The sequence below is a fragment of the Planktotalea sp. genome, assembly GCF_018607995.1.
Lineage (GTDB): Bacteria > Pseudomonadota > Alphaproteobacteria > Rhodobacterales > Rhodobacteraceae > Planktotalea.
The window spans coordinates 1-56,003 of record NZ_JABBAL010000017.1 but is presented as its reverse complement, the minus strand read 5'-3'; the positions used below and the strand labels follow the sequence as shown (position 1 = coordinate 56,003).

Genomic DNA, 56,003 nt, shown 5'->3' with positions numbered 1-56,003 from the left:
CGCCGTGGACTTCATCAAGATAGGTCATCGCGCCGTACTTCTCGGCGACTTCAACAATCTCGCGAATGGGCGCGATATCGCCGTCCATCGAATAGACCGATTCAAAGGCGACAATCTTTGGCGCGTTAGCGGGTAGCTCTTTCAGCTTTATCTCAAGATCGGCGACGTCGTTATGCTTCCACAGAACTTTGGTTGCGCGGGAATGGCGGATGCCCTCAATCATGGAGGCGTGGTTGCCTGCGTCGCTGAGGATGATGCAGTCCTGCAAACGGCTTCCCAAAGTGCTTAATGCGGCCCAGTTCGAAACGTAGCCGGAAGTGAATAAAAGCGCAGCTTCTTTGCCGTGCAAGTCCGCAAGTTCGTTCTCAAGTAAAAGGTGGTCATGGTTGGTGCCAGAAATGTTGCGCGTCCCGCCTGCACCCGTTCCGGTGCGCTGCACTGCTTCACACATCGCATCGATGACCAATGGGTTTTGACCCATGCCAAGGTAATCGTTTGAACACCAAACCGTCACATCGCGCACCGTGCCCTCGTGGTGGTTCGCCGCATGTGGAAATTTCCCACATTTGCGTTCGAGTTCGGCAAAATAGCGATAGTTGCCGTCCTCTTTCAAAGCGTCGATCTGGGCGGAAAAGAGTGTATCAAAGTTCATGGGACTGTCCTGTCTTAGAGGTCGTTGGCAGCGCAGGTAACATCCAGCGCCATAGTTTCGCATCTGGCAATGGGATAACCATCAACCAGTGTTCAAGCGTCGCCAAAGCAGACAGTGCAAAGAGCAGGGCGAACCCGACTTGCATTGATGTAGTTTCGGCGGAGTAAAGTCGTTCTGCAAAGCACGCGGTCGCCAAGCTGAGGAAGGTGACACCGATCACAAACGCAAACGTCACATTTCCTTGACGGAAGTAGCTTTTGAGGTGTTGCAACGGAGCTGGCACAAACTCTGTGTTGATGCGTGGCACGCCAAAGAAAAGGTTCAGCTTCGCAGATATGCGAGCCGTAAAGAGGATGAGATAGGCCCAGAAGCCAAAGGTGTTCTCTGCGCCTGTCGTAGCCACTGTGACGACTAAAAGACCGCAGAGTAAAAGCAATTCGTGATGTGACAGCGTGTGCCAAGCGCGATTAAAACGCGCGAACCCGGTCAGACCTTCGGGGCAGCTTTGACGCTCTGGCCCTGTGATAATGCCGGAGAGAAACGCCAGTTCAATCCAGCCCCAAACCAGCAAGACGGAAAGGAACGCAATATAGACATTCGCCACATCCAAAGTACTGGCAGAGATGATAAGCCCCGCCATACCAAGCGCGATGAGTGGAATGCTAAAGAACACCGAAGCACCATGCGCACCGCTTTTCGCTTTGTCCGCCCTACGCACCACAAGCAAAATGATCCCGGTGGAGAACCACCAGGAAAACAATGCTATAAGCGCTGCGATCCAGGGCGAGCTGAGCATTAGTACGCAGGCTCCATCCGTGGGCTGTCAGGCACTGTGTGCTTGTGCGCAGGAATCGTGAAGATCGATACGAAGGCGAACGCAGCCTTGGCCATACCAGCTACACGACTTGCGAAGCCTAGCACGCCGCCACGCTCTTTCGCGGCCGCAATCTGACGCGAAGCCGCTTCCATACGATCGAGATTTGGACGCCAACGTTGGTGATCAATGTCGAGCGTCATTGGGAAGACCTGCTTGGAAATCTCTGACGTCTTGCGGAACACCTCTTGGCCATACCATGTCACATCCACGCCAAGCGCTTCATGGAACAAAGGACGCTGGTGATCGCGCACCCACATGGTGGAGTAAACCGCAGTCAGGAAGAACTTGATCCAAAGCTTGTTCATTGGTGTGGTCGTCAGCTTGGGATCGGTCTTCAACAGCAAAGCAAAGGCTTCGCCATGCGAAAACTCATCATTGCACCATTCACGGAACCACTTGAAAATTGGGTGGAACATTAATTCTGGATGCTTTTCCAGGTGACGATAGATCGTGATATAGCGCGCATAGCCAATCTTCTCGGACAGGTAAGTCGCATAGTAGATGAACTTTGGACGGAAATATGTATACTTCTTTTGCTGGGTCAAGAACCCAAGGTTCACACGAATGCCAGCTTCACGAAGGGCATCGTTGATGAAACCCGCGTGGCGCGCTTCGTCGCGAGCCATAAGCTGGAATAGTGTTGTGATATCCTCGTTCGAACCACGGCGCTTCATTTCTTTATAAAGCACACAGCCAGAGAATTCAGCAGTACAAGACGAGATCAGAAAATCAATGAACTCCGCCTTTAGTGCAGGGTCCATACCATCCCAATCGGCTTCCCATTCATCCGTCTTTTTGAAGTGACCTTTGTTCGGGTCAGATTTCATCTGGTTGATCAAAACGTCCCATTCTTCACGAACGGGCGTTACATCAATGGCGTCCATCTCTTCAAAGTCTGTTGTGTAAAAGCGTGGGGTCAGAAGTGTGTTCTGCATCGCAACTTCGGTTGCCTTCTCAGAAGTCATGGGACCTGCAGCATCAAGCGCGTCTTGAGCGGCGATTGCTTCTTCAGCGGTATTGGCAAAGGCGGAATGGGTAGGAGCGTTCATGACAACACCTCTTCAGAAAACGAGAATTCGCAGAGTTCCATAAATTCGAAATCACCTGTGGCGCGGGTCCAGAGTTGTTCCAACTTGGACGCACGAATAATCGTCGCTATGCGTTCTTCTTCAACCAACTCACCATAGGCGGCCATAATTTCAGGGCCTTGAACCTGAACTGTGTCACCTGGGTTCACGACAGCTCCGTTGTTGAATTTTACATGCGCAGACAGCTCCTCAAAACGGTGTGAAATCGTCACCGTGCAAGGAGCTGTTTCTTTTGATCTTGTCAGAAGTCCCATTTCGAATGTCCCTTTGGCTAAATTATCAATCAAGCAGCTTGGCGAAAGCGGCTACATTGTCTTTTCCGTATCCGATTAGTTCGATCTTCCAACCGGTCGTATCGTCTAGTATTCCTACGTGTCCGTTTTCACGGCGGACTACGCGAATGGGTGTATCTGATGAAAGGTTCTGCACCAAACGCTCACGTGTAACAGCGACCCAAATCACATCGATGAAGCCTTTCTTGGCGTCGGTCGAATGCGCAAGTTGTGTCCCTGTCTCATCATAGACACCAATGCCTTCACTGCGCGACCCTTGCAGCGTAACAGAGATCTCTTGCACAATGTCGCTATGTGCTACGACAGAAGTCACAGGACGCCCCGTGAAACGTGCGACGCCAACTAGCAAAAGGCTTGCCGCCATAAGTGCGAACATTGCGATGACAAGAAACTTCGGAACCATCTCGCGGTCGCGATGCTTCATCTCGTTAGAAAGTGTGTTGAAAGAGGCCATGAAACTACTCCGCCGTTATGCCGTCTGCGCCAAGATCGAACTCTTGCGTGCGTGTGACTTGTGGTTGGGAAACACGCGTTTCTGCGGCTTCGGCGAAAATTGTGGCGACCATTGCGGCCTCAGGAATAGCGCGCAGCGCAGGTTGTGTACGGCGCATATGCCAAGGGCGCACATGGGGCCAAGTCATTAGATAGGATAGACGCGTTTCGCCCGTCAGCTCAAGCATGATCGTACCTGTTCCGTCCGTGCGCACAGTCGCTTGTGCATTCGCGATGCACACATATGGCAGGTTCAGCGTCATCGTCAGGGCCGCACCAATGCGCATGCACACGCGCTTATTGGTCAGTGTGTAAACTGTGCTGCGTGCTTGGATTGCAGCAACAGCGTAAATCAATAGCGCGACGACGACACCAGCAAGTACGAATGGTACACCGTGCAGAAGAGCAGTCGTGAACGGCACATCTGCAGAGGACACGCCGACACGCCAGATTGTGAGTAAGGCGAAATAACCAATCACCCAGTTCAACGCCCACGCATCGCGCGCAAGACGGAGCGCGTTGGGGCTGCCCTGCCATAGGATCTGCTCATCACTTGGCAGTTCCTCTGGAAGGCCGCGAACCGGTTCAAATTTAAAATCGTTGTGATGCATTTTTAGTCCCTCAAAAATAGGTGCCGAACCCTGGCGAGAGGCTCGGCAGATCTTTGTTTAGAGCAATGGTTCGGAACGGTTTGGGTCTGCGTAAAGCGTGCCACCACCGTAATAGGCCATGATCTTTTCTTCCTCCAAAAGCGTGATTTGCTCGTCGCTCTTGATGCCGGGGATATCTGCGAAATGAGTACCGTATAGCGCGCGTACTTTCACATGATCGTCTTTGATCCGGCAGAAGTTGATTGGCAACAGACGTGTCTCACCCGATCCTTCAGGATTCAAATCAATCGTCAGGAAACGCACCAATTGCTCTGGCACATCGACCCACATATCAATGCAGCGTCCGATGATTTCACCGTCACCCGCCATCACGACCAAGCCGCGCGGATCGCGGCCCGCAGAGAAAGCAAAGTCAGGCAACTTAGATAGCGGCTTGATCTTCACATGCCCGTGCGCATCAAGCTCTGGGTGATCCTCGCGGGGGGCCCACGAAGCGGGACCAACGCCATCAATCATTGGGTTGCCCGTTGGAATATAAGGGGATCCAGCAGCACGCGCGCTTTGCTCAAGTGCGAGATCATCGCGATCACCGCGCTGACCTGAGGGCACAGTCAACTCACCGCGGCCATCAGGTAAAATGAACGTTTTGTCATCTGGCACAGGAAACGGCCCTTGGTTGGGCGCTGCGTTGCCTTCTTCGTCTTGCAATGGATAGCCTTCGCGCATGTTTTCGGTCTGAAGATAGAAAATCAACAGTGCGAAAAAGATCCAAAACATCCAAATCGCAGCACTCGCGAGATCGAAGTTTCCAAAAAATTCAGTGCCTATCATAGTCGCCTCCTATGGGGTTAGGTTGGGAAATCAGACAGCTCGAGGCTGCGTGTTTCTGAAGAGTTAAGCGGTTTGGCCCGAACAAGAGGACCAAGCGCGATGAGAGTGATGAACAGCAGCCCGATTTCGAGCTGGTAAACGGCGGAATATCCGATGGAGGGGGAGGTAAGCGCGTTGCCAAGAGCGCCGCTTTGCCCTGCAGTATTCACCAGATCACGGATCGCGCCACCGATGAAAATCGAAAGGCCTGCGCCCGTTGCTTGCGCGGCGCCCCACACGCCAAGTGCGAGGCCACGACCAGCAGCGCCTTTGACTTTGATCGTCATGGCGGCAGTCAGGGTTGCAACAGCAAAAAGTCCGCCACCAAGACCGATAAGGGCAGCGCCAATAAAAAAGAGAATGGGTGAATTCATCGGTGCAGAGAGCAGAACCGCGCTAAACGCAGCGATCCCGATCATCACACCGCGACCCCCCATGCGAAACGGGTCAATTCCAAGCGAGAGCCAACGCGCGGCAAGGCCAAAGCCAAGCAAAGCACCACTTGCCCACATCGCAGTGAGCAATGTCGTTGCAGAAACAGACAGACCGAGAATTTCGCCGCCGTAAGGTTCAAGCAAAACATCCTGCATATTGAACGCCATCGTTCCGAGGAAGATCGTCACGATCAAACGCGTCACATTGTTTTCGTTGGCGAAGTCGGACCAAGCAACGCTGAACGCTGGCTTGGGCGCGCTTCGAACTTCACGGCTCATGGGAGAGAGCTTTTCCTGCTTCCAGAGTGCTATGATGTTCAAAATCAAGGTCATCACAGCTGCGCCTTGAACGACTTGCACCAGCAAAAGCGCCGAGTAATTGCGCAGCAGCGTGCCGATGATGACTGCCGACACTCCCATGCCGAGTAAGTACATCACATAAAGCAGTGATACGACCTTCGCGCGCGTTTCTTCTGATGCGCGATCTGCGGCAAGCGCAAGCCCCGCCGTCTGTGTCATATGCATGCCAAGCCCTGTGAGCAGAAAGGCAAGCGCCGCTGCGACTTGGCCGAACATGCCAGCATCCACCGCGGTATCGCCTGCCAAAACCAGCAGTGCCATCGGCATAATTGCAAGGCCACCAAACTGCCAAAGCGTGCCGAACCATAGGTAGGGAACTCGCTTCCAGCCAATCGCGGAGCGGTAGTTGTCGGACTTGAACCCAAGGATCGCGCGGAACGGCGCAATCAAAACGGGGATTGCGATCATCAAAGCCACGATCATCGCAGGCACTGAAAGTTCCACGATCATCACGCGGTTCAACGTGCCTAGTAGCATGACAGCCGCCATGCCGACAGAAATCTGAAATAGCGAGAGGCGCAAAAGCTGGCTCAGCGGCAAACCCTCGCTTGCGGCATCTGCAAACGGCAACATCTTCAGCGTCATGCTTTTGATGATGTTCTTGCTCGCGATCATGCACGGAACCCTAGCGCTTGGGAGATATAGAAGCCGGATGAGACACGTTCAATCTCGCGGATTTTGCCTTTGGTGGCAGCTGCGATTTTAAAGGATTGATGCGGGATCATTGTGGGCGAGCGATCAGAGCGCGGAAACAGTTTTCCAGCGCGCCACATCATCATCAACAAAGGCGTGCGCGGCGCGACAGTGAACGCCATATTGCCGCTGAGGCGCGGCGCAAGCCCATCCAAAATCTGGCCAATATCTTCGGCCGTATAGTAGATTAAACTGTCCATCGCGACGATATGATCAAAAAGACCAAGACGCTTATCAAGCATGTCACCTGCGGAGAATGTGAGTGATCCGGCAACACGATCAGGGCGACGTTTCTGCGCGATATCAATAAGCTGCGGTGAAATATCAACGCCAACCACATCCGCACCGCGCTTGGCCAACTCAAACGCCAAAGCGCCTGTGCCACAGCCCGCATCGAGTACTCGCGCACCGTGCAAATCAAGCGGCAGTTGAGAGAGTAGCACATCTCGCATGCGATTACGTCCTGCACGTACAGTGGCGCGAATGCCCGACACGGGCGCATCTGATGTCAGCTGCTCCCATGTGCGGGTCGCGGTCTTATCGAAATAAGTTTCGACGCGCGTGCGTGTGGCTTCATAGGTCATTTAGTCGAAACCCAACAATTCAAAGATCTCGCGATCAGGAAGGGGATCGGGTGCCAGCGGTAGCGTGCCGTTGTAAAGCGTCTCTGCGAGGCGGATGTATTCCTTGCGGACCTGAACGATGTCTTCCTCGTCAGGCATCTCGAAGAGCGTCTTTTTCTTCAAACGCGAGCGACGGATCGCATCCAGATCCGGCATATGCGCGATGCGGCTGAAGCCGACTGTGTCACAATAGCGATCCACCTCATCCGTGTCCTTGGAGCGGTTGGCAACACAACCCGCAAGACGGACTTTGTAGTTCTTCGATTTCGCCTGAACCGCCGCAATAATCCGGTTCATTGCATAGATGCTATCAAAGTCGTTCGCCGTCACGATCAACGCGCGATCTGCGTGCTGCAAAGGCGCTGCGAAGCCACCGCACACAACGTCACCAAGCACATCGAAAATCACCACATCGGTGTCTTCGAGCATATGATGCTGCTTGAGCAGTTTCACGGTCTGACCAACCACATAACCACCACAACCCGTGCCCGCAGGCGGACCGCCAGCTTCCACGCATTTCACACCGTTGTAACCTTCGGCAACGTAGTCTTCTGGGCGCAGCTCTTCCGCGTGGAAATCAACGCCTTTCAGGATATCGATCACAGTTGGCTGCAAGCGTCCCGTCAGGGTGAATGTGCTGTCATGCTTGGGATCACAGCCAATTTGCAAAACGCGGTGACCGAGCTTGGAAAACGCAGCAGACAAGTTCGACGAGGTCGTCGATTTGCCGATGCCGCCTTTGCCGTAAACGCTGAAAACCTTCGCGCCTTCGATTTTCGAACTCTCGTCCTGATGGACCTGCACGGATCCTTCACCGTCGCCACCAAGGTTTGGAATGCTTCTATCAAGTGGGCTCATTTTGGTCCCTTTCCATAAGTTTGGGTCATTCGGCTGCAATGCCCTCTAATCTGTCTTCAATGGCATCGGCTGCATTTTGCAGGGCCTCCAACGTGTTGGAATCTGGCGTCCAATAATCGCGATCTGATGCTTCGAGCAGACGGTTCGCCATGCGCATCGACGCTTGTGGATTAAGGTCGGCGAGGCGCTGACGCATCGCGTCATCCAGTACGAAGGTCTCGGAAAGCTCTTGGTAAATCCAAGGATCGACTTTTCCTGTTGTTGCGGACCAACCCACGGTATTGGTGATATGCGCTTCAATCTGGCGCACGCCTTCGTGGCCGTGCTTCAAGAGCGGTTCAAAGAATTTCGGGTTTAAACTGCGTGCGCGGGTCTCTAGAGAAACCTGTTCTTGCAAACTGCGCACTTTCGCGCCACCACGCGTTTGATCGCCGATATAGACAGGTGTATCGGCACCGTTTTTGGCGCGTTTTACTGCGGCGGCAATGCCACCCAGTGTGTCAAAGTAATGATCAACAGACGTGATACCCAGCTCGACAGATTCAAGATTCTGATAAGCAAGTTCGACGTTAGAGAGCGTATCTTGCAGCAATTCTGATTGCTTGGATGCTTCGCCATCAACACCATACGCAAAGCTTTTGCGCGACTGATAAGCATCGGCGAGATCGCAATCGTCTTCAAAAGCGGAACTATCAACGAGTTGATTGACGTTAGAGCCATACGCGCCCTCAGCATTTGAGAACACACGCAGCGCCGCGGTCTGCATATCGCAGCCGTTGGTTTCCATGAACTTCAACGCATGTGCGCGGATTGGGTTCAGGGCGAGCGGCTCATCCGCCTCAGCACATTTCAGCGCAGCATCGGCGAGAAGTTTGGTCTGCAAAGGCAGTAAATCGCGGAAAATGCCAGACAGGGTCATCACCACATCAATGCGCGCACGACCAAGCGTTTCCAGCGGCACAAGATCAGCACCACACAAACGACCATTTCCATCAAAACGCGGGCTCGCCCCCATAAGAACAAGCGCTTGCGCGATAGGGCCGCCATTGGATTTAATGTTGTCAGAACCCCAAAGAACCAGTGCGACAGTTTTGGGCAAAGTGTCGTGTTTCTTAAGCAACTCAGCCGCTTGCAAAGCACCGTCTTCCATCGCGTAGGCGGTTGGCATGCGGAAGGGGTCGAACGCGTGAATATTGCGACCCGTGGGCAGAATATTAGGTGCGCGGATCACGTCACCACCGGCGACAGGCTTGATAAATTCACCATTCATTGCACGCATAAGCGCGTCGAGCTCAACTGACTTTGTCAGATGCACTCGCGCAGTTTCGCGCGCTTTCACATCGCCAAAGCTCATCTGATCGAGCGTGTTTTGCACAGACTCTTCAGTGAGTTCACGCCCAACGATGTGAAGCCCATCAGGAATCAGTGCTTCTTCGGTCTCTAGCAGTTTCAACCAAAGCTGATCGAGTTCATCAGACTCTAGATGCACTGTATCTGCTTGCGCGCGGATCAGCTTTTCAAGTGCCGCGAGCCCTTCATCTGCAGGGTTCATGCTGCGCCATTTGGTCAAGCTGTCCTTAAGATCGGCAAGACCACGATATAGACCAGATGCCTGCAAAGGTGGCGTCAAATGCGTGATCGTCACAGCGTTAGAGCGGCGTTTTGCGAGCGTCGCCTCAGACGGGTTGTTCGCGGCATAGAGATAGACATTGGGCATGTTGCCCATCAAACGATCAGGCCAGTCGTTACCACCACATCCGTTTTGCTTACCGGGCATAAATTCAAGCGCGCCGTGCATGCCAAAATGTAGTACAACATCGGCTTTCAGTTCATGCTTGAGGTACTGGTAAAAAGCACTGAACGCATGGGTTGGAGCAAAGCCGCGCTCAAAGAGCAGGCGCATTGGATCGCCCTCGTACCCGAACGTGGGCTGCACGCCGACAAAGACATTGCCGAACTGTGCGCCAAGCACGAAAACTTCGCGACCATTGGATTGCACACGACCCGGTGCTGCTCCCCATGTTGCTTCGATTTCATCGAGCCATGGTGTATTGGTCACCAACGTATCGGCGCTAATGCGCGCAGCAACATTGGCGTCTTGACCAAATGTTTGCGCGTTGCCTTTGAGAACCGCTTCACGTAGTACGTCGACGCTCGCGGGTGGCTCAAGATCATAGCCTTGCGCTTTCATCTCATGCAACGTGTTGAACAGGCTTTCGAACACAGAAAGATAAGCAGCCGTTCCAACGGCGCCCGCATTCGGCGGAAAGCCAAACAGCACGATGCCGACAGTCTTGTCTGCGTTCTCTTTGCGACGCAAAAGCGCGAGGCGTTCGGATTTTTCAACCAAAGCATCAATACGCTCCACGCAGGGTGCCATTGCTTTGACGGACCCAATCGCTTTGCATTTATGCGCGCAACCTGCGCAGCCACCAGGCGCATGACGACCCGCAAAAACAGTCGGGTTCGTTGCGCCATCAATCTCTGGCAGGGCCACTAACATGGTCGCTTCAATCGGGCTGAGACCTTGCTCACCTCCAGCCCATTCAGAAAGCGTTTGAAACTCTAAAGGCTGGGCTGCGACATAAGGCACATCAAGCGCGCTGAGGGCATCAACGGCGCTGTTGCTATCGTTGTACGCTGGGCCACCCACCAGTGAGAAACCCGTCAAGGACACAAGCGCGTCGATCGTGCCAAGGTAGTATGCTTTAATCGCGGGGCGTCCATCAAGACCGCCTGCGAAGGCTGGAACAACGTTCATACCGCGTGCTTCAAAGCTGCGAATAACCTGATCATAATGCGCTGTATCGCCTGCCAGAATATAGCTGCGTAGCATCAAAACACCGATAGTCGGACCCGTACCCTTGCGCGGTAGATCAGCGATATTCGATGCAATGTGATGGTCGGGCAGATCGGGGTGATAGAGACCCGTTTCAGGATACTCAATTGGCTCTGCGGCTTTCACACCGCGCCATTCAGCACGCGAAGAATAGCGTGAAATCAAGAAGCGTACGAGGCTTTCGATATTGTCGTCCGAGCCGCCAAGCCAGTATTGCATGCTCAGGAACCAAGCGCGTAGATCTTGCGATTTACCGGGGATCATCTTGAGGATCTTGGGCAAGCGGCGCAGCATTTTCATCTGACCCGCGCCAGAACCACCTGACTTTTTCGACGGCTTGAGCTTCTTGAGCAAAGCAATCGCACCCGTCGCAGGGCGCATCATGTCGAGATCGCCCATCTTGGTCAGTTGAACAATCTCTTGATCCGCGATCACACCGACCATCGCATCGCACGCATCACGGCGTGCTTTGAGATCAGGCAAGATCATCTGAATGTGCTCTTCTAAGAAGATAACAGAACTTACTACGATGTCTGCCGTTGCGATATCGGCCTTGGCTGCGTCAAGCGCGGCTGTATCCTTGGCCCATTCCGCCGCCGCGTGTATCTTCAACTGCAACCCTGGAAAATCCATCGCCAAAGCAGGTGCAACCCGCGCAGCAGGTCCCGCCGCGTGGCGGTCCAACGTCACAAGAACGACGTTGTATGGGGTATGCGTTACATCATCGCGCAAAGTGTGCTTTGGCCTCGTAAAGTGTGTCGATAGAGATTTGATTGAGGCCGCGCTCAGATGCGTAGTTTTCGGTGTTGCGGCGTGCTTTGCCGCGCACGAAGAACGGGATTTTTTTCAACTCTCGCTCAGCATCAGAGAGCCAGATGACGTTGTCCGATGTTTCGGGCGCGCTGTGTACAATTTCCAAAGTAGAGGCTTCAGATGGTTTAGGCGCATGACCGCCATGATGGCTTGGGCCAGCGGCATCGTTGAATTCAAAATCTTCGCGGAACATGTGCAGCAGATGCTCTTCCAGACCCATGACAAGCGGGTGAATCCATGTATCAAAGAGCACATTGGCACCCTCAAACCCCATTTGGGGGGAGTAACGTGCAGGGAAGTCTTGCACATGCACTGGCGCAGAAATGACAGCACAAGGAATGCCAAGACGCTTGCCGATATGACGTTCCATCTGTGTGCCGAGGATCATCTCTGGCTGAAGCTCTTCAATCGTCTTTTCAACGAGCAGATAGTCGTCCGTGATCAACGCTTCGACGCCATAATCCTTCGCAACAGCGCGCACACCACGTGCCATTTCGCGGTTGTAACAGCCCATGCCAACGACTTCGAAACCCATTTCATCACGCGCAACGCGCGCGGCGGCTTTGACGTGGGTTCCATCTCCGAAAATGAAGACGCGTTTGCCGGTGAGATAGGTGCTATCGACCGAGCGTGACCACCAAGTTTGGCGCAGACGGTCGCTGTCAATCTCGTTCGTAGAACCGCTTAGCTGACGTATTTCTTCGATGAAGTCCCACGTCGCACCAGCGCCAATTGGAATGGTCTTGGTGTAAGGCTGATTAAACGTGCGTTCACAATAACGCGCAGCCATTTCGCCTGTTTCAGGGTAGAGCAATACGTTGAAATGCGCTTGGCCCATCTTGGCGATATCAGCAGGCGTGGCCCCCATGGGCGCGCAGATATTCACTTCGATCCCTAGTTCATAAAGCAGGTTGGTGATCTCAGAGACATCATCGCGGTGGCGAAACCCAAGGGCCGTTGCACCGATGATATTACAGCTTACGCGCTCTGTCTTTTCCATCGGCTTGGCAAGGTGCTTGACGATCTGAAAGAACGTCTCATCCGCGCCAAAGTTTTCTTTGCGTTGATAGCTAGGCAGTTCCAGTGGGATCACTGGGATATCGAGACCCATGGTTTCTGCCAAACCACCGGGATCGTCTTGAATCAACTCCGCTGTACAAGACGCGCCAACGATGATCGCTTCGGGCTCAAACCGATCATAGGCGTCTTGGCAGGCTTCTTTGAACAGACCGGCGGTGTCGGCACCCAAATCGCGTGCTTGGAAGGTTGTGTAGGTCACAGGTGGGCGGTGATCGCGGCGCTCGATCATTGTGAACAACAGATCTGCATATGTGTCGCCTTGAGGGGCGTGCAACACGTAGTGTAAACCCTTCATCCCCGTTGCGACGCGCATTGCGCCAACGTGAGGCGGGCCTTCGTATGTCCAAACTGTTAACTTCATTCCGCGGCGACCCCGAGGATTGATTTACGACGCAATGGACGTGCAAAGAGCGAGGCGAGATCGCCTGCCTGTTCGTAAAAATGCACAGGCGTGAAAACCAGCTCGATGGCCCATTTGGTGCTAAGACCTTCGGCCTCAAGCGGATTAGCCAAACCCAAACCACAGACTGTCAAATCAGGACGCGCCTCGCGGCAGCGATCCAATTGCAAATCCACATCTTGGCCCTCGGATATCTGTGGACCAGCGGGTAACAGATCCAAATCTGGCCCATGCAATGCGTCGTGAATGTAAGGCATGCCCACTTCAATCGCGCTCATCCCGCATTCACGGGTCAGGAAACGCGCAAGAGGAATTTCAAGCTGGCTGTCAGGGAAGAAAAACACCGACTTGCCGTCCAATGCTTCAGCCGCTTGTGCAACTGCTTGGCGCGCGCGACGGCGTGGGGCTTCTGTGGTTTGCTCAAAAAGGTCATCTGACACGCCGAACTCAGCGGCAATCGCGGCAAGCCAAGCGGTTGTGCCTTCTTCGCCCAAAGGGAAAGGCGCGGTGAGATGGCGTGCACCACGGCGCACAAGCGCTGCATGTGTTTCGCCGAGGAAGGGTTGGGTTAAAGCGAAGACTGTGTTTGGCCCAATTTGCACATCCGCATCAATCGTGCGGGCAGGTAGGACTTGGACGTTCTTGATACCAAGACCGTCGAGCAGCCCAAGCATTTGATCCTCGACCACATCGGGCAAGGCACCGACGACAACCAAGTTGCGTGCGTCGGTCTTCGGCAAGACGGGAACCATTGCTGCAAGACACGCATCTTCGCCTTGGGTAAAGGTCGTTTCAATCCCAGAGCCGGAATATTCCAACACGCGCACTTTGGGCGCATAGGCTTGCGTCAGACGTTCAGCAGCACGGTTCAGATCAAGCTTGATCACTTCGGATGGGCAAGAGCCGACGAGGAACAACTGACGAATATCAGGGCGACGCGAGAGCAGCGTTTCGACTTCGCGATCAAGTTCCGCATGCGCGTCGTTCAGTCCAGCGAGATCTGATTCTTCGAGAATCGCTGTGCCGAAGCGTGGTTCAGCGAAGATCATCACGCCAGCTGCGCTCTGCAAAAGATGCGCGCAGGTGCGCGACCCAACCACCAAAAAGAAAGCGTCTTGCATTTTACGGTGCAGCCAAATGATGCCTGTGAGGCCACAAAACACTTCACGTTGACCGCGTTGCTTGAGGACAGGTGCAGAGCGGCATCCGCCAGTGACGGGAGGGGGCGCTAAATCGTTCATGCCGCGAGCTCCGATTGAAGGCGCGCAGCGCGCAATTTCCACAGGAATTGACCTGCATTCACGACGTAAGTGGCATAGGCCATTAGCACGATTACGATCAGCGCTTCTGGACCGATACTGCCCGTCAAGAGACCATATAGATAAAGGGTGTGAAGCCCGATCACGACGAAGCTGATCACGTCTTCCCAAAAGAACGCAGGGGCGAAAAGCCACTGTCCGAACACCACCTTTTCCCAGATCGCACCAGTCACCATGATGAGATACAAAAGGAACGTTTTCGCGATGATGGAAACGGTTGCAATTTCATAGCCAGCACCTGTCGTAAGGTAGCGCAGAACCAGCACCAGAGAGACCAGAAAAACTGCGAATTGCAGGGGTGCTAGAATGGCCTGAACAGTGGTCCAAATGCTGTTGTCACGGCGCACGCGCTGCTCGGGCGTGTACAGCCCGATCTGTTCTTGTGCTGTTCGTGACGTGCTTGTCATGTGATCCCCTGAGACGGCTTAGCCTTTGATAAAATTTGGCAGCATAGAGTGTATCTGTCAACTTTGATTTACACATTAAAGCCAGTATTTGACTGCGAAATTTGAATTTTCTGTTAGTTTTGGCGAAATATTCCAAAAGTGTCATGATTTATTGACATATTTGACGCGATGCGAAACGATGGCACCATCTGTTCCGATTTTGGGCAGTGGGATTGAAGCTGCTTACCTTCGGAGGGGTGATGTGATCTCGAATCAAACGGCCGTGTTGCCGCGCCCTTTGAACAAGGTTGATGACGTTGCTATTCGCGCTCTTGCGGTATTGGCGGCGTCCAACGATCAGCATGCCTCCCGAAAACTCAAGCCCAATCTGCACACCGACCCAGAATTCGTTCAGGAATTGGTGAAACGTCTCTATGTCGCGTCGACGTCGTCTGACCGGCATGAAATTACGGATGTTATCAAAGAAATTCAGTCAAAACACGTCGAAATCGAAGACATCATTTCGGTGCTCGTGCCTAAGACGGCACGCAGGCTTGGCCAGAATTGGGTTGAAGACACTGCATCGTTTGGCACCGTCACAATCGGATGCGCGCGGTTGCAAGCCTGTGTTCATCATCTTGAGCGGTCTTTCGCAGAGCGTCCTTTGCGAAAAACTGCGCAGTCTGGCAATTTCTTAGTTGCTGTACCAGAAGGGGCGCAGCATACACTTGGTGCCGTAGTGCTTGCCGCCCAGCTTCGCCAAGCAGGTGCGGTGGTGCAATTGGTCTTGGACGCAAGCGCGGAACATATGTCTAAACGCGTCAAAACAGAGCAATTTCAAGCGGTTCTAATTTCAGCGTCAATTGGTCAAAACATTGAGAGCTTGCGCCAGTTCGTGCAGGCCTCTCGCGATAGGGAAAACCGGTCGAATGTTATTGTCGGGGGTAGCCTTCTTAGCGTCCAATCTGATCTGGACGCTAGGGTGGGGGCTGACGCTGCGACTAATAAATGGCAAGAGGCTATAAAATTGGGCCTGTGGGGGTTGCCGTGCAGGCAGGTCGCCCTTTAAAGGAGCGTAAAAATACGTGCGTATTGGTAGTGAGAGCCCAATCAAAGGACTTCGATGAATGACGTCAGATGGTGAAATGTCTTGGACAGGCGGAGTGATCCCAGCGATCGCACCGGACGCTGTTGCGGGCATCGTATCTGGCATATCGGATCTGGCTCTTATGGTGTCACACTCAGGTCAGATCAAAGCCGCGCAATCAAGTGCGAGCCTCACCGCGCTCGATGATATGACATCTTGGATCGGTCGCCAGATCCAAGATTTTCTGACAGTTGAATCAGTCCCAAAATTCGAAAGCCGTTTGGCGCGATTTTTGGAGCAGGATACCGCAGTGCAACCGGTTCAGGTGAACCATGTAGCGTCTGAAAATAATGCCGAATTCCCTGTGCGCTACAGCTTTCATAGCACTGGCTCTGAAGACACGCTTCTCGTGCTTGGCAATGACCTAAGTTCAACAGCAGAAATTCAGCAACAATTGGTCGCCGCGCATATCGCGTTGGAAAACGATTACGAAGCTCAGCGCGAACATGATCTTCGCTTTCGTGTTTTGCTTGAATCTTCTGATCTCTCGACGGCTTTCATTTCAGTGCGCACGGGCAAGACTGTCGCTTGCAACTCTGCTTTCGAGACGATGTTCAGCAAAAATCGTGAAGTGTTGATTGGTGCCTCGTTTGCACAGGAGTTCAAAGCGAAGGGCAGGGGTGATCTGGTCGACCAGCTGGTCTCTGCTGCGTCAGAACAATTGCGCGCCGTGGTCGCCGTTAAAAGCGCCGACGAAAAAGTAAACCTAAGCATCAAGCCGACCCTCTATCGCGGTGCCGACGGCCCAATGTTGCTGTGCAAGATCAGCACGGATAGCGCACAAGATGTGCCAAGTGATCGGTTACAATCCCAGCTCATGGATCTTTATCATCATGGCGTTGACCCGATTGTCTTTGTCGAGGGTGCGGGCCAAATTTTAAGCGCCAATGATGCATTCTTGAACTTTACTGACGTCACGCATTCACAAAGCCTGAAAGGGCGTGCGATGATCGATTTCTTCAGCCGGGGTGCGGTTGATTTGAACGTTATGCTTGAAAACGCGCGACGCACTGGCAGTATGCGCCTCTATGCAACAAAGGTGCTCTGCGAACATGGCAGTGAGCGTGCGGTCGAAATCTCAACCACTCTGCTAAAAGCTGGCACATCGCATGTTTTTGCGATGATCTTGCGAGATAGCAGACGTGTCGAGACTGTGCGCACACCGATGCAGCAGATTACTGAGGTTGATATGCGCTCTGTGATTGAGCTGATTGGCGGTCATTCTTTGAAAGACATCGTGGCGAAATCAACAGATGTGATCGAGAAGATGTGCATCGAAACTGCGGTTGAGATGACATCGAACAACCGTGTCGCCGCCGCGGAAATGCTGGGTCTGTCGCGGCAGTCACTTTATGTGAAACTGCGCAAATATGGGTTGGTAAACAAAACCTAAGCCGTCGCGTGCTGATCCCAAAGATCGTTCAACTGTTTCTGTGCACTGACAATGTCGCTTCCGGTGCCAGAGAGCTCCATTAGATCTAAGATCGATTGCACGCTCTCAATGTTTTGACCGCTCACAAAGATTGAGACATGCGGGCAGTTAATGTTGAGCGCGACGACCAACTTCGTGAGCGCTTCGGTAGAATGCTCGCCGCCGATGGACAGGCCGATAATCCTGATATTTGACTGCTCGATCTCTGCGACCAAAGCGTCATGGCCCAAACCCACTTTGAGGGTGATATCCCAGCCCTCTTTACGAAAAAGATCTGCGGCCATACGCACGCCGAGCGTGTGATCTTCACCGGGGGTGGACGCGAACAGGGCGGTCTTGTGTTGGGCAATGGGCGCGGGTTCAAACAGATGTCGCATCCCGCGCATTATCGCGAATATACGGCCGGTTCCCAAAGTCACCTTGTTGAAATCTATGCGGTCTTCTTCCCACCATTCACCAAGGAGACGGGCGGCGGCGGCGAGGTGAGATAGATAAATTGCTTCCTCGCTTTGGCCCTCAGATCGCAGTTCCAAAATTAGGTTGGCACCTGCAAGTTCATCATTTGAAATCAGCGCCTCTGACAGCTTTTCCAATGTGTTCTGGCTCGGGGCGGCGACAACATTTTCGACTTCACTTGCTTTGGAGACGACCCTACGGATCACTTCTCGTGCGAGATTCGCGACAATTTCATCTGGCAAACGCGCTTTGAGTCGCGAAATATTCGTTTTGCTGCGCGCATACACGTCAAAGTGGAGCGCGTCATGCGCCCGCCCGTCTTGGGCCAAATTATGATTGCTGGACATTTACGATCCCTCCAAAGTCCTTGTATCCACGCGCCTTGTGAAGGCGAACTTCAACTCAATTCAACCGCGTTTTTGCGGTGTCGCTTTAAGACAAATCAAAGGGTGGCTAACCCTAAGACGTAATTATAATTGGGTAAATATTGAGAGTATTGTTGGACGGCGCAACATTTCGGTTTCCTGAAAGAAGCCGTCACGCAGGTTCTTCGAACACTCTATGCCGAGGGTCCCCACTCTCGACAATTCAGATTTGAAGCGCTGTAAAAAGCCGCCCATTCACCGCAAGGGGCGAAAATAGATAGGCAAAGACGTACAACTCCACACGGGTCTCGACGATCCCGCCAAACAAACACTAAAGGGTGCCTAAGTACAGTCACTAGTTCGGATAAATACGCACGTATTTATACGCATCTCCGTTCTACCCAACCATACGAATGAGATCGGCGATCCCACGCGCCTGCATCTTGTTGCGAATGCGCGAACGATGACCTTCGACCGTGCGTTGGCTCACGTCCAGCTCACTTGCGATTTCCTTGTTCAACTTACCAAGCAGAAGGTGATGCAACACTTCGCGTTCGCGATCGGTCAATTTTTCAAGTCGATCTGCGACGATCTTTTTGGAAACGATCGCAGGTCGCTTGTTAAACAGCAGCCCCGACGCGGTTTCGACAGCCTTGAGGATACGGTCCTCATTCGCAGGCTTTTCGATAAAGTCAACCGCCCCAGCGCGCATTGCTTGGACTGCAACAGGCACGTCGCCATGCCCTGTTACAACCACAATCGGGATTTTGACGTTCAGCGCGTTCAAATGCGTCTGAAGCTGAAGCCCGGACATACCCTGGAGACGCAGATCCAGCATCATGAATGCTTTTTTGGCAGGGTCGTAGTGGTCTAAAAATTGTTCGGCAGAAGTACACGCGATCGTTTCGAACCCATGTGCGGTTAGAAGTGCGCACAGAGACTTTGAGACGGCGTCATCGTCTTCAACAACATAGATTGAAAATTTGTCTGCGTCTTTATCCATTTTCATTCTCTAAAATTGGGAGCTGGAAAAAAAAGATAGCGCCCGATTGGGACGGTTCAAACCAAATCTTGCCGGAATGTGCCTCGATGATCGAACGACATAGCGACAGACCTATTCCCATGCCTTTGGTTGTTGAGGTGTGAAACGGCTCAAAGATGTATTTTGCAACGTTTGCCGGAATTCCAGAGCCACTATCTGATACGCTCACTTGGACAAAACCAGTCTGCTGAGCGACGCTTATTGTTAAGATCTGATCGTCAGAATGTTTCATCGCAGTGATGCTATTACGCGCCAAATTTAGTATGACTTGACCAATTTGAACCGGATCGGCGAGCACTTTTGAAATGGTCAGATCTTGTCGAACATTGACCTTAAGATTTGGCAATTGGCACGTCACTAATGCAAGATCGACGCCTTGCTGGATCACTTTGTTAAGATCGATGTATTCCGTGTTCAGATCGCCGCGCGTGATAAAATCTCGTATGCGGCGCACCAAATCCCCGGCACGTTCGGTTTCAACAACTGCGTCTTCGATCAAAACCCCTGCGCGCTCTGGGATCGTCACATTGGCGTTGCGCAGTTCTTGACGGCAAGCGCTGACGTAGTTCGCAATCGCTGACAGCGGCTGGTTTAATTCGTGTGCAATTGCTGAAGCAAGTTCCCCAAGAGAGTTGGCGCGTGCCGCATCGAGTAATGCGTGACGTAAGCGAATTTCCTCGGCTTCAGCTTGTTTCTGGGCTCTAAGTGCGATCCGTTTGCGTTCAAGGCTATTGAGTGCAAAGAGTGCGCGCCTGAGGATGCGCAATGCATCGCGAATGATTTCATCAAAGGGTTTGCTTCTGCCGCGTCGTTCCTGGCTCCAGAGGGCGAAAGACCCTCGGGGTGACAGCCTTTTAATCCCGTTTTCGTCGATGGTTTCAATTTTCTCGGGTTTGCCTGCCCAGTTGATCGTTTGATCATAGCTCTGCCGCAAGAATACTAGATAATCTTCACCATCATCGGACAAGTCCAAGAGAGCTGCGCCAGCTGCACACTCTTTTTGGTTCTCATCCATCGTAATGATCGAAGGCAGATGGTCTGTCGTCGCAATGCCTTCTTTTAATTCGTCAAAAAAGAAGGTGAAATCCAATGGTTCTTTTGGAACTTTGCCAACGTGCAGTACTTCGCCCCCGAGAACAAGACACATGCCTTGAACGTCAATCAGCGTCATTATCTTTGAGGCTTGTTCCTCAATCAGATCGCGCAATGCTCTTCCTGAACGAACTTGCTGTTCAATATAGAAAGCAATCTTTTCGGCTTGAATACCTGTACGCAACTGCGCTGTGTTCTCCAGGTTTTGAAGCAAAGTCGACGTAGTGCTCCCCAACAGTTCTGCAAAGCGCAGGCGGCTCGAAGAAATGATGCGTTTGCTGTAATGATGGCACGCCACAAGCCCCCAAAGCTCATTATTGGTAACCAAAGAAATCGACATGCTCGCGCCAACACCCATGTTGTTGAGGTATTGCACATGCATCGGTGCCACAGCGCGCAGTTTAGAGAAGGTGAGATCCAATGGCGCAGCAGAATCTGCATCCGCAATTTGACCCGATCGGCTCACAATGGGGACGCGGGCACTGTTGATATCGGGGATTGAGCGCATGACGTTTAACGTAAAATGACGTCGGGCAGGATCAGGGATGTCAGAGGCGGGGTAGTGCATGCCCAGAAAGCTGTCATCACGATTGGTGCTTTCCGCGATCACCTCGCCATGTTTGTCCTCTGCGAATTTGTAGATCATCACCCGGTCAAAGCCAATAACATCGCGGATCAAACGCGCGCTTGCGTCGGCGAGATCGTTTAGATCACCGGTTTTCAGCAGTTCGGAAATCACCGCTTGGCGGGACAATTCATCCTCCCACATAGGGGCAGGTGTTGGTTCAGGTTCGAAAAATTCAAATATGACATGGCCGTCATTGCCATGGGGCAAGCATTCGGCGTTGATCGTTGTTCCATCAGGGCGCTCGAAAGAAATGAACCAAGGTTTCAACAGCTCTGGCGTAGATGGCTGTAGTGACATTTTCTGCACGCGTGCGGAATTTTCCTCGCCAATCAAATAGGATAGGGGTTTTCCGAGGATCATCTCTGGAGTGAAACCAACGAAGTGCTCAGTGTTTTCGCTTACGTAGTCAATGTTGTGGGTCTTGGCATCGATAGCGATCAAAGCGCCATGAAGTTGTACCGCACCAATTAAGTGGATGGGTTCCTGATCACAGGCGGTTAGATCGACTTGGTCTGCATCACTCACGCAAAAACCTCGCGGGTGTCGATTGCCACGTTGTTGTGATCTATAGGGGCGAGCCAATCAGCCAAGGCTTGGAACGTATCATTGGCACCCTTTGCGAGATGACCAAAAGCTACCCCATTTGCTTCCAAGGTTTCGATGTAGTCGTTGGTCAATGACCAGCGGTTCTTGTTCTGGGATCTACACCACGCCCAAAAGTGTCGTCCATCGAGCACGTCTCCACTTAGCAAACGCTGCGCTGCGCGGTCGATTGGGGCGGCCCCTAGTGTGGACCCTTCAATCACATAAAGCACACCGCCAAGCGAGGTTTTTGAAACCACATTAAAGACGTCGTCGCACAGTGGCGCGTTTTTTATCTCGGAGGGACTAAAGCCTAGATCCAGCAGATCAACTTTCAAATGATGTGCCCGAGTCTCGTAGAAATAGGGTGATGCGTCATTACTCATGCCTGCAAATACTCTCTCAACCGCGCGTTCCAGAGGAACATAGAATCCATAAAACCGCAGAATGAGAGCTTTGTAGTCGTCAAATGAAATGGTGTTCTTGAACAGATCGACGAAGGTGGAATGATGATGCAGTTGTTCATGAACGTCGCGGGTTTGCACACGCAACCTGTCGCGTACTGTGGTCAGTTGCTTTGCACTTTGCTCCGCCAACGCGCCCACTCCTAATCCCTTATCCGACGCCAAGATAGTGCAAGGCCGCAAAACAACAAACAGAAATGTGCGCCAATTGGATAGTCGAAGTCTCTGCGCGTTCTAATTGAAAAAACAAAACGCCGGCCAGAGATTTTCAAATAATTCAGAAGGTTGCTTTAGCGAAACATATGCTTGGCGCTTGGGGGCTGACCCGTCAGGCTTATCGCAACACTTCTTTGGAGCCCGTCATGACAAAACGTACATATTTCGCACCCAGTGGCGGGCATCCGGGGCAGCAGGAAATGCTGACAAGCCAAGCGGTCTTTACTGAGGCTTATGCCTTCCTGCCTGCCAGCACGATGCGGGACATCGTGACCAGCTTTCTGCCATTTTGGGACAAAACCCGCCTGTGGGTGATTGCGCGTCCTATGACGGGTTTCGCGGAAACCTTCTCGCAATACATTATGGAAGTGCAGCCGGGCGGCGGCAGTCAACGTGCAGAGCTTGATAAGACTGCGCAGGGTGTTTTGTTCGTTGTAGAGGGCGAAGTGACTGTAAGTTTCATGGGTCAAAACCATGTTCTGCAAGCGGGTGGCTATGCCTATCTGCCTGCAGGGATGGAGTGGACGCTGATTAACGATTGTGCAAAAACTGCACGGTTCCACTGGCTTAGAAAGGCTTACGTCGCTGTTGGTGGCCTTGATGCACCTGATCCAATTATTGCGAATGAGAACGACATTGCACTAACTGTAATGCCGGACACGAATGGCGGTTGGGCGACGACTCGCTTCGTTGACCCAAGTGACATGCGTCACGATATGCACGTGACGATTGTGACACTTATGCCTGGAAATGTGATACCATTTATGGAAACCCATGTGATGGAACACGGGCTTTATGTGCTTGAAGGCAAGGCTGCGTACAAACTCAACTCTGATTGGGTTGAAGTGGGCCCGGGTGATTTTATGTGGCTCCGAGCCTTCTGCCCGCAAGCATGTTACGCTGGTGGACCTGGCCCATTCCGATACTTGCTTTACAAAGATGTGAACCGTCACGCGCCATTAGGTTTGTAGAAAACTTGGTTTACAGATCGACGCATTTTCCTGCTGTGGCGCGTGTTCCGATAATTTTTTAGCGTGCGCTGCTAACCGTAAAAGTCGAATCCCTTGCAAAATGGAGGTACCTTTCGTATATGACGGATGCGACGTTACCACTATCGACCCTACTGCTCCTCTTTTACGGCTCAGTTTCGATCTTGCACTGACTAGCCGACCTGCCGCATTCCGTGGGCAGTATATTAGGAGAATTACGATGGCTACTGGCACCGTAAAATGGTTTAACACTACAAAAGGCTTCGGCTTCATCGCGCCAGACGGCGGCAGCAAAGACGTGTTCGTACACATCTCTGCAGTTGAGCGTTCCGGCCTGACAGGTCTTGCTGACAACCAGAAAGTTACTTTTGACATCGAGCCTGGCCGTGATGGTCGTGAGGCAGCGATCAACATCGCTCTGGCATAAGTCAGTACCCTTTCGAGGGTTGTGAAAGTAAATTGTTAGAAAGGGCGCTTTGGGAACGAAGTGCCCTTTTTGCGTTGCTGGTGGTTTACGATGGTTACGAAAACTTCGCCCCGAGCGCGTTCGACACATCTCGCGCCGCAAGCATGACAGATTTAGCCAATGTCTCGATGTGATCCGTGCTCACACGGGTGGTTGGTCCTGAGACTGAGATGCCCGCAATCACCTCACCATATGCATCTTGGATAGGTGCTGCGATACAGCGCATCCCGAGGTTCTTTTCCTGATCATCAAGCGCATATCCGCGTTCGCGTGTGATCACCATATCCGCAGCCAAGCTTTCAGGCGTCGCCAATGTGTGGGGCGTAAACGTTTGCAACCCACGCGCGACAAAGCGTTTGAGGCGCGTTTCATCCATATGTGCGAGCAAGGCTTTACCGATGCCGGAAGCGTGCATCTCAGACAGCGTTCCGGGTGGGAAAAAGGCACGAATGGGGGTGTTGGTTTCAACCTGTGACATGAAGAAAACCGAGCCGTTCTTTTCAATCCCCAAGTTCGCTGTTTCACCAGTTTCCTGCATGAGCTTACGCAAAATGGGGCGCGAGACATCGATCAGACTGGTGCGCCGCAAGAAGGCAGACCCGATCTGATAGGCCTCTGGCCCAATGTGCCATGTTTGCGCCGTCTGATCCATTTCGGCTATACCATGCAACGCAAATGTGGTGAGCACGCGGTAGAGCGTGGCGGGAGATTCCTTCATAACGGTGGCGAGTTCACTGAGCGTCGCGCTTTCGATTTGAGCGAGTTCCTTAAGAACGCCAAGTGCGCGATCAAGGGATTTGATCGTGTTCTGCTCTGTCTTTTCATTGAACGCGCGTGGTCGACCACGGGTGCGGGGTATCTCAGAATCGGATGGTTTGGGCACGAAAATTACCTCATTTGGAATTTTATGAAATTAACATTCATAATATGAAAAAATCAATAGTTTGAAAATAAACAACTTTTTCTGATTTTGATGCATCTGGTGTTGTTTTCGAAAAAATTTCCAAGTGCGCTTAGGCTGTCTAACAAGGATACAACCTTTGTTAGGAGAAGCATCATGAGTTTTCAAAACCCTGTCTTCATACCCGGTCCAACGAACATGCCAGAGGAGATCCGTCTTGCGTGCCATATGCCTACAATCGATCATCGCTCGCCCGTCTTTAGTGGTATCCTACACCCTTGTCTTGATGGCGTTCGCCGCGTTTTGAAATCCGAGAACGCGCATATCTTTATTTTCCCATCGACTGGTACAGGTGGTTGGGAAACGACGCTGACCAACACGCTGTCCGTTGGCGATAAGGTCCTCGTCGCGCGCAACGGTATGTTCTCGCATCGCTGGATCGATATGTGCGAGCGTCATGGCTTGGACGTGCAGATTGTTGAAGCTGCGTGGGGCGATGGCCTGCCTGTGGCTGAGTATGAGGCGATCTTGCAAGCCGATACAGATCACAGCATCAAAGCTGTGCTTACGACCCATAATGAAACTGCGACAGGCGTTAAGTCTGATATCGCTGGCGTGCGCAAAGCGCTCGACGCTGCCGCGCATCCAGCGCTATTCTTTGTGGATGGGGTATCTTCCATCGGGTCCATGGATTTTCGCATGGATGAATGGGGTGTTGATGTTGCAGTGACGGGTTCGCAGAAGGGGTTTATGCTTCCTGCAGGTCTCGCGATTGTTGGGTTTTCCGACAAAGCGCGTGCTGCTGTTGAGACTGCCACGCTCCTACGTACCTTCTTTGATATTCGCGATATGGAGAAGGGATATGCTGCCGACGCGTTTCCCTACACGCCGCCAGTTGGTTTGATGAATGGCTTGAAACGCTCGATTGAGATGATCGAAGCGGAAGGGCTGGAGAATGTGTTTGCGCGTCATACTCGTATTGCGAAAGGTGTACGCCGCGCGGTGGAGGCTTGGGGGCTAGAGCTTTGCGCCAACGCTCCAGAGCTATACTCTGATAGTGTCTCTGCCATCCGCACCCCTGAAGGGTTCAATGCGACCGATATCGTGACCCGTGCAGATGAGCAGTATGGCATGGCGTTTGGTGTTGGGCTTGGCGAAGTTGCAGGCAAGGTGTTTCGTATCGGGCATTTGGGGATGTTGACGGATGCGATGATGCTTTCTGGTCTTGGCGTGGCGGAGATGGTGATGAAGGACTTGGGTCTTGATATCAAGCTCGGCTCTGGCGTGGGTGCCGCGCAAGAATTCTATCGGTATGGAGCCTAAGCAGATGTATATTCCTACGTTTGAAGACATGCTTGAGGCGCATGAGAGGATCAAACCGCATATCAACCGGACACCCGTACGCACATCGAAATTCCTCAATGAACTGACAGGTGCAGAGCTGTTCTTTAAGTGCGAGAACTTCCAAGAACCGGGCGCGTTCAAAGTGCGCGGTGCGAGCAATGCTGTGTTCGGCTTGAGCGATGAGCAGGCAAAGCATGGTGTTGCGACACATAGTTCTGGCAATCATGCGTCTTGCCTGAGTTATGCGGCAATGCTGCGCGGAATTCCGTGCAATGTGGTAATGCCGAGCACTGCACCGCAAGCCAAGAAAGACACGGTGCGCCGTTATGGTGGGATCATCACAGAGTGCGAACCATCTACAACCTCGCGCGAGGCGACATTCGGGAAGGTGCAAGCGGCGACGGGCGGTGATTTCGTGCATCCCTACAACGATCCGCGTGTGATCGCTGGGCAGGGGACTTGCGCGCGCGAGTTTATGGAGCAGGTCGACGGACTTGATATCGCCATGGCACCGATTGGTGGTGGCGGGATGATTTCAGGCACATGCTTGACGCTCTCGCATATGGCTCCTGAGGTGCAGATCATCGCGGCAGAACCTGAGCAAGCGGACGACGCCATGCGCAGTTTCAAAGCGGGATATATCATTGCGGATGATGCGCCCAAGACGATTGCGGATGGATTGTTGGTGCCACTGAAAGAAGGCACGTGGCATTTCGTGAGTAACCACGTGACCGACATTCTGACTGCGTCTGAAGAGGAAATCATCGATGCAATGAAACTGACTTGGAAGCATTTGCGCGTTGTAATGGAGGCGAGCTCGGCGGTGACGCTCGCCACGATTTTGAAGAACAAAGACCGGTTCGGAGGCAAGCGCGTCGGTGTCATTCTTACGGGCGGTAATGTCGATCTCGACACGTTGCCTTGGACTTTGAGTTAAGGAGATGATCCCATGAAAGATATCAATTTCGATGAGTTGGAAGTTGGCTACGATGTTCCCGCAGTGCCGGGCATGGACGCCGCTGATATTCAAACGCCGGCGCTCGTTCTGGACTTGGACGCGCTAGAGCGCAACATCAAGAAGATGGGCGATTATGCGAAAGCGCACGGGATGCGGCACCGTGTGCATGGCAAAATGCACAAGTCTGTAGATGTGGCGAAGCTGCAAGAGAGCCTCGGCGGCGCGTGTGGTGTTTGCTGTCAGAAAGTGTCTGAAGCGGAAGTGTTTGCGCGTGGTGGCATCAAGGATGTGATGGTCTCCAACCAAGTGACGGATCTGGCGAAGATCGACCGCTTGGCACGCATGCCCAAGTTTGGTGCGCGTGTGCTGTGTTGTGTGGACGATCCAGCGAATGTTGCTGATCTGTCTGCGGCGGCTGTGAAGCATGGGACGCAAATCGAAGCATTGGTTGAGATTGACTGCGGCGCTGGGCGGTGTGGCGTGACGACGACTGAGGCCGTTGTTGAGATTGCCAAGATGATTGATGCAGCTGATGGTCTGAAATTTGCGGGCATTCAAGCCTACCAAGGTGCAATGCAGCACATGGATTCCTATGCGGATCGTAGTGAGAAGACGGGTGTTGCAATTGGCATGGTGGAGGATGCTTTGGCGGGTTTGAAGGCCGTTGGTCTTGAGTGCGACATCATTGGCGGAGGCGGGACTGGTTCCTACTACTTCGAGAGCAACTCTGGTGCGTTCAATGAGCTTCAATGTGGTTCGTATGCATTTATGGATGCGGACTATGGGCGAATTTTGGACAAAGACGGAAAGCGTATTGACGAGGGCGAGTGGGAGAATGCGTTGTTTATCTTGACGACTGTGATGAGCCACTCCAAAGCCGACAAAGCGATTGTCGATGCAGGTCTCAAAGCGCAATCGGTGGATAGTGGTTTGCCCACTGTGTTTGGGCGCGACGATGTCGAATATCTAAAATGTTCCGATGAGCATGGGGTTGTTGGTGATCCTGATGGGGTTTTAAAGGTGAACGACAAGCTTAAGTTGGTGCCCGGCCACTGTGATCCGACGTGTAATGTGCATGATTGGTATGTGGCCGTGCGCGGTGGCAAGGTTGAAACGCTTTGGCCTGTGTCTGCGCGCGGGAAAGCGTTTTGATTTCGAATTGCTAAAGCAATCCGACCGAAGTGGGGGCTAGCCCCCACACCCTCAGGATATTTATGTAAATAGGAAGAGCATATGTGGATCGTACCGGAGCGAGAAATTGCAGATTTGTTGACGCGGGATGCGTCGTTTGAAGCGGTTGAGAATGTGTTCGCGGCGATGGCAGCGGGCGATGCGTATAATTTTCCTGTGATCCGTGAAGCGATTGGGCATGAGGATGCGCTTTATGGCTTTAAGGGTGGTTTTGATGGTGTTGGTGGATCGCTTGGTTTGAAAGCTGGTGGGTATTGGCCGCATAATTTGGAGAAGCGCGGGTTGATCAATCACCAGTCGACGGTGGTTCTATTTGATCCTGACACGGGCAAAGTCGCGGCGATGGTTGGAGGGAATTATCTGACGGCTTTGAGGACAGCGGCGGCATCGTCTGTGTCGATCAAGCACTTGGCACGCAGGGATGCCAAAGTGATGGGCATGGTAGGCGCTGGACATCAAGCGACGTTTCAACTGCGCGCTGCGTTGGAGCAACGGGAGTTTGAGAAGGTGATTGGCTGGAACTATCATCCCGAAATGTTGCCCAATATCGAGAAGGTTGCCAACGAGGCCGGTGTTCCGTTTGAAGCAGTCGAACTCGATGGCCTTGGTGAAGCGGATGTTGTGATTTCAATCACTTCTACCTTTGAGCCAACGATTATGACGGATCATATTAGTGCGGGCACGCATATCGCTTGCATGGGGACTGACACCAAAGGCAAGCAAGAGGTTGAGGCGGCGTTGCTCGAAAGGGCGCGCGTGTTCACAGATGAGGTGGCGCAGTCCGTCTCTATCGGCGAAGCGCAGCACGCGATTGCTGAGGGTTTGATCGCTGAGAGTGATGTCACGCAGATAGGCGCGGTGATCAACGGCACGCACGAGGGCCGTACATCGGACGATGAGATCACGCTGTTTGATGGCACGGGTGTGGGCTTGCAAGACCTTGCGGTTTCTGCAGCGATTGTGCGCATGGCGATCGAGCAGGGTGTTGCGATCGAGGTTGATTTCTAAAGCACCTGCATCAGGAAAAAAGCAACGTTTTTGTCGGCGACATCTTGCAATTGATATAACTTGAGATGGCGGCGCAGTTTACCTGACCCTTCAAGCACACCATCAGGATCGTCCAAATCTACACCTTTGGAGAACTCCAAAGAAACGTGGTCCTTGTAGGTGAAGATCCCGCCAACAAAGGTTTTGTCATCTCCCTCATTGGGACACATGACGTGGCCACCGTACTTGGGGGCAAGGCGCACATCGGGTGCGATTTCGCCAACAAGCTCTGCAAGAGCGTCTTTGATATCATTCATAGCGTGGCCTTTTCGTCGATCAACAGGGTGGGAAAACGTCGGCTTCAATTGCATCTATCAGATCAGTAAGCGAGGGTCTCAACCAGTCGCGTTCTTTTGGGGGCGCAATGGCGCGCGTTTTGAGACAGGTTTGAGGCGTGTAATAGTTCATGCGGTGGATCGCAGATCCCATGTGTTCAAAACTATCTTCAAAGATAACCGTATGCCTATCGTCCATAAGGCAGATCGAGCACTTGGTCGCGGTTCTACGGCACAGGGTTTTGAAGTCGGCAAGGGAAGGTTGGTCGTCGTCCTAGAATGTAACGACGTTGGCTTTGGTGTCATAGAAACCGGCTTCAACGGACAGCAGTATCAGATCAGTCGTCAGCCAAAACGCAGCACCGTTGTCGCGGAGTGTAACTTTGCCGGGGCGCTTGGCGAGTTCAGTTGGGACATCAAAATCAGTGGCAACATTTGTGCAGAATGAACTTTCGGCAATTGCAGGGGTTTGCAGGGCGATTAGGGTTGCGATAGTGAATGTGAATTTTTTCATATAGCTTCTCAAAAGTTGATGTCTCGTACCTATCAAAGTTTAATGGAAAAGCAAAAAGGCGCTCCGAAATAGAGCGCCTTTTCAAAGTGGTTTGTGAGTGGTGAAAGCTTATGCTTCGTCCATGTCCTTTGGCAGAACCAAGTTCAGAACAATCGCCATAAGCGCGGTCGGAGCAACTGCAGATGTTGCGAGTGTTTTCACAACGCCTGGCAAATACTGAACAGCAGTTGGAACAAGGTTCAGACCCAAACCAACCGCAAGGCTCACAGCGATGATGATCATCGTGCGACGCGTCATCTTCTCTTCTGCAAGAACGTTAAGGCCAGCGGCTGCAACCATACCGAACATCACGATCACACCGCCGCCAAGAACTGGCAAAGGCATGGACGCGATGATCGCACCGATCTTTGGAACCAAGCCACAGACGATCATGATCGCACCAGCAATGGTCACAACGTGACGCGACATCACTCCTGTCATACCGATGATGCCGACGTTCTGGCTGAAGGATGTGTTTGGAAGACCACCGAACACGCCAGCAACTGCCGTACCCAGACCATCGGCGTATGTTGCGCCTGCGATCTCTTTGTCGGTGGCTTCACGACCTGCACCTGCTTTGGTTGTCGCGGATGCGTCGCCCACTGTTTCAATCGCGGAGACGATGGAAACAAGTGTTACAGCGATGACTGCTCCAAGGTTGAACTCAAAACCATAAGGAAGCGGCTGAATGGATGTGATCCAGTTTGCTTTGTCAACGGCTGCGAAGTTCACCATGCCCAGTGCAAACGCGAGCGTGTAGCCAGCCAAGAGACCGATGAGGATCGCGGCCATGGACAGGATGCCTTTGGTGAAGAATTTAAGCACGAGGCTTACTATGATCACCGTCAGTGCAACGGACCAATGCTTGAGCGAGCCGAAGCTTTCTGCTTCCATCTGGAACGATGCCGCGCCGCCCGCTGCATATTTGATCGCGACTGGGATAAGGTAGAGGCCGATTGCCAGAATAACGAGACCTGTCACGAGTGGTGGGAACAAGAAACGCAAGTGTTGAATAACAGAGCCAAGCAAGAAGTGGATCACGCCGCCGATGATGCAGGCTGTGAGCGCAACTCCAAGACCTTGCGTCGCCGCGATGCCAGCAAGAACACCAACAAATGCAAAGCTCGTACCTTGCATAATTGGCAAACGTGCACCGATTGGGCCGACGCCAACTGTTTGGAAGAGCGTCGCGATACCCGCAAACAGCATAGCCATTTGGATCAGGTAAACTTGCTCTGCGCTACCAAATGCTAGGCCAGCGGCACCTGCAACGATGATGGATGGTGTGACGTTCGACGCAAACATCGCCAAAACGTGCTGCGCGCCAAGCGGAATGGCTTGGCCCATTGGTGGAGTGGTATTTGGGTCGCTGTATGCGCCCAGTGAAGTATCAGCCATTGGTATTCTCCCCTTCTTAGCTGTGAGTGTAGACCGCTTCTGCGTCGGTCCTTATTTAGCCCCTTACCACAATATGTGGGGTCTGGAGCAAAAATTCTTTCAAATTCTTTCCATCACCTATGCGATCAACAACGGCGAACTGTCCTGTGCCTGCGAGCGGTGTAAGCACGCCGTGCCATGTGCCTTTGTGAAAGTTGATGCCTTGTCCGGGTTGTGTCTCGAATGCGATGGGCGCGCCGGGTGTGCCGTTCTCATCAGGTGCGACGATAACGAGGAAACCATGTTCGCTCATCGGAATGAAGGCTTGGCTGCCGAGCGGATGACGCTCGACCAGATTGAATTCATAAGGCAGCGTGCGAATTTTTGCCTTGAAGAAACTAAGACCAGCGCGCCCTGTGCCAAAGTCCATCTGCGCGCGGTCATGGTAGCGGCCACATTTGCCCAAATTGATGATCATGTCGGGGTCACCGGTGCAGTCGATCAGATCGCCAAATGGCGCGAAAGCCTCTTTGGTGATTTGCTGGATTTGCATCTGCATGCTCACGGCAGGATATCCATCAGGCGGAAGTCGGCGATGCGTTCGACCTGCTTGCAGGCCTCTTTGAATTCCGTGTCGCGGTCGTTGTTGATGCGTCGGTTGAAGGCGTCAAGGATGCTCGCCTTGTCATGATCGCGCACGGCGATGATGAATGGAAAGCCGTGTTTCGTGACGTACTCAGAATTGAGTTTGGTGAAGGTGAATTTTTCTTCTTCAGTGAGGAAATCAAGCCCTGCAGCAGCTTGCTCTGACGTGCTTTCTGCTGTGAGCGATTTGGCCTGCGCGAGTTTACCAGCAAGATCAGGGTGTGCGGTCAGCACGCCAAGGCGTTGTTCTTCGGTAGCGCTTCTGAAGATACGGCAAAGCGCGTTGTGCAGGCCGATGGCTGTGTCATGGGTGCGGCCTAATTCTAGCTCAAACGCGCCTTCGGCGATCCAATGGGAATGCTCAAAGATGGAGCCAAATTTGGTGACAAAAGTTTCGCGGCTCATCTCGGAAGGACGCGCGTAACGCACATGGGGGTTTTGTGCCGCCCAGTGATCCGCAATTTGCTCGCGTGTGGCGAACCACACATCCTCGTGGCTGTTGGCATATTCAAGGAACTGTTGAAGCGCCTGCGCGCGACCGGGGCGTCCCATGAGGCGGCAGTGCAAGCCAATCGACATCATGCGCCCACCTTCCGCGTAGAGCACATCGAAACTGGCTTTTAGATATTCAAAGAAATGCGCGCCTGTGTTGAAGCCTTGCGGCGTGGCGAAGCGCATATCGTTGGCGTCCATCGTGTAGGGCACAACGAGCTGATCGTGTTCGCCGAATTCCATCCAATAAGGCACATCATCCGCGATGGAGTCAGCGACGTATTTGAAAGAGCCATTTTCAGCAGCAAGCTGAGTTGTGTTGCAAGAACAGCGCCCTGTGTACCAGCCGCGCGGGGCCTCGCCGACGACTTCTGTGTGCAGGCGGATGGCCTCTATCATGTCTGCGTTTTCGTCTTCGGCGCTCGCGTCTTTGTACTCAATCCACTTAAGACCATGGCTGGCGATTTCCCAACCTGCGTCCTTCATCGCGCGCACTTGAGCAGGGGCGCGGGCGAGGGCGGTTGCGACGCCGTAAACGGTGATAGGGGTGTTTTCCAGCAAACGATGGAGGCGCCAGAACCCTGCGCGCGCGCCGTATTCATAGATGCTTTCCATGTTCCAATGACGCTGATTTGGCCAAGCGGCAGCCCCGACGATTTCGGAGAGGAATGCCTCAGACGCAGCATCGCCATGGAGGATATTATTCTCGCCGCCCTCCTCGTAGTTCATCACGATTTGCACTGCGATTTTTGCACCATTGGGCCAATTCGCGACCGGTGGCGTCGCGCCATAACCTTGCATATCACGCGGGTAACGAGTCATTGCAGTCTTCTCCTAGTTTCCCTCTGATAAACCAGAAGATCAAAAAGTTTTTTCAAAAAAAGCAGAATGCACTATCGGATTGATCAAACTTTCGCTGTGATAGACAAACAGGCAAGTTTAGCAAGAAATTCGAGGAGTAACTGCGATGGCTGGATATTTGACGACACATGTTTTGGATACAGCGCGCGGTTGCCCTGCCGCTCGTATCAAAATCGCGCTGTATCGCGTGTCTGGCAATTCGCACAAGAAGATCGCTGAGAGAGTAACCAATGCAGACGGTCGCACGGACACGCCGATCCTGCCTGAGAGCGATTTTAAAATTGGCACTTACGAGCTGATATTCTTCGCAGAAGAGTATTTGCGTGATGAATGTGGCGTTACGGATGACCCGATGTTCTTGGGCCAAGTGCCGATCCGCTTTGGCATGAACGAAGAGGCGCATTATCATGTGCCACTTCTGCTCTCGCCTTATGGATATTCTACGTATCGAGGCAGCTAGGAAGGTTCTAAAGTGCGGTTCGTTCACCCCTTCACAGCCCCCTCCATCCGCTCGATCATGAATTCCATAAACAAGCGTGCCTTCGGATCCTGATGCCTACGGTGCGTATACAAACACGCCATTTGTACAGGCAGGGGAGGGGTGTCCTCTACAACCGTGACCAAAGCGCCCGACTCCAAATGTTGCGCGATCTCGAATACGGGGCGCAAAGCGATGCCAGCACCTTGCAAGGCCCAATCGGTGAGAACATCGCTGTCGTCACACTCGAAACGGCCTTGGACGTCGAATTTGCGGGGGCCATCGGAGGTGGAAAGCTCCCATTGGAATTCGCGCGCGCCGGGGAAGCGAAGGTTGAGGCAGTTGTGTTGGCCGCGATCAATTTCGGCACCTGATCTAGGATGACCATTCTCGGCAATGTAGGAAGGGGCGGCGCAGAGGACACGCTCACAATCGGCGATTTTGCGGATGCGCAGGTTGGAATCCTCTGGACGCCCTAGGAAAAACGCAATGTCGAGACCTTCGGCTGTGAGGTCGATCTTGCGGTCACTCATGCGTAGGCGGACATCAACGAGTGGAAACTCCCGCGTGAACTCCGGGACATTCGGTGCAATCAAGCGACGACCAACCCCCAAAGGCGCGGCGATATGCAACGTGCCACGCGGGTTTTTTGTAGCGTCGCCCACGCCTGCTTCGGCAACTTCAACCGCTTCCAGAACTGCACATGCGCCATCGTAGAATATGCGGCCTTGCTCGGTTGGGGTCAAAGAGCGCGTGGTGCGTTGGAACAGGCGCACACCAAGGTGGGATTCCAGTTGCGAGATGCGCGCGGAGGTGACAGCAGGTGAGATACGCTGATCGCGTGCGGCGGCGGACATGCTGCCAAGCTCGTAAATACGCACAAAGGTGCGAAGGTTATCGAAGTAAGACATTGTTTGGCTATTTTTGACACTCTTTGTAAAATGCAAATTATAGCGGAAAAATAGCTGGGTGGATAGTCTGGCGCCAAGGATAAGGAGACAGCATCAATGTATGATTTTGCAATACTCTGGGATTGGATCGCGTTTGTAGTGCGTTGGCTTCATGTGATCACGGCTATGGCGTGGATTGGTGCGTCGTTCTTTTTCATCGCTTTGGACCTCGGTTTGCGTAAAGCGTCGCATGCGCCCGAGGGTGTTTTTGGCGAAGAATGGCAAGTGCATGGGGGCGGGTTTTACCACATTCAAAAGTACCTTGTTGCTCCTGAAAACATGCCGGAGCATCTGATCTGGCACAAATGGCAGAGCTATATCACTTGGGTCTCTGGCGCGGCTTTGTTGATGATTGTTTATTGGGCTGGTGCGGAGCTATTCCTGATCGACCTCGCGAAAGCCGACTTGTCGGTGTTCATGGCGATCGTGATTTCTGCGGGCTCTTTGACGATCGGTTGGATTGCGTATGATTTCATGTGCAAATCAAAGCTTGGCGACACGCCGACGCTTTTGATGGTTTTGCTTTTTGTAATCCTCGTTGTGATGGCATGGGGATACAACGAGGTCTTTACTGGCCGCGCCGCACTTTTGCATCTGGGTGCGTTCACAGCGACGATCATGACAGCGAATGTTTTCTTTATCATCATGCCAAACCAGCGCATTGTTGTCGCGGACCTCAAGGCTGGTCGCACGCCGGATGCAAAGTACGGCAAGATCGCGAAATTGCGCAGTACACATAACAACTATCTGACGTTGCCTGTGATTTTTCTAATGCTCTCGAACCATTATCCTTTGGCATTCGGGACGCAGTATTCTTGGGTCATCGCGTCGCTGATTTTCCTTACGGGCGTTACGATCCGCCATTATTTCAACACGCTGCATTCCACGGGGAAGGGTCCGAACTGGACCTGGGCTGTGACCGTGGTTTTGATAATCATCATCGCGTGGCTTAGTACAGCCAACACATGGGATCAGGATTATGATGTGGCTGAGGCCCAGCCATTGTCGGCGCATCAAGAGATGTTGGTGGCCTCTGCTGGTTATGAAGAGGTGGAGAATATTGTGTTGGGGCGTTGTTCCATGTGTCATGGTCGAGAGCCAAGCTGGGACGGTATCCGTTGGGCCCCGAAAGGCGTTTTTTTAGAGACGCGCTATGATATCGCGCGTGCTGCGCGTGAGATTTATTTGCAAGCGGGGGTGTCCCACGCGATGCCGCCCGCGAATATTACAGAGCTGCCCGAAGAGGATCGCGCGAAAATCGTGAAATGGTATCGCAACGCGGGTATTGTCAATGTGGTGCAAGCAAGCAATTAAGACAAACGTGTAACCATAAGGTCATTTGGATCGACGCCTGCTAAGGCCAGCTCTGCCGCGGGCGCTTCCCCAAGTATTTCACAAGCTGCATAGGCGCTTAACGCTGGTGCCGTTTGAATGCCGTAACCACCCTGACCTGCGAGCCAATAGAACCCATCAACGCGTTGCGAAAACCCTGTGACGGGCGCTCCGTCAGCGACAAAACTGCGAAGCCCTGCCCATTTGCTTTCAATCCTGCGCACGCTGAGATCGAACGCTTTCTCGATGCGATCCACGCAGATGGCGATATCCAACTCTTCGGGCTGTGCGTCGCAAGGGGCAGACAGGGTTTCATCCGCGGGCGAGATTAATAAACGCCCCGCGTCGGGCTTAATATAGAATTGCTCTTCAATATCGATGGTCATCGGGAAATCTGGTCCAAGCTTATGCGGTGCTGCAATCATCGCAGCCGTGCGTCGCTTGGGCAGCAAGCCAATGTGCTCTGCCTCAACCATTTGACCAAGCTTATCTGCCCATGCACCAGCAGCGTTCACGACGATGCCAGCTTCGATGTCACGGTCCTTTGTGGTTATACGCCAGTGGGTGCTGTGCTGCGCAAGCGCCAGAACTTCGGTCTTCAACATCACTGTGCCGCCACCACTTTTGAATTGACGCAAGAACCCTTGATGCAAAGCGCTGACGTCAATTTCTTGCCCCGCATGATCAAGAAAAGCAGCACTTGCATAACCCTTACGCACCAGTGGATTAATCTCGCGCAAGCCGGGTTCATCGACAACACTGACGGTTGGATCGTCTCCCATTTGCGCAATCAACTTATCCAAAGCGGCGGTTTGATCCGCGCGAGAGATCATCATGATTTGGCGCGGGGAAAATAGTGGCCCATCGCTAAACTTCTCAGGGGGATTTTCGAAAAACGACTGCGAGGCACGGGCAAGGGCACGGATCACCGTAGGGCCGTAAGTAGGCGCAAAAATTGCGGCGGAACGACCGGTCGTGTGATAGCCCGCTTGGTTTTCCATCTCACACAGAACAACCCGTTTACCCGCTTGCGTCAAACGCGCCGCGACAGAGGCTCCGGCAATACCAGCGCCGATGACTGCGATATCAAAACTCTGCATACGTTTGGGCCCTCACGTGTTGCGTCGTTGAAAGGCATCATGCAATGCGCGTGCGTGCAAGCGTAAACTCTCTTGCAAAATGTGCCGTGACAGCGTTGTCTTAGGGCAGCCCTGATACAAGCCGAAAAGAGAGACGCGTCCAATGAAAATGAGCGATTCCAAAACAATCAATGCGGATCCCGCGACGGTTTTTGCCGCCATGTTGGATCGCGATGTACTGGCCAGTTGCGTACCCGGTTGCTCGGAGATGAGCGGCTCTGCAAGTGAAGGGTTTACAGCAACGGTGGTGCAAAAGGTTGGCCCGGTGAAAGCGACGTTCAAAGGCGAAGTCGAACTGAGTGATATAGTTGAGAACGAAAGTTTGACCCTGACGGGTGCGGGTAAAGGCGGTGCTGCTGGGTTCGCAAAAGGTGGTGCGAACGTGCGCCTTGAAGCAGATGGTGAGCAAACGATCCTGCACTATGAGGTTGAAGCAAAAGTAGGTGGCAAACTCGCCCAGCTTGGCAGTCGCATTGTTGATGGCTTTGCCAAGAAAATGGCGGATCAGTTTTTTACGGCGTTTCAGGATGCGGTTGGCGCACCCGAAGAGAGCGACGCTGAAGAACCAACAGATGAAGAGAAGCCCAAAAAAGGTTGGTTCCGGAAGCTACGCTCCAGCTAGATTCAGCAGGTTCATTCAAAGTCACTTGGCATGATACCATAAGGTAACATTAGAGTTCCTAATGAACCAAGCAGAACAATTAGGCTTTCGTGCTTTTGCTAATCCGACACGCAGAGAGATATTGCATCTTCTTGCATACCAAGATTTGACTATTGCTGAAGTCGCTGACAACTTTCAAATGACCCGCGTGGCGATCAAGAAATATATCACAATGCTGGAAGAGGGTGATCTGATCGCTACGCGTACAGATCGGCGTACGCGGATTAGTGCACTCAACCCAGATGGGATGAAACGCGTGTTTGATTGGCTCTGCTGCTTTGATCGGTTCTGGGATGACCGCTTGGCTATCTTAAAAAGCGAAATCGAAAAAGGACACGAAATGAGTGAGACAACCTTACGCAAATCCATCTATCTCAAGGCTACACCTGAACAAGTGTGGGCGTATTTGACTGGTCCAGACAAGCTTGCCATTTGCTTTCACAAGCCCGAAACGCCACGCGCACTGGGTGAATATACGATGTTTGGTACAGAGAGCTGCGACAAGCTGATGTGGGGCGATGTGTTGGTGTCAGAGTCTTTCAGCAAGTTGGAATACACTTTCACTATTGCGCCGTTGGGTGACGCGACAAGTACTGTGACGTGGACGCTGGACGAGGTTGCAGGCGGCTATCGCTGGTTCGCGTGGGCCTACGATTAGGTGAGGCTGCATTTGGGCTCACGCTTGCGCTTCATAAGGGTTGGGACGAACACTTGGGCCGTATGCGTGGATCGCTGCACGAGACCTAAAGAGATTGCCCATGAAACGGAAAAACCGCAATCCTCGTGAAAGGATCGCGGTTCTTTAAAGTGTTAGTGCGGTGCTTAACGATCTATCACAGACCCCATTTCGCAGCTGTAGTCTCAAAGAAGCCTTGTGTCTTCTTCAACTCAACCCATGAGTTCACATAGTTGATCCAGACCTGATCGGTCTGTGGCAACAGCATCGCGATGGGTGTTGGAGCGCGCGGTGCTTCGACGCCGATCTGACGCAGGTTTGGGAACTTTGTGAGCAAAGTGGAACCTTCGATGTTGGACGTGATGAACACATCCGCACGACCTGAGAGCACTTCTTGGAAGCCGCGCGCAGGCGCTTCTACGACCACAATTTTCGCATTTGGAAACCAGTCACGTACAAGCTTCTCAAAAGTCGTACCTAGCGTTGTGGAGACAGTGACATCAGCGTCGTTGATGCTTTCCCATGTGGTGAAACGATCGGCTTTGTCTCCCGTTGTGAACGGCAGCATTTCAACAGAGATGTAGCTATTGGAGTAGCCAGCCGCTTTCAGACGTGCAGGGCTGATCGAAGCGGAGCCTGTCATGTGGTAGTTGCCAGCGACAACACCATTCACAAGTGTTTTCCAGTCCGTAGGGACGAACTCAACCTCAACACCCAGATCGGCGCCAAGCTGCGTCATCACATCGATGTCAAACCCTACATATGAGTTGGTCGCGGGATCGCGCACAGACATAGGGTTCCAGTCTCCGGTTGTGCCAACTTTTAGCACCCCGCCACTGAGGATTTCATTCAAGGCGGATTGCGCGCTAACCGGGGCACCCATCAAAGCAGTCATGCAGGCGGCTACGACGCCCAGTTTTTTGAAAAATTGCATGTTCTTTTCCTGATATGTAGTTTTTTAAGTGTTTAACGATCACGCAGTGTACGAATTGTTGCGTTCAAGTTCCGAAGCATTAGTTGTAAACCTTATGTTGCGAACTTCAAGGAGCGCAGGAATGATGAAGACTGGCGATGCCATCGAGATTAAAGATCTCAACAAGTGGTACGGGGACTACCAAGCGCTTAAAAACATTGATTTAAACGTCGCGCATGGCGAACGTATTGTAGTCTGCGGGCCGTCTGGATCAGGCAAGTCAACGTTGATCCGGTGTGTGAATTCTTTGGAAGATCACGACAGCGGTCGCATCGTTGTCGATGGGATCGAGATGATCGACAACGAGTCGATCAATGCAATCCGTTCCGAAGTCGGCATGGTATTTCAGCAATTCAATCTGTTTCCGCATTTGACGATCCTGCAAAACCTGACTCTAGGCCCAATGAAAGCACGCGGAATGAGCAAGGCAGACGCCGACGCGCGTGCGATGGAATATCTCGAGCGCGTGCGCATTCCTGACCAAGCGCACAAGAAACCAAGCGAACTTTCGGGTGGTCAACAACAGCGCGTCGCGATCGCACGCTCGCTCTGTATGGAGCCGAAAATCATGCTTTTTGACGAACCCACATCGGCCCTTGACCCAGAGATGATCTCAGAGGTCTTGGATGTGATTGTGGATCTTGCGGAAGAAGGGATGACCATGATTGTTGTCACCCATGAGATGGGCTTTGCACGGCGTGCGGCGGATCGGATGATCTTTATGGATCACGGTGAAGTGATTGAGACCGGCACGCCCACAGAATTCTTTGAAGCGCCCAAGACCGAGCGCTGCAAACAGTTCCTTAGCCAAATCTTGCAGCATTGAGAGCGGACCGATGAAACTTAGAACCTCGTTTTTGTTTGGCTGCCTGATTTTCCTTGTTGGCTGTAACGCAGCCCCGGGTACATGGGGTTGGTATGTGATCGACCCGCGCACGCCCGCAGGCTATAATAACATCCGTTTTTTGCTCAATGGCTTTGGAGCGACGATCCTGCTGTCGGTGATCGCGGCCGCAATGTCGATGATCGTCGGCATGTTGGTCGCTTTGCCGGGCATGTCGTCTAATCGCTGGGTTAGGCTCCCCTCTCGCATCTACATCGAATTCGTGCGTGCGATCCCTTTGTTGCCTATGCTCTTCTGGGTGTTCTACGGCCTCCCCGTTGTGCTGAAATCCATGGGCATCAGCGTCAGCATCGATGCGTTCTGGGGTGCGATTATCACCTTGGCGATCTCTGACTCTGCGTTTACCGCTGAAATCTATCGCTCTGGCATCCAATCCATTGCGAAAGGACAGACAGAGGCGGCGAAGACGGTAGGCCTGAATTACATGCAAACCATGCGCTACGTGATCCTGCCGCAAGCAATCCGCCGCATTTTGCCACCCTTGGCGAACCAGTTCATCTACATTGTGAAAATGTCGGCCTTTGCATCGGTGATTGGTATGCAGGAGTTGACCCGCCGCGCGAATGAATTGGTGGTAACAGAATACCGTCCATTGGAAATCTACTCGCTACTGATCTTGGAGTACTTGGTGCTTGTCTTGATCATCAGCTTCTTCGTGCGCTGGTTAGAACGCAAAATGGGATCGGATGAGAGCAGGTGAATCGTTGGGGGCGAACAAAGTTACCAGATTCAGAACCGCAGATATAATGCGAAGACTTTGTCGATTTTTCCATGCGGGCAGTATGAATGCTAAGCACGGCGCCAGGGATGTCGAACATCTCAAACGGCGGTTGAAGTCTATCCTGGTCGCAACCTCAAAACTCCTTGAACCTTAGCAATGGCAGTCATTTCTGGGATGAAATTTGCAAGATAGATTTCCCCCTTCGCTCAGTAAGCTGAACTACCGCTCCAACATCTGTTTGTTCATGGCAATTCACAAAGCAGTTAGCACTGCTCCGACAGGTTGCCGCAAGGGCATACTATTCAATCATGCCAAGAAGGCAGTGTTTTCAAAGGATGAAAGTATGAAACTAATTGTTGTGCTTAGCGTTGTTGTTCTTACGGCAGCATATGTGTCGAGTGGTCCGACCCATTCAAGCAATACCTTATATTATCAACCCGTCGATGGTGGACCGATTATGAAATAAGGCATTTGTTCTGGTGTTGATCACCTGCTGCTCCGTGCTTGGCCTTGCACATCGAAGGGTATCAACCAAAAGCAAATAGGGGCGGGATCTTATTTGTGCTGCGTTTATAAACCTGCAAGACTTGCACCGCGAGCCACATAGCTTTGAGGAGACTGGCGATTACGATCGAGTGGATACCGTTTGGCTACATTCCCGATACCAAGCGCACCACAGGTGATCCAACTGGCGACGGGGCAGATGTTGTTATTTTCCTCCTATTATTATCACTGGACAATCCCAAAGAAAAGCAACGTACCCTGGATTTGCATTTCTTTCGACATCCATTAAGCGCATCACTCGCTTGAACAAACACAAGACTTTTGAGCAAAGGACACCACCATGAGCTGGACCACATTTCTAAATGATACCACGGGCCGGATCGGCGCGTTGCAAAAAGAAACGCCAGAGATGTTTGCAGGCTTCAACACCATGTCAAAAGCGGCGAAGAAAAATGGCGCACTGGATGAGAAAACCAAAGAGTTCATCGCCTTGGGTATCGGTATTTCTACACGCTGCGACAGCTGCATAGGCTTTCATGTGAAATCTTTGGTGCGCCTCAAAGCCACTCGCGAAGAGCTGTGCGAAGCGCTCGAAATGATCGGCTATATGGGCGGTGGTCCGTCGATTGCTTACGGTGCAAAAGCGCTCGAAGCCTACGATGAGTTCACGAAGCGTTAAGTCTGCTTTTCGCATCCTTGGCGGCTGCGCGCATGTTTCTTGCGAACAAAGTGACATCAATTTCTGTCGCGATAAAGCTCGCACCGAGCGCGCGGCAGTCTTTTTGCAGCTCAGCATCCAGTGTCAGAATGCCTGCTGCTTTACCCGCGCCAACAATTCGCTCCATCGCGTGCAGAACAGCTGCCTTCACCTCTGGCGCGCCCGCTTGACCGATGTAGCCCATGTCAGCTGCTAAATCTGCAGGCCCGATGAAGACACCATCAATCCCATCTACTGCTAGAATGTCGCCCAAAGCCTCCATCCCAAGCCGGTTCTCCACTTGAACGATCAAACAAATTTCGTCCCGTGCCGTCGTCAGATAATCTGCGATGCCCGAGAAATCTGAGGCACGCGCCAGCGCAGACCCAACCCCGCGCACGCCATGCGGCGGATAGGTCACAGCGTCCACCATGGCCTGTGCCTGTGCGCCGCTTTCAACCATGGGGATAAGCAAGCTCTGTGCCCCTGCATCGAGGTACTGCTTAATCAACGCCGTATCCCCAACCGGTGGACGCACCATCGCATGCGTACCGCTGCTTTTCAGCACCTGCAATTGCGCCATGATCGAACGTAGATCATTCGGCGAATGTTCCCCATCGATACAGACCCAGTCAAATCTGGCACTAGCGCTAATTTCAGCAACATAAGCATCGGCAAGGCCAAGCCAACAGCCGACCTGCAATTCGCCCTTGTTAATAGCAGCTTTGAATGGGTTATGCGGTGCTGGCATGGTGACTTTCCTTTACGCGAATGAAATATCGACTTGGCCAAAGGGGCCAAAATCAGCGTTAATATTGCTGTCACTGGGGCATTCGACTGGGCGAATGAAACTGCCTGACAGGATGATTTGACCGGGCTCAATTCGCTGTCCATATTGTGCCATGCGCTGCGCAAGCCAGACGACGCTTTCAACAGGGTCATTCAGCACGCCAGCGCCTAAACCCGTCTCTTCAACCTCGCCATTCCTAGACGTAATAGCCCCAACCCAACGCAAATCAAATGCATTTGGAGCATGTTGCTTGTCGCCCAAAACGATGCCCGCATTCGCAGCATTGTCGCTGATCGTGTCATAGACTTTGCGCGTTTCGCCGCTTGCTGGATCGACACGCAGAATACGTGTGTCGAGGATCTCAATCGAGGGCGCGACGTAGTCCGTCGCCGCCAAAACATCAGCGCGCGTGACGTCTGCACCACCAATTTCCGACTTCATCACAAAGGCAATTTCCGCTTCAATCCGTGGCTGGATGAAGCGTCCTTTCGGCACAGTTGCGCCATGTTCAAACACCATGTCATCGAACAAGATCCCGCTGTCAGGGATGTCGATGTTGAGCGCATATTGCATCGCTTTGGAGGTCAGCCCGATCTTCCAGCCAACCACCTTGCGCCCCTCAGCCAGCTTGGCGCGGTAAATCGCATTCTGCACAGCATAAGCGTCGTCCATCCCCATCTCTGGGTGCTTTTTCGTCAGCAATCCAATCTGTTCGCCTGACTTTTCTGCAGCAAGCAAATCTGCCGCAGCTTGTGCGTGATCACCCTCGTTCATAGCACTTCATCAGCCACTGTATTAACCAAGGTTCCGATGCCATTCACCTCAACCTCAACCACATCACCAGGTTTTAAATAGCGCGGTGGATCAAAGCGCGCACCTGCGCCCGTAGGTGTCCCCGTCACGATGATATCCCCCGCCTGTAGCGTCATGAACGTTGAGATATATTCGATCTCGCGACGGATGGGATGCATCATACGAGAGAGCAAATCGTCCTGACGCACCTCCCCGTTAACACGTGTTAAGATCCGCGCGTCATCAAGCTGCTTGGCGTCCTTAAATGGCACCAGCCATGGCCCCATCGCGGCAGAGCGATCCCAGTTCTTGCCTTGTGTCACATTGAACTTTGCGTGACGCACCCAGTCGCGAATGGTGCCCTCATTACAAATCGTAATCGCTGCAATGTGGTCGTAAGCATCGTCTTGGGTGATGCGCCGACCTGCTTTGCCAATGACAATCGCTACTTCGCCTTCATAGTCTAGTGTTTCGTTTTCAGGAGGGCGGATAAGTGGCTGATTGTGCCCCGTGAACCCGCTCGCAAATCGTGGAAACAGCGACATATATTTTGGCGCTGCTGTGGTGCCGTCTTTGTACTCTGCATTTCGATCTGGGAAGTTAACACCGACGCAGAGAATGCGCTTGGCATTGGGCAAGACCATCTCAAATTCATATTCTTCATGCGTGACTGGCCGCCCATTTGCGACCTCTTCCAGCTCATTCAGCGCCCCCGCTTCGATCACATCCAGCAATGTCGGCCACTGCGGACAAACAGAGTTGAGCGCGACCATGCCTCCCTCAGAAACTGCCCCATAAAAGCTCTGCCCATCGGCAGAAAAGCTAGCAAAATTCATGACATACCTTCCCAAATTTCTTTGATAACATCGCGTGCCATCATTACGTCGTCTCGCGTTGTGCTGAATTGCCCAACTTGAAACCGGATCATCCTTTGACCTTCAAACATGCCCTGTGTGATGTAGATCCGCCCATCATCATTAAGCGCATCGACAAGGCGTTGTTGCATGTCATCATCGCCCGGACAGCGAAATGAGAACAGGCTGAAAATAGGCTCAGTGACAATTTCAAATCCATCTAGCTTGCGAATTTCTTCACAGATTTCTTCCGCCCAAAGTACATGATTGCGAATGCGCGTCCGCAATCCTTCCAATCCGTAAGAGCGCAGCAAAAACCAAAGCTTGAGCGCGCGAAAACGACGTCCCAATGGGATCGTCCATTCAGAATAATTAACCACAGTCTCGCCCGTAGTTTTCAAATACTCTGGCTCAATTTTCAGCGTATTCAGCTGCGGCTCTGCATCGCGCAGGAACTGAACAGAGCAATCGAAATTTGCACCCAGCCATTTATGGGGATTGAAAACGATGCTGTCATAGCCGTTAACGTCTGCCCAGAAATCTTGCTGGAATTCAGGAACAATCATCGCCGCCCCAGCCCATGCGGCATCAAGGTGGGTGTACAAGTCTTCTGCCTGCGCAACGCGTAAAACAGCCCCTAGATCATCACATGCACCAATGCCCGTGCCACCCGTAATCGCGATAATCCCAGCGGGTGTATGCCCAGCAGCACGATCCGCATCAATAGCTGCCTGAAGCGCTTCAACGTCCATGCTATAGCGCGCGCCCGTGCCTGCAATCTTAACCAAGTTCGCCTGACCAATTCCCGCAACCCAGCACGCACGATCAATTGAGGAATGCACTTGCTCGGAGCAATAGATCCGGAGGTTGCCCTTACTGTTCAACCCGTCTTGATTGCCCGTATACCCGAGCGAGCGCTCACGCATCGTGAGCACCGCAGATAGGGTCGCGGACGACGCGCTGTCTTGGATCACGCCGGTGTAACCGTCCTCCAAACCCATGGCTTGGCGCAACCAATCGATCATCACGCCTTCAACCTCAGTCGCTGCGGGCGAAGTTTGCCAAAGCATACATTGTGCAGCAATTGTCGTGACCAAAAGCTCTGCGAGCATTGAGGGCGCAGCCGCATTGGAATTGAAATATGCAAAAAAACGAGGATGCTGCCAATGGGTGATCCCTGGCATCACGATATCCTCAAAGTCATGCATGATTGCTTCCATTTTCTCACCCGTTTCGGGCGGCGCTTTAGGAAGTTGCGCGGCAATCTCGCCATAGCTGGTTTGCGCGCGCACAGGCAGGTCGCGGATACCTTTGTGGTACTCCGCGCTCCAATCAGCAATCTTTTTGCCCCAATGGGCGTATTCGTCCCAATCCATCAAATAGTCCCTGTCTTAAGGCGCGATAATCGGGCTGGCTGCGATTTGCGACTCTTTGATCTCAACACCTACAAATTTCGTGCCATGTTCAAACCAGGAGCGCGGCGCAGCGGCACCCCAAAGTGTTTGGCGCTGGGGATCTTGCAGGTCCCATTTGATTGGCTCCAAATCGGGATCGACTGTCTGGTAGTCAGAGCAATAAATCTCGATCCGATGGCCATCAGGGTCCAGAATATAAAGGAAGAATGCGTTTGAAATACCGTGACGACCCGGTCCGCGCTCAATGTTGTCGACGTAGCCTGTTGTTGCCATCAGATCGAGTAAATCAATGATGTTGAGCGGTGTTGGCACCCAGAATGCGACATGGTGCATCCGTGGTCCTGTGCCATTGGTAAAGGCCATATCGTGTACGCCACCTTTGCGGTGCATCCATGCTGCCCAGATTTTTTTGCTTTCGTCATCCTCAGTGTATTCAGTTACGCGGAACCCGAAGTCAGAGTAAAATTCGACCGACGCATCGACGTCATTGCTGAAGCAATTGAAGTGATCAATGCGTAGTGGTTTCACCCCACGGTAGAGAGCATATTTCTGATGAATGGGCTCTAAGCGATCCATTTTGTGATAAAACTCAAGCGGAATGCCCATGTTGTCAGACGTCAGTAAAGTTTTGCCCTGATACGAACGATCAACCCACGAAGTTGGGCGGCCTTTACCTTTGAAATAGACCTCTGCCTTGTCCAGATCCTCCTCATCGAAGGTCTTAAAGCCCATGACCTCAACCGTACCGGGCTGGTCTGATTTTTGCAAAATGATGCAGTGATGACCGCGTTCTTCCATTGCGCGGAGGTAGACATGGCTGTCGGATTCATCCGTGACCTGAAGACCCAGAATGTTCGTGTAGAACTCTTTTGAGGCGGTAAGGTCTTTGACGTTCAAGCACACATGAGACAGGCGGATCGTGTTGAAATCAGGGTACAGATTTGGGGCTGGAACTGGCATTAGAGCGCTCCTAATTTGGTAATTTTGTGTTGTCCTGTCGCAAAACCGATGTGTTTTTGCTCCATGTAGAATTCAAACGACCAATCGCCGCCATCGCGCCCGATGCCGCTGGCTTTGACACCGCCAAAGGGCGTTGGCAGGTGACGAACGTTCTCGGAGTTCACCCAGATCATCCCCGCCTCGAGTTCTTCGGTAAAGCGCAGCGCGCGGGTCAAATTGTTCGTCCAAACATAACCAGTCAGGCCGTAGTCGATGTCGTTGGCCATTTCCAAAGCCTCTTCTTCCGTGGTGAAGGGAATGGAGGTCAACACAGGGCCAAAGATCTCTTCTTGCGCGATCCGCATTTGGTTAGTGGCGTTGGTAAATAGGGTCGGACGGATGAAGTAGCCCTCATCCCCAACCGTCACACCACCTGCAGCGATCGTAGCACCATCTTCTTTAGCGATCTCAAAATAGCTGGTAACTTTGTTGAAGTGTTCTTCGGTGACAAGTGGTCCAATCTCGGTCTTTGGATCAAGCGGATGGCCAACCTTGATGTTGTTGACCCTTGCGATTAGCTTGGCCTCGAACTCTTCTCGGATGGTGTCTTGCACCAAGAGCCGCGAAGAGGATGTGCAGCGTTCGCCGTTGATCGAATAGATCATAAAGATCACCGCATCCAAGGCGCGATCCAGATCTGCATCGTCAAAGACGATGACCGGGTTTTTGCCACCCAATTCTAGGTGATTGCGCTTTAGCGTATCCGCGCCTTGCTTGGTGATAAGTGACCCCGTCGCGCTTTCGCCGACGAAAGCAATAGCTTTGATTTTTGGATGCTCACACAGGGCTTTTCCCGCGCCTTCGCCAAATCCGTTAACCGTGTTTAGAACACCTGGTGGCAGACCGGCCTCTTCAGCAATCTCAACCAAAAGGCGAGCAGTGAGCGGTGAGGCTTCAGCAGGTTTGTGAACAACCGTGCAACCCGCTGCAAGCGCTGGCGCGATCTTCCAAGTGGAGAGCATAAACGGCGTGTTCCAAGGTGTGATCACCCCAACGGGACCGATTGGCTTGCGGGTTGTGATGTTCATCAAGGTTGGCGATTGCAACTGCTGCCCGTCGCGGGCTTGCACAACCTGATCCGCGAAGTAGCGGAAGTTTTCCGCACCGCGCAGCGCGGCCTTGGACATGAATTTGTAAGCCTGACCCGTATCCCAGCATTCACAGAGCGCGATCTCTTCAGCGCGCGCTTCGATGCCTTCAGCAATCTTGATCAAGATTTTCTTACGCTGCAAAGCAGGCATGTCGCGCCACTCAGCAAAAGCATCAGAGGCAGTATTTGCCGCCGCATCAATGTCTATGGCCGTGCCATGGGCGACGTCACAAATATGGGATTTATTCACGGGCGAGGTGTTTTGAAATACGCCGTCCGCACCAGCAACGTCTTGGCCTGCGATCCTATTTAAGATGCCGCCGTCGCGAAACCGCTCTAGAAAGCCGTCTAGCTTGGTTATGTTCTCGTTAAGCGTGCTCATACACTGTTCTCCAAATGATCGCGAATGTTTCCAAATTTTGGTGATACGCTTGCATCAATATCGCGCATTTCAGCGGACAATGCGACAGAGCGGGTTTGCATAATAGGTGCCATAAAAGTCTTCACCACATCGAAGATAGTCAAAATAGCTTCTGCTTTTACATCCTGTGCGCGCCCTTCGCGAAGACGCACAGACAGATCAATAAAGCCATGTTTGGCGCTGCCGTCTGCGATTGCATAGTGATCCACGCGAGTTGCGCGTACACGTATGCCAGGCATCGGAAAGGCATCAATGCTTGCTGCTTTTACACGAATAGCTTCACAAAGTGCCGCTATATCAACACTCGCTTCAAGATTGGCAGAATATTCGATGTGAAAGTGAGGCATGATATTCCTTAACATGTTAATTGTTGTTAAGTTAAGGAAAGGTATCTACTGTTGTCAATGCTAGCTTGCTCACTAAACATCTGGCGACGAAAAAAAGGCCTTATCGTGAAAAATTCGCTTCCTTCGACATCGCGCTCGCTCCCCATCGCACTTATCCGAGCGCGAGAGGGCGTGATGACCCCCATTCGCGATATGTTGTCCGAGACTGGAATCACCGAACAGCAGTGGCGTGTTTTACGGGTGCTGTCCGAATTTGGTTTGCTAGATGCGTCTACACTGGCCAATCGTGCAAGTCTCTTGTTCCCTAGCCTGACACGTATTGCGACAACGATGCGGAAAAAGGGGTTGATCACGCAAACGCGCGATGTCGCTGACAGACGTCGACAGTTTATTGCGATCACAGAAGCTGGCCAAAAGCTGATCGACGATTACACGGATCAATCGGCGCTAATTGTAGCCGAGTTCAAGCGCACAATGGGTGAGGACGATTACGAGACCCTTCTCGATCTTCTGGCCCGGCTTGATCCAATGGTGCGTGACTGAATCGATAGATCTTGCTACGATTTAACTCGGATGCTTCTGCGTATACTCAGCAAGCTCGCGCTCAAGCAACTCTTCGGGATTTGCCTTGGCCTTTTTCGCGCGAAATACTGCCGCTTTTGCGAGCGGTAGGTCTAGCAAACGAGCATCAGAAATTTTAAGCATTTCATCGTATAGTGCAGCGTTCATCCGGTCTTTGGGCGATACACGTATGGCGGTTTGAAAGATCGTACGATCCGAGGCAGGCCAAATATAGAACTGCTGGTTTACGCCATGAAAGAAGGGCTGGGAGGCTCCAAGCGCCAGTTCCTGATAGGAAAAGTCATGCATGTTCCGAACAATCGACTTTTTGAAAGAGCCGAACCAATCCTCCACTAAATCCAGATTTTGCTTTAGGCGCGTATTGTCGTCTTTGCTCGCGCCTATTCGACCAAGCAGTTGAAGCACCTGTTTATCAACATCGAAATTGCGTTTTGGCCAGAAGCGCGCGGTCAGAATTTATAGGAAATTTCCGCGCAGCCATGTGACAGCAGGCGCAAGGTCTTTTGTTTGGCAAGCACGCAGGGCGTTTCGAGATCGTGCGCCCAACGCGTCAAAGCGACCTGCCGCACAGGCAACCCATGCTACAGATCGCGTGCTTAGTTTTTTAAAATTCCACGACAGCCCGAATGGATTTACCTTCGTGCATAAGATGGAAGCCATCGTTAATCTCGTCCAATGTCAACTTATGGGTGATCATCGGATCGATCTCGATCTTACCGTCCATGTACCAATCGACAATTTTTGGAACATCTGTGCGCCCCGATGCGCCACCAAAGGCGGTGCCGCGCCAGGAACGACCTGTAACCAATTGGAACGGACGCGTCGAAATCTCAGCACCCGCAGGGGCCACGCCGATGATAATACTTTCACCCCAACCTTTGTGTGCCGCCTCAAGGGCTGTTCGCATAACGCTCACATTGCCTGTTGCGTCAAACGTGTAATCCGCGCCACCGCCTGTAAGTTCAACCAGATGTGCGACCAGATCTCCATCTACTTTGGAGGGGTTCACGAAGTCGGTCATACCAAAGCGCATGCCCATCTCAACCTTGCCGCCATTCAGATCAACGCCAACAATCTGATCTGCACCTGCAAGGCGTAGGCCTTGGATCACGTTAAGGCCAATACCGCCAAGTCCGAAGACAATTGCTGTCGAGCCAATCTCAACCTTGGCCGTGTTGATCACGGCACCGATGCCCGTCGTAACGCCACAGCCGATGTAACAAATCTTGTCAAACGGCGCATCCTTGCGCACTTTAGCAAGCGCAATCTCAGGGACAACTGTGTGGTTCGCAAAAGTGGAACAACCCATATAGTGGTGAATAGGCGTGCCATCGAGCATCGAAAAGCGTGTGGAGCCGTCCGGCAACAATCCGGCACCTTGGGTGATACGGATCTTCTGGCACAGGTTAGTCTTGGGGTTAAGGCAATACTCGCACTCACGACACTCTGGCGTGTAGAGCGGGATCACGTGATCGCCCACTTCAAGCGAGGTCACGCCTTCACCAACCTCAATCACAATGCCTGCACCTTCATGGCCAAGGATCGCAGGAAAGATGCCTTCTGGATCATCGCCGGAACGTGTGAACTCGTCGGTGTGGCATAGACCTGTTGCTTTGATCTCAACCAGTACTTCACCTGCGCATGGGCCTTCTAGGTTCACGTCCATCACTTCAAGCGGTCGTCCGGCGGCAACAGCCACAGCAGCACGAGTTCTCATCAGTTTTCCTTCCAAATCCTATTCTTCGATCGCCAAGCTACCTGCGCATCTGTCAAAAGCAAGCATGTTGAACTGTATCTAGTCGTATGCCGCGTCCACGATAACTTCGACCTTCAACTCTGCGCGTGCTAGCTTTGCTTCGCCGCAAGCGCGTGCAGGGGAATGACCCTTTGGTACCCAAGCGTTCCACACTTCGTTAAGACCGTCAAAGTCGCTCATATCTGCAAGCCAGATCGTCACGCGCAACATCTTCTTGCGCGATGATCCCGCTTCGGTCAGCAAAGCATCAACGCGGCTCAGGCATTCTATAGTTTGATCCTGAATGGTTGCGCCTTCGCCTACTTGGCCGGTTATGTAGGCGACACCATTATGTTTCACGATCTTAGAAGAACGCACGCCAGTGCCGATCCGTTCAATCATTGTCTTTTCCTTTTCCGTTTGCAAGCTGCCGCGCTGTGTCGGCTTTGTTTGCGTTAGCCTTGCCTGATGGCATCGTCCCTTGCAAGAGATCCGGCAACTGCGCACTTACAAAATGTAAGCGCTTGCATTTCGATATGTCGAAGCTATGTTACGACCAAGAATCAAACGCACATACCCGATAGGATTTCCGCCCATGACCCGCGAATATTTGAAAAAGGCAACGCTGACCTCTAGCTCAGGCGCATCCGAAGTTCATGACACGGTCAAAGGCATCCTTGACGACATCGAAGCAGGCGGCGACGCAAAAGCGCTGGAATACGCGGCGAAGTTCGACCGTTACGAAGGGTCTGTGCTGCTTTCTCAGAAAGAGATCGACGCAGCGATTGCCTTGGTGCCGGAAAAATTGAAAGCGGACATTCGCTTTGCTCATGACAACGTTCGCCGGTTTGCTGAGACGCAGAAATCCACACTCACAGATGTCGAGATGGAGATTGAGCCGGGCTTTATTGCTGGTCAGAAAGCGATCCCAGTGGATGCGGCTGGCTGCTATGTGCCAGGGGGTCGCTATAGCCACATCGCCTCTGCGATTATGACGGTCACCACAGCAAAGGTTGCGGGTTGCCATCACATCACGGCCTGCTCTCCTCCGCGCCCAGACGTTGGGATTGCGCCAGCGATTGTTTACGCTGCGCATATTTGTGGTGCTGATAAGATCATGGCGATGGGTGGCGTGCAGGGCGTTGCGGCGATGACCTTTGGTTTGTTTGGGTTGCCTAAAGCCAACATTCTTGTCGGTCCCGGCAATCAGTTCGTGGCCGAAGCCAAGCGTATCCTCTTTGGTCGCGTGGGCATTGATATGATCGCGGGTCCGACGGACAGTTTGATCCTCGCGGACAAGACCGCAGAGGCGCACATCGTGGCGACGGATCTCGTGTCGCAGGCAGAGCATGGCTACAATTCACCCGTTTGGTTGGTGACGGACGATCGCAATTTGGCAAAGACGGTCATGGACATAGTTCCAGCCTTGATCTCTGATCTACCAGAGATAAACCGCGAGAACGCATTCGCGGCGTGGAGAGACTATGCAGAGGTGATCATCTGCGAAGATCGGATCGATATGGCGAAATGCTCCGACGAATACGCGCCAGAACACCTTACGGTGCAGGCTGAAGATCTCGATTGGTGGCTCGATACACTGTCTTGCTACGGCTCTCTGTTCCTTGGCGAAGAAACAACTGTGTCTTATGGCGACAAAGCGTCTGGTACGAACCACGTTTTGCCGACCTCTGGCGCTGCTGGTTACACAGGCGGTTTGAGCGTGCACAAGTATATGAAGATCGTCACATGGCAGCGCACAACTCGTGATGCATCCAAGCGAGTGGCCGAAGCGACAGCGCGTATTTCACGCCTTGAGGGAATGGAAGGACATGCGCGTGCAGCTGATGTGCGCCTTGCGAAATACTTCCCGGGCGAAAACTTTGACCTAAGCGCTGAGGGCTAAAATGTCTGATCCGCGCGACCTTTTTGATCTGACTGGCAAGGTGGCTTGCGTCACTGGTGCGAGTTCTGGCATTGGTCGGCGCGCGGCGGTAACTTTAGCGGCTGCCGGCGCATACGTTGTCGGTGTCGCGCGTCGCAAGGAAGCTCTGGTTGGTCTGCAAGCCGAGTTAGGTGAGGGGGCCGCAAGCATCGTGGCGGACGTTGCTGCTCGCGCAAGTGTTGAGGCTTTGGTGCATGCGATTTCGCAACCCTTTGGTGCGCCAGATATCGTGATCCACGCCGCTGGTGTGAACACGCGCGAACCAGCGGATGATGTGACAGCAGAGGGTTGGGATCAAACACTTGCGCTAAACCTGTCGGCGCCGTTTTTCATCAGTCAAGCCATGGTGCCTGCGATGAAGGCGAAGGGTTGGGGACGCATCGTAAATTTTGCCTCCCTTCAAACTACACGCGCTTTTCCCGGTGGGATTGCTTACGGGGCAAGCAAGGGCGGCGTTGGTCAAATGACGCGCGCGATGGCGGAAGCGTGGTCCAAGGATGGCATCACGGCCAACGCGATTGGCCCCGGGTTTTTTCCGACGGAACTGACTGCAGCCGTCTTTGACGACGCGGAGCGGGCTGCGCGCAATGCGGCGCAAACCTGCGCTGGGCGCAATGGCACTATGGAAGATATGGATGGGCCATTGCTGTTTCTCTGCTCGGATGCGTCATCTTATGTTACAGGGCAGGTCTTGATGGTCGATGGGGGGTTCACGGCGAAATGAAAGCACTGGTCTATGATGGCGTTGAAACGCTGAATTATCGCGATATGCCGGATCCAGTTGCGGGTTCGGACACCCATTTGATCAAGATCGAGGCCGTAGGGATTTGTGGCTCTGATATGCACGCCTATCTGGGCCATGACGCGCGCCGCCCTGCGCCACTGATCTTGGGGCATGAGGCGGCTGGCACGATTGTTGGAGGCGCGCAAGATGGTCGCCGTGTCACGGTGAACCCATTGGTAAATTGCGGCACTTGCGCGGCTTGTAAAGCGGGTCGCGAAAACATTTGCCCAGAGCGTCAGATCATTTCCATGCCTCCGCGGGAGGGTGCCTTTGCGCAGTATGTCGCGATGCCGGACAGCAATCTGGTGACTGTGCCAGATGCTATCCCTATGGACAAAGCCGCACTTGCCGAACCTTTGGCTGTGAGCTGGCACACTGCGCGTCTCGCGCTGGAAGCTCTGCATCCCAGCATGGAGCGCCGCGCACTGGTGATTGGGGGCGGCGCCATTGGTCTTGCCGCTGCGCTGGCGCTGAAAGCCATGGGCGCGCGCGATGTGACGATTGCGGAGCCGAATGATGCGCGCCGGGCCTTCCTTGCTGAGACCTGCGGACAAGCGACTATGGCGAACGCATCTGGCAGTTTCGAGATGGTGATTGACGCGGTCGGCTACGGTGCGACCCGCGCCTCTGCTTCTGCTTGCGTGATGCCAGGCGGCGTAATTGCGCATGTGGGTCTTGGCGATAGTGCAGAGGGCTTTGATGTGCGCTATGCCACCTTGCAGGAGGTGACCTTCATCGGCACCTACACCTACACTATGCAAGATTTCCGCGATACCGCGCAGGCTATCTTTGATGGCAAACTTGGCCCTCTCGATTGGATTGAAACACGCGCGCTGAGTGATGGGTCTCAAGCCTTTAAAGACCTGCATAAAGGCAAAGTTGCGGCCCCGAAGATCATCCTTGATCCTTGGGCATAAACAAACAGACATGAATACGTAAACAAAGGAACCGACACCATGAACATCGACAAAAAGATCGTAGACGATCTTGTCGCGAACGATGTCTCTTTCGTCACAACAGTGCCCTGCAAGCAGCTGGCCGGTGTGATCGAAGAGGTAGAGAACTGCGAGGACATCTTTCACATCCCGTCCAACAAAGAGGACGAAGGCATGGGACTGTGCGCTGGTGCATTCATGGGTGGCAAACGCCCTGCGATCATCATGCAGAACACAGCGATTGGTGTGACAATCAACACGCTCGCGACGTTGACACAGTTCTACCGCATGCCTTTGCCAATGATCATCAGCTACCGCGGCGAATTGCGCGAGCCTGTGGCCTGCCAAGTTGAAATGGCTGTGCACACCAAAGCTTTGCTCGCTCAGATGAACATCCCAACGTATCACTTCCACTGGCAGAAAGATGTCGAAGAATTCGACAACATTCTGAAATACACATTCATGTGCAACAAGCCTGTCGCGATCCTGACAGACGCTAACTTCTGGGGAGGCTACGGCGACCAATGATCCGTTCAGAAATCTTAAAAGAAATCGCCCCGATCCTTAACCCGCATCTTGTGGTGTGTAACATCGGTCTGCCCAGCCAAGAGCTGCACATGATCGATGATAACGAGCGTAACTTCTATATGCTCGGCACTATGGGTCTTAGTTCCTCCATTGGTTTCGGCCTTGCGCTGGCGCAGGACAAGCCAGTGATCTCCATTGATGGGGACGGCTCTGTCTTGACCAACCTTGGAACGCTGCCGACAATCGCGAACAACGCGACGGGCAACTACACGCTATTGATCATCGACAATGGTTCTTACGGCTCCACTGGTGATCAGCCAACATATGCGGGTATGAAGACGAACCTGACAGATGTTGCGCGCGCGTGTGGTTGTGACACCGTGATCGAAATGCAAGACAAGGATCTAGCTCCAGTTCTGCAAGACGCGATTGATAGTGACGAAATGACGATCATTGTTTGCAAGTGTGACAGCGGCAATATCAAACTACCTGTTATCACGCTTGATCCTGTTGTGATCCGTCATCGCTTCATGGAAGCGGTCA

The 56,003-nt window shown here is 52.7% G+C and carries 60 protein-coding genes (1 of these 60 running past the window's edge); 22 read left to right on the top strand and 38 right to left on the bottom strand.

The annotated features are described in order from the left end of the window. The 14 genes in view from hemA to bchF are tightly spaced (at most 57 nt apart) and all read right to left on the bottom strand, a layout consistent with a single transcriptional unit that may run on beyond the window. On the bottom strand, positions 1-652 hold the 5' portion of the coding sequence (hemA, locus tag QZ280_RS06805) for a 5-aminolevulinate synthase (RefSeq protein WP_293441830.1). It extends 575 nt beyond the left edge of the window; the window shows 652 of its 1,227 coding nt (coding positions 1-652); its start codon is at positions 650-652; its stop codon lies beyond the left edge, outside the window. Then, positions 642-1,448 (bottom strand): putative photosynthetic complex assembly protein PuhE, encoded by an 807-nt coding sequence (puhE, locus tag QZ280_RS06800; protein WP_293441829.1) that lies wholly within the window; start codon positions 1,446-1,448, stop codon positions 642-644. The genes hemA and puhE overlap by 11 nt, the downstream gene beginning before the upstream one ends. Further along, positions 1,448-2,578: a magnesium-protoporphyrin IX monomethyl ester (oxidative) cyclase gene (gene acsF / locus QZ280_RS06795; protein ID WP_293441828.1), complete on the bottom strand. Its 1,131-nt coding sequence runs from the start codon at positions 2,576-2,578 to the stop codon at positions 1,448-1,450. The genes puhE and acsF overlap by 1 nt, the downstream gene beginning before the upstream one ends. After that, a complete protein-coding gene (locus QZ280_RS06790; protein ID WP_293441827.1) occupies positions 2,575-2,871 on the bottom strand; it encodes a hypothetical protein in 297 nt (98 codons plus the stop codon). The genes acsF and QZ280_RS06790 overlap by 4 nt, the downstream gene beginning before the upstream one ends. A gap of 25 nt (positions 2,872-2,896) precedes the next feature. Next, complete coding sequence (gene puhC, locus QZ280_RS06785; protein ID WP_293441826.1) at positions 2,897-3,364, bottom strand: photosynthetic complex assembly protein PuhC; 468 nt, start codon at positions 3,362-3,364, stop codon at positions 2,897-2,899. 4 nt (positions 3,365-3,368) lie between these two features. Beyond that, positions 3,369-4,013, bottom strand: a complete 645-nt coding sequence (puhB, locus tag QZ280_RS06780; protein WP_293441825.1) for a photosynthetic complex putative assembly protein PuhB — start codon at positions 4,011-4,013, stop codon at positions 3,369-3,371. Positions 4,014-4,070: 57 nt separating this feature from the next. Continuing rightward, entirely contained in the window at positions 4,071-4,844 is a 774-nt protein-coding gene (gene puhA / locus QZ280_RS06775; protein WP_293441824.1) for a photosynthetic reaction center subunit H, read from the bottom strand. 17 nt (positions 4,845-4,861) lie between these two features. After that, complete coding sequence (locus tag QZ280_RS06770) at positions 4,862-6,292, bottom strand: PucC family protein (RefSeq protein WP_293441823.1); 1,431 nt, start codon at positions 6,290-6,292, stop codon at positions 4,862-4,864. Then, positions 6,289-6,954 (bottom strand): magnesium protoporphyrin IX methyltransferase, encoded by a 666-nt coding sequence (bchM, locus tag QZ280_RS06765; RefSeq protein WP_293441822.1) that lies wholly within the window; start codon positions 6,952-6,954, stop codon positions 6,289-6,291. Before bchM ends, QZ280_RS06770 begins: the two co-directional genes overlap by 4 nt. Continuing rightward, the gene (gene bchL, locus QZ280_RS06760) at positions 6,955-7,851 is read right to left on the bottom strand and encodes a ferredoxin:protochlorophyllide reductase (ATP-dependent) iron-sulfur ATP-binding protein (RefSeq protein ID WP_009830399.1); all 897 of its coding nucleotides are present in this window, start codon (positions 7,849-7,851) and stop codon (positions 6,955-6,957) included. Positions 7,852-7,876: 25 nt separating this feature from the next. Beyond that, positions 7,877-11,422, bottom strand: a complete 3,546-nt coding sequence (locus QZ280_RS06755; protein ID WP_293441821.1) for a magnesium chelatase subunit H — start codon at positions 11,420-11,422, stop codon at positions 7,877-7,879. Then, positions 11,412-12,944, bottom strand: a complete 1,533-nt coding sequence (gene bchB, locus QZ280_RS06750; RefSeq protein ID WP_293441820.1) for a ferredoxin:protochlorophyllide reductase (ATP-dependent) subunit B — start codon at positions 12,942-12,944, stop codon at positions 11,412-11,414. The genes QZ280_RS06755 and bchB overlap by 11 nt, the downstream gene beginning before the upstream one ends. Further along, the gene (locus tag QZ280_RS06745) at positions 12,941-14,224 is read right to left on the bottom strand and encodes a ferredoxin:protochlorophyllide reductase (ATP-dependent) subunit N (protein ID WP_293441819.1); all 1,284 of its coding nucleotides are present in this window, start codon (positions 14,222-14,224) and stop codon (positions 12,941-12,943) included. Before QZ280_RS06745 ends, bchB begins: the two co-directional genes overlap by 4 nt. Further along, positions 14,221-14,709, bottom strand: a complete 489-nt coding sequence (bchF, locus tag QZ280_RS06740; RefSeq protein WP_009828858.1) for a 2-vinyl bacteriochlorophyllide hydratase — start codon at positions 14,707-14,709, stop codon at positions 14,221-14,223. The genes QZ280_RS06745 and bchF overlap by 4 nt, the downstream gene beginning before the upstream one ends. 178 nt (positions 14,710-14,887) lie before the next feature. Between bchF and QZ280_RS06735 the strand changes: the two genes are divergently transcribed. Further along, positions 14,888-15,757, top strand: a complete 870-nt coding sequence (locus QZ280_RS06735; protein WP_293441818.1) for a cobalamin B12-binding domain-containing protein — start codon at positions 14,888-14,890, stop codon at positions 15,755-15,757. A 58-nt stretch (positions 15,758-15,815) separates the two neighbouring features. Beyond that, positions 15,816-17,228, top strand: coding sequence for a transcriptional regulator PpsR (gene ppsR, locus QZ280_RS06730; protein WP_293441817.1), 1,413 nt, complete (start codon positions 15,816-15,818; stop codon positions 17,226-17,228). On the opposite strand, the gene QZ280_RS06725 is transcribed toward ppsR, so the two are convergent. From QZ280_RS06725 to QZ280_RS06710, 4 genes are all read right to left on the bottom strand, one after another. Then, positions 17,225-18,070 (bottom strand): cobalamin-dependent protein, encoded by an 846-nt coding sequence (locus QZ280_RS06725; RefSeq protein WP_293441816.1) that lies wholly within the window; start codon positions 18,068-18,070, stop codon positions 17,225-17,227. The genes ppsR and QZ280_RS06725 overlap by 4 nt on opposite strands. Before the next feature lie 415 nt (positions 18,071-18,485). Beyond that, the gene (locus QZ280_RS06720; protein WP_293441815.1) at positions 18,486-19,091 is read right to left on the bottom strand and encodes a response regulator; all 606 of its coding nucleotides are present in this window, start codon (positions 19,089-19,091) and stop codon (positions 18,486-18,488) included. Next, positions 19,084-21,375 carry an ATP-binding protein gene (locus QZ280_RS06715; protein ID WP_293441814.1) on the bottom strand — a complete coding sequence of 764 codons (2,292 nt, stop codon included), beginning with the start codon at positions 21,373-21,375 and terminating at the stop codon, positions 19,084-19,086. Before QZ280_RS06715 ends, QZ280_RS06720 begins: the two co-directional genes overlap by 8 nt. Beyond that, positions 21,372-22,028, bottom strand: coding sequence for a biliverdin-producing heme oxygenase (locus tag QZ280_RS06710; RefSeq protein ID WP_293441813.1), 657 nt, complete (start codon positions 22,026-22,028; stop codon positions 21,372-21,374). Before QZ280_RS06710 ends, QZ280_RS06715 begins: the two co-directional genes overlap by 4 nt. 230 nt (positions 22,029-22,258) lie before the next feature. Between QZ280_RS06710 and QZ280_RS06705 the strand changes: the two genes are divergently transcribed. Both QZ280_RS06705 and QZ280_RS06700 read left to right on the top strand, forming a co-directional pair. Then, entirely contained in the window at positions 22,259-23,083 is an 825-nt protein-coding gene (locus tag QZ280_RS06705) for a bifunctional allantoicase/(S)-ureidoglycine aminohydrolase (RefSeq protein ID WP_293441812.1), read from the top strand. Between the two features lie 238 nt (positions 23,084-23,321). Further along, positions 23,322-23,528, top strand: coding sequence for a cold-shock protein (locus QZ280_RS06700; protein WP_009829425.1), 207 nt, complete (start codon positions 23,322-23,324; stop codon positions 23,526-23,528). A gap of 94 nt (positions 23,529-23,622) precedes the next feature. On the opposite strand, the gene bhcR is transcribed toward QZ280_RS06700, so the two are convergent. Next, entirely contained in the window at positions 23,623-24,450 is an 828-nt protein-coding gene (gene bhcR, locus QZ280_RS06695) for an HTH-type transcriptional regulator BhcR (protein ID WP_293441811.1), read from the bottom strand. Positions 24,451-24,624: 174 nt separating this feature from the next. Between bhcR and bhcA the strand changes: the two genes are divergently transcribed. The 4 genes from bhcA (at position 24,625) to bhcD (ending at position 28,969) form a co-directional block, all read left to right on the top strand. Next, entirely contained in the window at positions 24,625-25,791 is a 1,167-nt protein-coding gene (gene bhcA / locus QZ280_RS06690) for an L-aspartate--glyoxylate aminotransferase BhcA (RefSeq protein ID WP_293441810.1), read from the top strand. Positions 25,792-25,795: 4 nt separating this feature from the next. Continuing rightward, positions 25,796-26,749 (top strand): beta-hydroxyaspartate dehydratase BhcB, encoded by a 954-nt coding sequence (gene bhcB, locus QZ280_RS06685; RefSeq protein WP_293441809.1) that lies wholly within the window; start codon positions 25,796-25,798, stop codon positions 26,747-26,749. A 12-nt stretch (positions 26,750-26,761) separates the two neighbouring features. Then, positions 26,762-27,922, top strand: coding sequence for a 3-hydroxy-D-aspartate aldolase BhcC (gene bhcC / locus QZ280_RS06680; RefSeq protein ID WP_293441808.1), 1,161 nt, complete (start codon positions 26,762-26,764; stop codon positions 27,920-27,922). A gap of 81 nt (positions 27,923-28,003) precedes the next feature. Further along, a complete protein-coding gene (gene bhcD / locus QZ280_RS06675; protein WP_293441807.1) occupies positions 28,004-28,969 on the top strand; it encodes an iminosuccinate reductase BhcD in 966 nt (321 codons plus the stop codon). On the opposite strand, the gene QZ280_RS06670 is transcribed toward bhcD, so the two are convergent. The 6 genes from QZ280_RS06670 to puuE form a co-directional block, all read right to left on the bottom strand. After that, complete coding sequence (locus QZ280_RS06670; RefSeq protein ID WP_293441806.1) at positions 28,966-29,265, bottom strand: DUF1801 domain-containing protein; 300 nt, start codon at positions 29,263-29,265, stop codon at positions 28,966-28,968. The genes bhcD and QZ280_RS06670 overlap by 4 nt on opposite strands. Positions 29,266-29,284: 19 nt before the next feature. Beyond that, positions 29,285-29,482, bottom strand: a complete 198-nt coding sequence (locus QZ280_RS06665) for a hypothetical protein (RefSeq protein WP_293441805.1) — start codon at positions 29,480-29,482, stop codon at positions 29,285-29,287. A gap of 75 nt (positions 29,483-29,557) precedes the next feature. Further along, on the bottom strand, positions 29,558-29,797 hold the full coding sequence (locus QZ280_RS06660; protein ID WP_293441804.1) for a hypothetical protein: 240 nt from the start codon (positions 29,795-29,797) through the stop codon (positions 29,558-29,560). A gap of 108 nt (positions 29,798-29,905) precedes the next feature. Then, entirely contained in the window at positions 29,906-31,234 is a 1,329-nt protein-coding gene (locus tag QZ280_RS06655) for a nucleobase:cation symporter-2 family protein (RefSeq protein WP_293441803.1), read from the bottom strand. 55 nt (positions 31,235-31,289) lie between these two features. Beyond that, positions 31,290-31,772 carry an ureidoglycolate lyase gene (locus tag QZ280_RS06650; RefSeq protein ID WP_293441879.1) on the bottom strand — a complete coding sequence of 161 codons (483 nt, stop codon included), beginning with the start codon at positions 31,770-31,772 and terminating at the stop codon, positions 31,290-31,292. 2 nt (positions 31,773-31,774) lie between these two features. Continuing rightward, positions 31,775-33,172, bottom strand: a complete 1,398-nt coding sequence (gene puuE / locus QZ280_RS06645; protein WP_293441802.1) for an allantoinase PuuE — start codon at positions 33,170-33,172, stop codon at positions 31,775-31,777. Positions 33,173-33,317: 145 nt separating this feature from the next. Here puuE and uraH point away from each other — a divergent pair, with 145 nt between their 5' ends. Further along, positions 33,318-33,671 carry a hydroxyisourate hydrolase gene (gene uraH, locus QZ280_RS06640; protein ID WP_293441801.1) on the top strand — a complete coding sequence of 118 codons (354 nt, stop codon included), beginning with the start codon at positions 33,318-33,320 and terminating at the stop codon, positions 33,669-33,671. 23 nt (positions 33,672-33,694) lie between these two features. On the opposite strand, the gene QZ280_RS06635 is transcribed toward uraH, so the two are convergent. After that, complete coding sequence (locus QZ280_RS06635; protein WP_293441800.1) at positions 33,695-34,600, bottom strand: LysR family transcriptional regulator; 906 nt, start codon at positions 34,598-34,600, stop codon at positions 33,695-33,697. Between the two features lie 96 nt (positions 34,601-34,696). On the opposite strand from QZ280_RS06635, the gene QZ280_RS06630 reads away from it, so the two are divergent. Continuing rightward, positions 34,697-35,953 carry a urate hydroxylase PuuD gene (locus tag QZ280_RS06630; protein ID WP_293441799.1) on the top strand — a complete coding sequence of 419 codons (1,257 nt, stop codon included), beginning with the start codon at positions 34,697-34,699 and terminating at the stop codon, positions 35,951-35,953. Here QZ280_RS06630 and QZ280_RS06625 read toward each other — a convergent pair. Further along, the gene (locus tag QZ280_RS06625) at positions 35,950-37,071 is read right to left on the bottom strand and encodes an FAD-binding oxidoreductase (RefSeq protein ID WP_293441798.1); all 1,122 of its coding nucleotides are present in this window, start codon (positions 37,069-37,071) and stop codon (positions 35,950-35,952) included. The genes QZ280_RS06630 and QZ280_RS06625 overlap by 4 nt on opposite strands. 142 nt (positions 37,072-37,213) lie before the next feature. Here QZ280_RS06625 and QZ280_RS06620 point away from each other — a divergent pair, with 142 nt between their 5' ends. Both QZ280_RS06620 and QZ280_RS06615 read left to right on the top strand, forming a co-directional pair. Beyond that, the gene (locus tag QZ280_RS06620; protein ID WP_293441797.1) at positions 37,214-37,732 is read left to right on the top strand and encodes a carbon monoxide dehydrogenase subunit G; all 519 of its coding nucleotides are present in this window, start codon (positions 37,214-37,216) and stop codon (positions 37,730-37,732) included. 61 nt (positions 37,733-37,793) lie between these two features. Beyond that, entirely contained in the window at positions 37,794-38,429 is a 636-nt protein-coding gene (locus QZ280_RS06615; RefSeq protein ID WP_293441796.1) for an ArsR family transcriptional regulator, read from the top strand. A 175-nt stretch (positions 38,430-38,604) separates the two neighbouring features. Here QZ280_RS06615 and QZ280_RS06610 read toward each other — a convergent pair whose 3' ends face one another. Beyond that, positions 38,605-39,381 (bottom strand): transporter substrate-binding domain-containing protein, encoded by a 777-nt coding sequence (locus tag QZ280_RS06610; protein WP_293441795.1) that lies wholly within the window; start codon positions 39,379-39,381, stop codon positions 38,605-38,607. 121 nt (positions 39,382-39,502) lie between these two features. Here QZ280_RS06610 and QZ280_RS06605 point away from each other — a divergent pair, with 121 nt between their 5' ends. The 4 genes from QZ280_RS06605 (at position 39,503) to QZ280_RS06590 (ending at position 42,228) form a co-directional block, all read left to right on the top strand. Beyond that, positions 39,503-40,246 carry an amino acid ABC transporter ATP-binding protein gene (locus QZ280_RS06605; RefSeq protein WP_293441794.1) on the top strand — a complete coding sequence of 248 codons (744 nt, stop codon included), beginning with the start codon at positions 39,503-39,505 and terminating at the stop codon, positions 40,244-40,246. A gap of 10 nt (positions 40,247-40,256) precedes the next feature. Then, the gene (locus QZ280_RS06600; RefSeq protein ID WP_293441793.1) at positions 40,257-41,024 is read left to right on the top strand and encodes an amino acid ABC transporter permease; all 768 of its coding nucleotides are present in this window, start codon (positions 40,257-40,259) and stop codon (positions 41,022-41,024) included. A gap of 364 nt (positions 41,025-41,388) precedes the next feature. Further along, positions 41,389-41,511 carry a hypothetical protein gene (locus QZ280_RS06595; RefSeq protein ID WP_293441792.1) on the top strand — a complete coding sequence of 41 codons (123 nt, stop codon included), beginning with the start codon at positions 41,389-41,391 and terminating at the stop codon, positions 41,509-41,511. A 378-nt stretch (positions 41,512-41,889) separates the two neighbouring features. Further along, positions 41,890-42,228 (top strand): carboxymuconolactone decarboxylase family protein, encoded by a 339-nt coding sequence (locus tag QZ280_RS06590; protein WP_293441791.1) that lies wholly within the window; start codon positions 41,890-41,892, stop codon positions 42,226-42,228. On the opposite strand, the gene QZ280_RS06585 is transcribed toward QZ280_RS06590, so the two are convergent. From QZ280_RS06585 to QZ280_RS06555, 7 genes are read right to left on the bottom strand one after another with little or no spacing between them, the layout of a single operon-like run. After that, complete coding sequence (locus tag QZ280_RS06585; RefSeq protein ID WP_293441790.1) at positions 42,215-42,997, bottom strand: HpcH/HpaI aldolase/citrate lyase family protein; 783 nt, start codon at positions 42,995-42,997, stop codon at positions 42,215-42,217. The two genes, QZ280_RS06590 and QZ280_RS06585, sit on opposite strands and share 14 nt — an antisense overlap. 12 nt (positions 42,998-43,009) lie before the next feature. Further along, positions 43,010-43,810, bottom strand: coding sequence for a 2-oxo-hept-4-ene-1,7-dioate hydratase (gene hpaH / locus QZ280_RS06580; protein WP_293441789.1), 801 nt, complete (start codon positions 43,808-43,810; stop codon positions 43,010-43,012). After that, a complete protein-coding gene (locus tag QZ280_RS06575) occupies positions 43,807-44,664 on the bottom strand; it encodes a fumarylacetoacetate hydrolase family protein (RefSeq protein WP_293441788.1) in 858 nt (285 codons plus the stop codon). The genes hpaH and QZ280_RS06575 overlap by 4 nt, the downstream gene beginning before the upstream one ends. Continuing rightward, positions 44,661-46,058 carry a pyridoxal-dependent decarboxylase gene (locus QZ280_RS06570; protein WP_293441787.1) on the bottom strand — a complete coding sequence of 466 codons (1,398 nt, stop codon included), beginning with the start codon at positions 46,056-46,058 and terminating at the stop codon, positions 44,661-44,663. Before QZ280_RS06570 ends, QZ280_RS06575 begins: the two co-directional genes overlap by 4 nt. A 15-nt stretch (positions 46,059-46,073) precedes the next feature. Next, the gene (hpaD, locus tag QZ280_RS06565) at positions 46,074-47,057 is read right to left on the bottom strand and encodes a 3,4-dihydroxyphenylacetate 2,3-dioxygenase (RefSeq protein WP_293441786.1); all 984 of its coding nucleotides are present in this window, start codon (positions 47,055-47,057) and stop codon (positions 46,074-46,076) included. Then, on the bottom strand, positions 47,057-48,568 hold the full coding sequence (gene hpaE / locus QZ280_RS06560) for a 5-carboxymethyl-2-hydroxymuconate semialdehyde dehydrogenase (protein WP_293441785.1): 1,512 nt from the start codon (positions 48,566-48,568) through the stop codon (positions 47,057-47,059). Before hpaE ends, hpaD begins: the two co-directional genes overlap by 1 nt. Beyond that, complete coding sequence (locus QZ280_RS06555) at positions 48,565-48,954, bottom strand: 5-carboxymethyl-2-hydroxymuconate Delta-isomerase (protein ID WP_293441784.1); 390 nt, start codon at positions 48,952-48,954, stop codon at positions 48,565-48,567. The genes hpaE and QZ280_RS06555 overlap by 4 nt, the downstream gene beginning before the upstream one ends. A 105-nt stretch (positions 48,955-49,059) precedes the next feature. On the opposite strand from QZ280_RS06555, the gene hpaR reads away from it, so the two are divergent. Further along, the gene (hpaR, locus tag QZ280_RS06550) at positions 49,060-49,497 is read left to right on the top strand and encodes a homoprotocatechuate degradation operon regulator HpaR (RefSeq protein ID WP_293441783.1); all 438 of its coding nucleotides are present in this window, start codon (positions 49,060-49,062) and stop codon (positions 49,495-49,497) included. Between the two features lie 21 nt (positions 49,498-49,518). On the opposite strand, the gene QZ280_RS06545 is transcribed toward hpaR, so the two are convergent. The 3 genes from QZ280_RS06545 to QZ280_RS06535 form a co-directional block, all read right to left on the bottom strand. Further along, positions 49,519-49,824 carry a hypothetical protein gene (locus tag QZ280_RS06545; RefSeq protein ID WP_293441782.1) on the bottom strand — a complete coding sequence of 102 codons (306 nt, stop codon included), beginning with the start codon at positions 49,822-49,824 and terminating at the stop codon, positions 49,519-49,521. A gap of 316 nt (positions 49,825-50,140) precedes the next feature. After that, positions 50,141-51,253, bottom strand: coding sequence for an S-(hydroxymethyl)glutathione dehydrogenase/class III alcohol dehydrogenase (locus QZ280_RS06540; protein ID WP_293441781.1), 1,113 nt, complete (start codon positions 51,251-51,253; stop codon positions 50,141-50,143). Positions 51,254-51,331: 78 nt separating this feature from the next. Then, positions 51,332-51,673, bottom strand: a complete 342-nt coding sequence (locus QZ280_RS06535) for a RidA family protein (RefSeq protein ID WP_293441780.1) — start codon at positions 51,671-51,673, stop codon at positions 51,332-51,334. Between the two features lie 193 nt (positions 51,674-51,866). Here QZ280_RS06535 and hisD point away from each other — a divergent pair, with 193 nt between their 5' ends. From hisD to comE, 5 genes are all read left to right on the top strand, one after another. Continuing rightward, positions 51,867-53,174, top strand: a complete 1,308-nt coding sequence (hisD, locus tag QZ280_RS06530; protein ID WP_293441779.1) for a histidinol dehydrogenase — start codon at positions 51,867-51,869, stop codon at positions 53,172-53,174. Between the two features lies 1 nt (position 53,175). Then, entirely contained in the window at positions 53,176-53,937 is a 762-nt protein-coding gene (locus QZ280_RS06525) for an SDR family oxidoreductase (protein ID WP_293441778.1), read from the top strand. Next, positions 53,934-54,914: an alcohol dehydrogenase catalytic domain-containing protein gene (locus QZ280_RS06520; RefSeq protein WP_293441777.1), complete on the top strand. Its 981-nt coding sequence runs from the start codon at positions 53,934-53,936 to the stop codon at positions 54,912-54,914. Before QZ280_RS06525 ends, QZ280_RS06520 begins: the two co-directional genes overlap by 4 nt. Positions 54,915-54,953: 39 nt before the next feature. Beyond that, complete coding sequence (gene comD, locus QZ280_RS06515) at positions 54,954-55,460, top strand: sulfopyruvate decarboxylase subunit alpha (RefSeq protein WP_293441776.1); 507 nt, start codon at positions 54,954-54,956, stop codon at positions 55,458-55,460. Next, positions 55,457-56,003: sulfopyruvate decarboxylase subunit beta (comE, locus tag QZ280_RS06510; RefSeq protein ID WP_293441775.1), on the top strand; the 547-nt coding region annotated here is incomplete at its 3' end. The genes comD and comE, both read left to right, overlap by 4 nt.

Bases quoted from the DNA above. Each gene is read 5' to 3' on its own strand.
- puhE (WP_293441829.1), bottom strand. From the start codon at position 1,448: ATGCTCAGCTCGCCCTGGATCGCAGCGCTTATAGCATTGTTTTCCTGG.
- acsF (WP_293441828.1), bottom strand. From the start codon at position 2,578: ATGAACGCTCCTACCCATTCCGCCTTTGCCAATACCGCTGAAGAAGCA.
- QZ280_RS06790 (WP_293441827.1), bottom strand. From the start codon at position 2,871: ATGGGACTTCTGACAAGATCAAAAGAAACAGCTCCTTGCACGGTGACG.
- puhC (WP_293441826.1), bottom strand. From the start codon at position 3,364: ATGGCCTCTTTCAACACACTTTCTAACGAGATGAAGCATCGCGACCGC.
- puhB (WP_293441825.1), bottom strand. From the start codon at position 4,013: ATGCATCACAACGATTTTAAATTTGAACCGGTTCGCGGCCTTCCAGAG.
- puhA (WP_293441824.1), bottom strand. From the start codon at position 4,844: ATGATAGGCACTGAATTTTTTGGAAACTTCGATCTCGCGAGTGCTGCG.
- QZ280_RS06770 (WP_293441823.1), bottom strand. From the start codon at position 6,292: ATGATCGCGAGCAAGAACATCATCAAAAGCATGACGCTGAAGATGTTG.
- bchM (WP_293441822.1), bottom strand. From the start codon at position 6,954: ATGACCTATGAAGCCACACGCACGCGCGTCGAAACTTATTTCGATAAG.
- bchL (WP_009830399.1), bottom strand. From the start codon at position 7,851: ATGAGCCCACTTGATAGAAGCATTCCAAACCTTGGTGGCGACGGTGAA.
- bchB (WP_293441820.1), bottom strand. From the start codon at position 12,944: ATGAAGTTAACAGTTTGGACATACGAAGGCCCGCCTCACGTTGGCGCA.
- QZ280_RS06745 (WP_293441819.1), bottom strand. From the start codon at position 14,224: ATGAACGATTTAGCGCCCCCTCCCGTCACTGGCGGATGCCGCTCTGCA.
- bchF (WP_009828858.1), bottom strand. From the start codon at position 14,709: ATGACAAGCACGTCACGAACAGCACAAGAACAGATCGGGCTGTACACG.
- QZ280_RS06735 (WP_293441818.1), top strand. From the start codon at position 14,888: ATGGCACCATCTGTTCCGATTTTGGGCAGTGGGATTGAAGCTGCTTAC.
- ppsR (WP_293441817.1), top strand. From the start codon at position 15,816: ATGACGTCAGATGGTGAAATGTCTTGGACAGGCGGAGTGATCCCAGCG.
- QZ280_RS06725 (WP_293441816.1), bottom strand. From the start codon at position 18,070: ATGTCCAGCAATCATAATTTGGCCCAAGACGGGCGGGCGCATGACGCG.
- QZ280_RS06720 (WP_293441815.1), bottom strand. From the start codon at position 19,091: ATGGATAAAGACGCAGACAAATTTTCAATCTATGTTGTTGAAGACGAT.
- QZ280_RS06705 (WP_293441812.1), top strand. From the start codon at position 22,259: ATGACAAAACGTACATATTTCGCACCCAGTGGCGGGCATCCGGGGCAG.
- QZ280_RS06700 (WP_009829425.1), top strand. From the start codon at position 23,322: ATGGCTACTGGCACCGTAAAATGGTTTAACACTACAAAAGGCTTCGGC.
- bhcA (WP_293441810.1), top strand. From the start codon at position 24,625: ATGAGTTTTCAAAACCCTGTCTTCATACCCGGTCCAACGAACATGCCA.
- bhcB (WP_293441809.1), top strand. From the start codon at position 25,796: ATGTATATTCCTACGTTTGAAGACATGCTTGAGGCGCATGAGAGGATC.
- bhcC (WP_293441808.1), top strand. From the start codon at position 26,762: ATGAAAGATATCAATTTCGATGAGTTGGAAGTTGGCTACGATGTTCCC.
- bhcD (WP_293441807.1), top strand. From the start codon at position 28,004: ATGTGGATCGTACCGGAGCGAGAAATTGCAGATTTGTTGACGCGGGAT.
- QZ280_RS06670 (WP_293441806.1), bottom strand. From the start codon at position 29,265: ATGAATGATATCAAAGACGCTCTTGCAGAGCTTGTTGGCGAAATCGCA.
- QZ280_RS06665 (WP_293441805.1), bottom strand. From the start codon at position 29,482: ATGGACGATAGGCATACGGTTATCTTTGAAGATAGTTTTGAACACATG.
- QZ280_RS06660 (WP_293441804.1), bottom strand. From the start codon at position 29,797: ATGAAAAAATTCACATTCACTATCGCAACCCTAATCGCCCTGCAAACC.
- QZ280_RS06655 (WP_293441803.1), bottom strand. From the start codon at position 31,234: ATGGCTGATACTTCACTGGGCGCATACAGCGACCCAAATACCACTCCA.
- QZ280_RS06650 (WP_293441879.1), bottom strand. From the start codon at position 31,772: ATGCAGATGCAAATCCAGCAAATCACCAAAGAGGCTTTCGCGCCATTT.
- puuE (WP_293441802.1), bottom strand. From the start codon at position 33,172: ATGACTCGTTACCCGCGTGATATGCAAGGTTATGGCGCGACGCCACCG.
- uraH (WP_293441801.1), top strand. From the start codon at position 33,318: ATGGCTGGATATTTGACGACACATGTTTTGGATACAGCGCGCGGTTGC.
- QZ280_RS06635 (WP_293441800.1), bottom strand. From the start codon at position 34,600: ATGTCTTACTTCGATAACCTTCGCACCTTTGTGCGTATTTACGAGCTT.
- QZ280_RS06630 (WP_293441799.1), top strand. From the start codon at position 34,697: ATGTATGATTTTGCAATACTCTGGGATTGGATCGCGTTTGTAGTGCGT.
- QZ280_RS06625 (WP_293441798.1), bottom strand. From the start codon at position 37,071: ATGCAGAGTTTTGATATCGCAGTCATCGGCGCTGGTATTGCCGGAGCC.
- QZ280_RS06620 (WP_293441797.1), top strand. From the start codon at position 37,214: ATGAAAATGAGCGATTCCAAAACAATCAATGCGGATCCCGCGACGGTT.
- QZ280_RS06615 (WP_293441796.1), top strand. From the start codon at position 37,794: ATGAACCAAGCAGAACAATTAGGCTTTCGTGCTTTTGCTAATCCGACA.
- QZ280_RS06610 (WP_293441795.1), bottom strand. From the start codon at position 39,381: ATGCAATTTTTCAAAAAACTGGGCGTCGTAGCCGCCTGCATGACTGCT.
- QZ280_RS06605 (WP_293441794.1), top strand. From the start codon at position 39,503: ATGATGAAGACTGGCGATGCCATCGAGATTAAAGATCTCAACAAGTGG.
- QZ280_RS06600 (WP_293441793.1), top strand. From the start codon at position 40,257: ATGAAACTTAGAACCTCGTTTTTGTTTGGCTGCCTGATTTTCCTTGTT.
- QZ280_RS06595 (WP_293441792.1), top strand. From the start codon at position 41,389: ATGAAACTAATTGTTGTGCTTAGCGTTGTTGTTCTTACGGCAGCATAT.
- QZ280_RS06590 (WP_293441791.1), top strand. From the start codon at position 41,890: ATGAGCTGGACCACATTTCTAAATGATACCACGGGCCGGATCGGCGCG.
- QZ280_RS06585 (WP_293441790.1), bottom strand. From the start codon at position 42,997: ATGCCAGCACCGCATAACCCATTCAAAGCTGCTATTAACAAGGGCGAA.
- hpaH (WP_293441789.1), bottom strand. From the start codon at position 43,810: ATGAACGAGGGTGATCACGCACAAGCTGCGGCAGATTTGCTTGCTGCA.
- QZ280_RS06575 (WP_293441788.1), bottom strand. From the start codon at position 44,664: ATGAATTTTGCTAGCTTTTCTGCCGATGGGCAGAGCTTTTATGGGGCA.
- QZ280_RS06570 (WP_293441787.1), bottom strand. From the start codon at position 46,058: ATGGATTGGGACGAATACGCCCATTGGGGCAAAAAGATTGCTGATTGG.
- hpaD (WP_293441786.1), bottom strand. From the start codon at position 47,057: ATGCCAGTTCCAGCCCCAAATCTGTACCCTGATTTCAACACGATCCGC.
- hpaE (WP_293441785.1), bottom strand. From the start codon at position 48,568: ATGAGCACGCTTAACGAGAACATAACCAAGCTAGACGGCTTTCTAGAG.
- QZ280_RS06555 (WP_293441784.1), bottom strand. From the start codon at position 48,954: ATGCCTCACTTTCACATCGAATATTCTGCCAATCTTGAAGCGAGTGTT.
- QZ280_RS06545 (WP_293441782.1), bottom strand. From the start codon at position 49,824: ATGCATGACTTTTCCTATCAGGAACTGGCGCTTGGAGCCTCCCAGCCC.
- QZ280_RS06540 (WP_293441781.1), bottom strand. From the start codon at position 51,253: ATGAGAACTCGTGCTGCTGTGGCTGTTGCCGCCGGACGACCGCTTGAA.
- QZ280_RS06535 (WP_293441780.1), bottom strand. From the start codon at position 51,673: ATGATTGAACGGATCGGCACTGGCGTGCGTTCTTCTAAGATCGTGAAA.
- hisD (WP_293441779.1), top strand. From the start codon at position 51,867: ATGACCCGCGAATATTTGAAAAAGGCAACGCTGACCTCTAGCTCAGGC.
- QZ280_RS06525 (WP_293441778.1), top strand. From the start codon at position 53,176: ATGTCTGATCCGCGCGACCTTTTTGATCTGACTGGCAAGGTGGCTTGC.
- QZ280_RS06520 (WP_293441777.1), top strand. From the start codon at position 53,934: ATGAAAGCACTGGTCTATGATGGCGTTGAAACGCTGAATTATCGCGAT.
- comD (WP_293441776.1), top strand. From the start codon at position 54,954: ATGAACATCGACAAAAAGATCGTAGACGATCTTGTCGCGAACGATGTC.